General features: G+C 62.6%; 53 protein-coding genes (2 of these 53 running past the window's edge). 20 read left to right on the top strand and 33 right to left on the bottom strand.

What is annotated here, in order from left to right; all coding sequences use genetic code 11:
- From HX899_RS09630 to HX899_RS09525, 22 genes are all read right to left on the bottom strand, one after another.
- Positions 1–120: the 5' end (the start) of an inositol monophosphatase family protein gene (locus HX899_RS09630; protein ID WP_138389926.1), read on the bottom strand. Its footprint begins 714 nt before the window's first position; 120 of the gene's 834 nt are visible here — the first part of the coding sequence; the start codon lies at positions 118–120; its stop codon lies beyond the left edge, outside the window.
- A gap of 105 nt (positions 121–225) precedes the next feature.
- Positions 226–1,119 (bottom strand): ribokinase, encoded by an 894-nt coding sequence (locus HX899_RS09625; protein ID WP_180196292.1) that lies wholly within the window; start codon positions 1,117–1,119, stop codon positions 226–228.
- 23 nt (positions 1,120–1,142) lie between these two features.
- Complete coding sequence (locus tag HX899_RS09620) at positions 1,143–1,790, bottom strand: TenA family protein (RefSeq protein WP_138389928.1); 648 nt, start codon at positions 1,788–1,790, stop codon at positions 1,143–1,145.
- A gap of 2 nt (positions 1,791–1,792) precedes the next feature.
- Complete coding sequence (locus tag HX899_RS09615) at positions 1,793–2,635, bottom strand: BtpA/SgcQ family protein (RefSeq protein ID WP_138389929.1); 843 nt, start codon at positions 2,633–2,635, stop codon at positions 1,793–1,795.
- Between the two features lie 35 nt (positions 2,636–2,670).
- On the bottom strand, positions 2,671–3,444 hold the full coding sequence (locus tag HX899_RS09610; protein WP_180196291.1) for a glutamine amidotransferase: 774 nt from the start codon (positions 3,442–3,444) through the stop codon (positions 2,671–2,673).
- Positions 3,445–3,562: 118 nt separating this feature from the next.
- Positions 3,563–4,642 carry a phosphotriesterase gene (locus HX899_RS09605; RefSeq protein ID WP_138389931.1) on the bottom strand — a complete coding sequence of 360 codons (1,080 nt, stop codon included), beginning with the start codon at positions 4,640–4,642 and terminating at the stop codon, positions 3,563–3,565.
- A 4-nt stretch (positions 4,643–4,646) separates the two neighbouring features.
- Positions 4,647–5,651: an ABC transporter permease gene (locus HX899_RS09600; RefSeq protein ID WP_138334072.1), complete on the bottom strand. Its 1,005-nt coding sequence runs from the start codon at positions 5,649–5,651 to the stop codon at positions 4,647–4,649.
- Positions 5,648–6,469, bottom strand: coding sequence for an ATP-binding cassette domain-containing protein (locus HX899_RS09595; protein ID WP_138389933.1), 822 nt, complete (start codon positions 6,467–6,469; stop codon positions 5,648–5,650). The genes HX899_RS09600 and HX899_RS09595 overlap by 4 nt, the downstream gene beginning before the upstream one ends.
- Positions 6,466–7,419: a substrate-binding domain-containing protein gene (locus tag HX899_RS09590; protein ID WP_138389934.1), complete on the bottom strand. Its 954-nt coding sequence runs from the start codon at positions 7,417–7,419 to the stop codon at positions 6,466–6,468. Before HX899_RS09590 ends, HX899_RS09595 begins: the two co-directional genes overlap by 4 nt.
- Before the next feature lie 38 nt (positions 7,420–7,457).
- Positions 7,458–8,480, bottom strand: a complete 1,023-nt coding sequence (locus HX899_RS09585; RefSeq protein WP_138334066.1) for a LacI family DNA-binding transcriptional regulator — start codon at positions 8,478–8,480, stop codon at positions 7,458–7,460.
- A 131-nt stretch (positions 8,481–8,611) separates the two neighbouring features.
- Positions 8,612–9,481, bottom strand: coding sequence for an ABC transporter permease (locus HX899_RS09580; protein WP_138389935.1), 870 nt, complete (start codon positions 9,479–9,481; stop codon positions 8,612–8,614).
- An 11-nt stretch (positions 9,482–9,492) separates the two neighbouring features.
- Positions 9,493–10,422 carry an ABC transporter permease gene (locus HX899_RS09575; RefSeq protein ID WP_138334063.1) on the bottom strand — a complete coding sequence of 310 codons (930 nt, stop codon included), beginning with the start codon at positions 10,420–10,422 and terminating at the stop codon, positions 9,493–9,495.
- Positions 10,423–10,425: 3 nt separating this feature from the next.
- Positions 10,426–11,427 carry an ABC transporter ATP-binding protein gene (locus HX899_RS09570; RefSeq protein ID WP_138389936.1) on the bottom strand — a complete coding sequence of 334 codons (1,002 nt, stop codon included), beginning with the start codon at positions 11,425–11,427 and terminating at the stop codon, positions 10,426–10,428.
- Complete coding sequence (locus HX899_RS09565) at positions 11,418–12,425, bottom strand: ABC transporter ATP-binding protein (RefSeq protein ID WP_181292329.1); 1,008 nt, start codon at positions 12,423–12,425, stop codon at positions 11,418–11,420. The genes HX899_RS09570 and HX899_RS09565 overlap by 10 nt, the downstream gene beginning before the upstream one ends.
- A 190-nt stretch (positions 12,426–12,615) precedes the next feature.
- Entirely contained in the window at positions 12,616–14,250 is a 1,635-nt protein-coding gene (locus HX899_RS09560; protein WP_181292328.1) for an ABC transporter substrate-binding protein, read from the bottom strand.
- 34 nt (positions 14,251–14,284) lie between these two features.
- A complete protein-coding gene (gene pehA, locus HX899_RS09555) occupies positions 14,285–15,829 on the bottom strand; it encodes a phosphoric/sulfuric ester hydrolase PehA (protein WP_181292327.1) in 1,545 nt (514 codons plus the stop codon).
- 301 nt (positions 15,830–16,130) lie between these two features.
- Positions 16,131–17,201 (bottom strand): ABC transporter ATP-binding protein, encoded by a 1,071-nt coding sequence (locus HX899_RS09550; RefSeq protein ID WP_138334055.1) that lies wholly within the window; start codon positions 17,199–17,201, stop codon positions 16,131–16,133.
- The gene (locus HX899_RS09545) at positions 17,198–18,025 is read right to left on the bottom strand and encodes a carbohydrate ABC transporter permease (protein WP_181292326.1); all 828 of its coding nucleotides are present in this window, start codon (positions 18,023–18,025) and stop codon (positions 17,198–17,200) included. Before HX899_RS09545 ends, HX899_RS09550 begins: the two co-directional genes overlap by 4 nt.
- Positions 18,022–18,924 (bottom strand): carbohydrate ABC transporter permease, encoded by a 903-nt coding sequence (locus HX899_RS09540; protein WP_003552007.1) that lies wholly within the window; start codon positions 18,922–18,924, stop codon positions 18,022–18,024. The genes HX899_RS09545 and HX899_RS09540 overlap by 4 nt, the downstream gene beginning before the upstream one ends.
- A 246-nt stretch (positions 18,925–19,170) precedes the next feature.
- Complete coding sequence (locus HX899_RS09535) at positions 19,171–20,403, bottom strand: sugar ABC transporter substrate-binding protein (protein ID WP_138334053.1); 1,233 nt, start codon at positions 20,401–20,403, stop codon at positions 19,171–19,173.
- Positions 20,404–20,465: 62 nt separating this feature from the next.
- A complete protein-coding gene (locus tag HX899_RS09530; RefSeq protein WP_181292325.1) occupies positions 20,466–21,368 on the bottom strand; it encodes a sugar phosphate isomerase/epimerase in 903 nt (300 codons plus the stop codon).
- Positions 21,369–21,379: 11 nt separating this feature from the next.
- Positions 21,380–22,414: a Gfo/Idh/MocA family protein gene (locus HX899_RS09525; protein WP_181292324.1), complete on the bottom strand. Its 1,035-nt coding sequence runs from the start codon at positions 22,412–22,414 to the stop codon at positions 21,380–21,382.
- Between the two features lie 215 nt (positions 22,415–22,629).
- Here HX899_RS09525 and HX899_RS09520 point away from each other — a divergent pair, with 215 nt between their 5' ends.
- Both HX899_RS09520 and HX899_RS09515 read left to right on the top strand, forming a co-directional pair.
- Complete coding sequence (locus tag HX899_RS09520) at positions 22,630–23,673, top strand: substrate-binding domain-containing protein (RefSeq protein ID WP_181292323.1); 1,044 nt, start codon at positions 22,630–22,632, stop codon at positions 23,671–23,673.
- A gap of 41 nt (positions 23,674–23,714) precedes the next feature.
- The gene (locus HX899_RS09515; RefSeq protein WP_138389944.1) at positions 23,715–23,972 is read left to right on the top strand and encodes a type II toxin-antitoxin system Phd/YefM family antitoxin; all 258 of its coding nucleotides are present in this window, start codon (positions 23,715–23,717) and stop codon (positions 23,970–23,972) included.
- A gap of 45 nt (positions 23,973–24,017) precedes the next feature.
- On the opposite strand, the gene HX899_RS09510 is transcribed toward HX899_RS09515, so the two are convergent.
- Positions 24,018–25,352 (bottom strand): LLM class flavin-dependent oxidoreductase, encoded by a 1,335-nt coding sequence (locus HX899_RS09510; RefSeq protein WP_181292322.1) that lies wholly within the window; start codon positions 25,350–25,352, stop codon positions 24,018–24,020.
- Between the two features lie 321 nt (positions 25,353–25,673).
- Between HX899_RS09510 and HX899_RS09505 the strand changes: the two genes are divergently transcribed.
- Positions 25,674–26,891: an SfnB family sulfur acquisition oxidoreductase gene (locus HX899_RS09505; RefSeq protein ID WP_180196286.1), complete on the top strand. Its 1,218-nt coding sequence runs from the start codon at positions 25,674–25,676 to the stop codon at positions 26,889–26,891.
- Positions 26,892–26,970: 79 nt separating this feature from the next.
- Here HX899_RS09505 and HX899_RS09500 read toward each other — a convergent pair whose 3' ends face one another.
- Both HX899_RS09500 and HX899_RS09495 read right to left on the bottom strand, forming a co-directional pair.
- Positions 26,971–28,179 (bottom strand): acyl-CoA dehydrogenase family protein, encoded by a 1,209-nt coding sequence (locus HX899_RS09500; RefSeq protein WP_138334039.1) that lies wholly within the window; start codon positions 28,177–28,179, stop codon positions 26,971–26,973.
- A gap of 78 nt (positions 28,180–28,257) precedes the next feature.
- Entirely contained in the window at positions 28,258–29,304 is a 1,047-nt protein-coding gene (locus HX899_RS09495) for a substrate-binding domain-containing protein (protein WP_181292321.1), read from the bottom strand.
- Between the two features lie 237 nt (positions 29,305–29,541).
- Between HX899_RS09495 and HX899_RS09490 the strand changes: the two genes are divergently transcribed.
- The 11 genes from HX899_RS09490 (at position 29,542) to HX899_RS09440 (ending at position 42,595) form a co-directional block, all read left to right on the top strand.
- Positions 29,542–31,026, top strand: a complete 1,485-nt coding sequence (locus tag HX899_RS09490; RefSeq protein WP_181292320.1) for a sugar ABC transporter ATP-binding protein — start codon at positions 29,542–29,544, stop codon at positions 31,024–31,026.
- Positions 31,023–32,084, top strand: coding sequence for an ABC transporter permease (locus HX899_RS09485; RefSeq protein ID WP_181292319.1), 1,062 nt, complete (start codon positions 31,023–31,025; stop codon positions 32,082–32,084). The genes HX899_RS09490 and HX899_RS09485 overlap by 4 nt, the downstream gene beginning before the upstream one ends.
- 16 nt (positions 32,085–32,100) lie before the next feature.
- Positions 32,101–33,498, top strand: coding sequence for an LLM class flavin-dependent oxidoreductase (locus HX899_RS09480; protein WP_138334032.1), 1,398 nt, complete (start codon positions 32,101–32,103; stop codon positions 33,496–33,498).
- Positions 33,499–33,638: 140 nt separating this feature from the next.
- Entirely contained in the window at positions 33,639–35,249 is a 1,611-nt protein-coding gene (locus HX899_RS09475; RefSeq protein ID WP_181292318.1) for an ABC transporter substrate-binding protein, read from the top strand.
- Between the two features lie 40 nt (positions 35,250–35,289).
- Positions 35,290–36,279, top strand: coding sequence for an ABC transporter permease (locus HX899_RS09470; RefSeq protein ID WP_138334028.1), 990 nt, complete (start codon positions 35,290–35,292; stop codon positions 36,277–36,279).
- The gene (locus HX899_RS09465) at positions 36,276–37,109 is read left to right on the top strand and encodes an ABC transporter permease (protein ID WP_181292317.1); all 834 of its coding nucleotides are present in this window, start codon (positions 36,276–36,278) and stop codon (positions 37,107–37,109) included. Before HX899_RS09470 ends, HX899_RS09465 begins: the two co-directional genes overlap by 4 nt.
- A complete protein-coding gene (locus tag HX899_RS09460; RefSeq protein WP_181292316.1) occupies positions 37,106–37,894 on the top strand; it encodes an ABC transporter ATP-binding protein in 789 nt (262 codons plus the stop codon). Before HX899_RS09465 ends, HX899_RS09460 begins: the two co-directional genes overlap by 4 nt.
- Positions 37,891–38,670 (top strand): ABC transporter ATP-binding protein, encoded by a 780-nt coding sequence (locus HX899_RS09455; RefSeq protein ID WP_181292315.1) that lies wholly within the window; start codon positions 37,891–37,893, stop codon positions 38,668–38,670. The genes HX899_RS09460 and HX899_RS09455 overlap by 4 nt, the downstream gene beginning before the upstream one ends.
- Positions 38,671–38,683: 13 nt before the next feature.
- Complete coding sequence (locus tag HX899_RS09450) at positions 38,684–39,778, top strand: aminotransferase class V-fold PLP-dependent enzyme (RefSeq protein ID WP_181292314.1); 1,095 nt, start codon at positions 38,684–38,686, stop codon at positions 39,776–39,778.
- A 168-nt stretch (positions 39,779–39,946) separates the two neighbouring features.
- Complete coding sequence (locus tag HX899_RS09445) at positions 39,947–40,810, top strand: glycerophosphodiester phosphodiesterase family protein (protein WP_181292313.1); 864 nt, start codon at positions 39,947–39,949, stop codon at positions 40,808–40,810.
- A gap of 129 nt (positions 40,811–40,939) precedes the next feature.
- Positions 40,940–42,595, top strand: coding sequence for a diguanylate cyclase (locus tag HX899_RS09440; RefSeq protein WP_181292312.1), 1,656 nt, complete (start codon positions 40,940–40,942; stop codon positions 42,593–42,595).
- Between the two features lie 49 nt (positions 42,596–42,644).
- Here the strand turns inward: HX899_RS09440 and HX899_RS09435 are convergent, their stop codons facing one another.
- From HX899_RS09435 to HX899_RS09405, 7 genes are all read right to left on the bottom strand, one after another.
- Positions 42,645–43,454, bottom strand: a complete 810-nt coding sequence (locus HX899_RS09435) for an inositol monophosphatase family protein (RefSeq protein ID WP_181292311.1) — start codon at positions 43,452–43,454, stop codon at positions 42,645–42,647.
- Positions 43,454–44,458 carry a LacI family DNA-binding transcriptional regulator gene (locus HX899_RS09430; protein WP_181292310.1) on the bottom strand — a complete coding sequence of 335 codons (1,005 nt, stop codon included), beginning with the start codon at positions 44,456–44,458 and terminating at the stop codon, positions 43,454–43,456. Before HX899_RS09430 ends, HX899_RS09435 begins: the two co-directional genes overlap by 1 nt.
- On the bottom strand, positions 44,442–45,221 hold the full coding sequence (locus HX899_RS09425; RefSeq protein ID WP_181292309.1) for a glycerophosphodiester phosphodiesterase: 780 nt from the start codon (positions 45,219–45,221) through the stop codon (positions 44,442–44,444). Before HX899_RS09425 ends, HX899_RS09430 begins: the two co-directional genes overlap by 17 nt.
- Positions 45,221–46,276 carry an ABC transporter ATP-binding protein gene (locus HX899_RS09420; protein WP_138334010.1) on the bottom strand — a complete coding sequence of 352 codons (1,056 nt, stop codon included), beginning with the start codon at positions 46,274–46,276 and terminating at the stop codon, positions 45,221–45,223. Before HX899_RS09420 ends, HX899_RS09425 begins: the two co-directional genes overlap by 1 nt.
- Positions 46,276–47,118, bottom strand: coding sequence for a carbohydrate ABC transporter permease (locus HX899_RS09415; RefSeq protein ID WP_138389962.1), 843 nt, complete (start codon positions 47,116–47,118; stop codon positions 46,276–46,278). Before HX899_RS09415 ends, HX899_RS09420 begins: the two co-directional genes overlap by 1 nt.
- Positions 47,119–47,120: 2 nt before the next feature.
- Positions 47,121–48,422, bottom strand: a complete 1,302-nt coding sequence (locus HX899_RS09410; protein ID WP_181292308.1) for a carbohydrate ABC transporter permease — start codon at positions 48,420–48,422, stop codon at positions 47,121–47,123.
- 64 nt (positions 48,423–48,486) lie between these two features.
- Positions 48,487–49,833, bottom strand: a complete 1,347-nt coding sequence (locus HX899_RS09405) for an extracellular solute-binding protein (protein WP_138334004.1) — start codon at positions 49,831–49,833, stop codon at positions 48,487–48,489.
- A 248-nt stretch (positions 49,834–50,081) separates the two neighbouring features.
- On the opposite strand from HX899_RS09405, the gene HX899_RS09400 reads away from it, so the two are divergent.
- Both HX899_RS09400 and HX899_RS09395 read left to right on the top strand, forming a co-directional pair.
- Positions 50,082–50,540: a YbaK/EbsC family protein gene (locus HX899_RS09400; RefSeq protein WP_138334003.1), complete on the top strand. Its 459-nt coding sequence runs from the start codon at positions 50,082–50,084 to the stop codon at positions 50,538–50,540.
- Between the two features lie 82 nt (positions 50,541–50,622).
- Positions 50,623–51,618: a Tim44 domain-containing protein gene (locus tag HX899_RS09395; protein ID WP_138334001.1), complete on the top strand. Its 996-nt coding sequence runs from the start codon at positions 50,623–50,625 to the stop codon at positions 51,616–51,618.
- Positions 51,619–51,645: 27 nt separating this feature from the next.
- On the opposite strand, the gene HX899_RS09390 is transcribed toward HX899_RS09395, so the two are convergent.
- Positions 51,646–52,677, bottom strand: coding sequence for a hydroxyacid dehydrogenase (locus HX899_RS09390; RefSeq protein WP_138333999.1), 1,032 nt, complete (start codon positions 52,675–52,677; stop codon positions 51,646–51,648).
- A gap of 276 nt (positions 52,678–52,953) precedes the next feature.
- Between HX899_RS09390 and HX899_RS09385 the strand changes: the two genes are divergently transcribed.
- The 4 genes from HX899_RS09385 to HX899_RS09370 all read left to right on the top strand — a co-directional run.
- Positions 52,954–53,553 (top strand): HupE/UreJ family protein, encoded by a 600-nt coding sequence (locus tag HX899_RS09385; RefSeq protein ID WP_181292307.1) that lies wholly within the window; start codon positions 52,954–52,956, stop codon positions 53,551–53,553.
- Between the two features lie 296 nt (positions 53,554–53,849).
- Complete coding sequence (locus HX899_RS09380) at positions 53,850–54,428, top strand: GbsR/MarR family transcriptional regulator (protein WP_024320112.1); 579 nt, start codon at positions 53,850–53,852, stop codon at positions 54,426–54,428.
- 4 nt (positions 54,429–54,432) lie between these two features.
- Entirely contained in the window at positions 54,433–56,178 is a 1,746-nt protein-coding gene (gene cydD, locus HX899_RS09375; RefSeq protein WP_181292306.1) for a thiol reductant ABC exporter subunit CydD, read from the top strand.
- Positions 56,175–57,101: the 5' portion of an amino acid ABC transporter ATP-binding/permease protein gene (locus tag HX899_RS09370; RefSeq protein ID WP_181292305.1), read on the top strand. It continues 765 nt past the right edge of the window; only the first 927 of its 1,692 coding nucleotides appear in the window; it begins with the start codon at positions 56,175–56,177; the stop codon falls past the right edge of the window. Before cydD ends, HX899_RS09370 begins: the two co-directional genes overlap by 4 nt.

Here is a 57,101-nt window from a genome sequence, read left to right as displayed (position 1 = left end):
CGTTCGCCGCCGCAGCGAGCCGCGGGCAGTTTCGCCCGCCTTCAATACTGTTTCGGCAAGCACGACGAGACGGGACGAGGCGGTCGGGGAAAGACGCGCGGAAATCTGGGAAGATGTCATGAGAAAAGTCCGGATGCTGCTGATATGGACGGAGTGAATCGCGAGGAGCCCATCCCTTCGCAGAGGCCGATGATGATTTTATGAAGCGCGCTCATACCGAGCGGATTATCTCAGGATCGCTTCAAGCTCGGAAATGGTCGGAAACGCCTTTCTTGTTCCATGTCTTGAGACGGTGACGGCCGCGGCTGCAACTGCGTGTTCGATGGCTAACCTGTCCAGCCGCTGTCCGCGCAGCGCGCAGGATGCAAGTGCTGCGGCCATGAACGTATCGCCTGCGCCCGTTGTATCCACAACATCGCAGATCTGGGCGGGCACTTCGATGCTATCGTGCCGGTTCACGAGCGTCGCGCCGTCGCCGCCCAGCGTCAGGACGATTTCGCGCAGCCCGCGGCTCAACAGATATTCGGCTGCATCCCTGCCCGTCGCTCCCGTCAGGGCCTGCGCCTCACCCTTGTTGAGGAAGGCGATGTCGATCAACCCCCAAAGATCGGAGAAATAGGAGCGCACCGGCGAGGGATTGAACGCGGTGATCATGCCGATCTCTCTTGCATGCTCCAGGATATCGCGGGTCGTCTGGTCGGACAGATTGCCCTGCAGCATCATGAAATCGCCGCGACCGGCCGTCGACAGGATCCGCCTGACATGAGACAGGGACAGGCTCTGCGCCGATTCCGTCGTCGTGACGATGGCATTCTCACCGCCTGGCAGCCGGAAGATGATCGAGACATCGCTCGACGCCCCTTCCATTTCGATCAGTTCGCTCCGAAGCGGCTCGTCCGCGAGGTAATGGCGTATCATATCGGCCCTCGCATCCCTGCCGACGGGCGCCACCAGCGTTGTCGGCACGCCGCAGCGGGCCATGACGACCGCCTGGTTCGTGCCCTTGCCGCCGAGATCGCTTCCGCCGGCATTGCCGAGGATGGAAGCGCCGATGACGGGAAGTTCGGAGACGGCGATGGTTTCGTCGATGGCGACGTTACCGACTATGTAGGCGCGCATGCATCCGCTTTCGCAAGGTGAAGCTAAAGATAAGACGCATCGTGAAAATCGATCTCGAGCTGCATCGCCCGGCCGAAGATCGCGCTGAGCCGCGCTTTTTCATCCTCTTCCAGCGTTTCTCCTGCCATGTCGAGTTCATTCTTCAACCATTGCGCCTGGGCGGCAAAATTCGGATCGACATGCAGGTCGACCCATTCCTTCAAGAGCGGATTGCTGATCGGGCGGTTAGCTGCTTCCTTCGACCAAGTCCAGTACATCCACTCGGCCGCAAACATCGCCGCGACCGTATCGAGGAAGCCGCCCTGGCGGGCGATTTCCAACATGCCGGCGCGAAAGGCCTCGACCTCGGCGATGCCGGTGTCGAAGGACGAGGGATCGATGCCGCAGCTGGCGAAGGTGCGCTCGAAATAGGTGATCTGCTCGTTGGCAAGCGCGTCGAGAACCGCGATCAGCCAGCGCTTCTGCGTCATCGTCTTGGCGGTCGCCGCCGCATAGGCAAAGATCGAAATGGCGCTGTCGACGAAGGCGCCTTCATAGACGAGATAACGCTCGAACGCCTCCTTGCTCAGCCTGTCATTTTTCACGTCCTCGACGAAGCGGTGGTTCAGCATCGCGCCAAGGACAGCGTCGTTCTCGCGCAGGATGCGGGCCGAAAGGCTCTCTGCCGCCATGCTCAGCCCTCCAGTCCCGGTTCGGCCGCCGCCCGGAAGGCGCGCACGCGCTCGACGTCGACCGGGTTCCACCAGACGCCGCCGTGCTTCAGCGAAGACGCAACGATGACGCCATTGGTGCGGCTCAGAATATCGACGATATTGTCCTTGTTGACGCCGGAGCCGACGAGCAGCGGCAGGTGCGTCGCCGCGCCGATTTCCTCGATCTCCTCCATCGTTGCCGAATTGCCGGTCCGCTGGCCGGTAGCGATGACGCCGTCGGCATCGAAGAAGGCGAGGTCGCGTGTCAGCTCCTGGATCGAGCGGTCGGCGACGATAGCGTGGCTGCCATGCTTGACGTGGCTGTCGGCAAAGACCTTGATATGCTCGGCCCTGAGCAGCGAGCGATAGCGCATGGCTTCGGCGGCCCTGCCCTCCATGAAACCTTCATTGGCGACATAGGCATTGGCCCACTGATTGACGCGGATGAATTTGGCCCCGCCTGCCATGGCGATGGCGAAGGCCGGGATCGGCGCATTGGCCAGCACGTTGACGCCAAGCGGAATGCCGGCTGCGCGCGCGATCCGATCGGTGACGACGGACATGAACCCCGTCGTCTCGGGGCCGATATCCTCGGGCTTCGAAAACGGCACATCGCCGTGATTTTCGATGATCAGCCCGTGCAGGCCGCCTTCCACGCAGGCTTCGGCGTCGCGCATGCACGCGTCGTAAATCGTATCCATCGCAGCCCCCCGGTAGCGCGGCGCACCCGGAAAGGCGGGGCAATGGATCATGCCGATCAAAACCTTGTCCCTGCCGAAGATATCCCTGATGGCGTTGGACGGCCTGTCCGAAATTTCCTGCATGTCATTCCCTTTCCAATTCCCGCCGCGTGCTGAAATCATGCCTGCTTTTCGGTGAGCCAGCCGAGGATGTTCTTCCAGAGCCGGCCATAACCTTCCCATTCGCAGAAAGCGGGCGAGAGCCAGTGCGGGCCGATATCCGACGTCCAGGCCGCCGTCCGCCCAGTGCCATGCGTACCGACGACGAGCAACGGATGGCCGCCCTGATCCTCGGGCAGACGTGCGACGATCTCGACGTCGGCCCGGTCGCGCACTTCAACCTCGTTGACGCCGAGAAGCACCGGCCATGCACCTTCGAGACCCCGCATCGTCGGATGCTCCGGCTTCACCACCTCGGCAACAGTTCCCTCGGGGATCTCGACGCGGTCGTCATAAGGCAGGCACGTGACGGGCAGCGTGTCTTCGACGGGGGTGCGACGCCAGCGCGCCTTGCCGTCGATGCCCTGGAAGGAGAAATAGCCGCCGACCATCAACAGGCCGCCACCCTTTTCCACCCATGCCTTCAGAAGCTTCAGCCGGTTCGGCACGGTGCGCGAATGCAGCCACACATCCGGCGGCAGCAGCAGCGAATTGGCACCGATATCGGAGAGGATGATGGCGTCATAGACGTCGAGCCCCGCCATATCGAAGGGGAATTTCTCCACTGCCTCGTGCGCCGGCATGTAGGTGAGCTCGAAGGCGCTGCCGGCGAGCGCCTTCACCAGCGGTTCGGCGCCGAGATGGAAGGTGACGCTGCCGAACTGGTCGAAGCCTTTGTAGTGCGTGGCGGAGCTGACCCAGCTCTCGCCGACAAGGAGGATTTTCTTGGTCATGGTCTGCGGTTACCTGTGATCGATTGAATTGATGGAGCTAAAGCACGTCGCGCAAAAGTGTGAAGCGGTTTTGCGATAACGACATGAGTAAAAACAAAGACCTAAAGCGCGACGCGCTTTAGCCCCCGGCATGAAAGACGCGGCGCGGATTGCTGCGCATCATCTCGTCGAGAACCGTCCTGTCGAGGCCGTGCCGCTGAAGACGGGGAAGAAAATGGCGAAGGATATAGGCGTAGCCATTGCCGCCGTAATGCGTCAGCATCATCTTCAGAAAGACGTCGTGCGACAGAAGAATCCGGTCGAGATATCCGGTCTCGACAAGACGCACGATCGCGCGCGCCGCCTCCTCGTCGCTCGGGCACTGCACCTGCTGGTCGGCATAGAAGAAGTCCATGCCGATCATGTCGTATTCGATGAAGGCGCCACGCTCCGCCAGCTCGCTCTGATAGGCAATGTCGTCATGCGATGGATTCATGTGGCAAAGCACGGTGTGGCGGAGATCCGCCCCCTCTTGCGCCACCACGTCGAGCACGCGGTGGCCGAGGCGGAACCAACCCGGCAGATGCACCATCAGGGGAAGCCCGGTCAGCACTTGCGCCCGGGCAGCGCCGCGCAGCGATTTTTCTTCCTCGGCGGTGAAATCCGAGGAGACGCCGATCTCGCCGATCAGGCCGATCCTGACGCCGGTGCCGTCGACGCCTTCCCTCGCCTCGCGGACGATCTCTAATGCGATGTCATCGACGCTCATTGCCGCGACGCCTTCCGGATGTGAGGATCCGAGGTAATAACCGGCCCCCATCACGATGTTGAGGCCGGACGCTTCGGAGATGCGCCGGAGCGCCAGCGGATCACGGCCGATGCCCTTGCAGGTCGGTTCCACCACGGTGCGCCCGCCCGCCGTGGCGAAGTCCTTGAGTTCGGCCACTGCCAGATGTTCGTCGTCGAGCGTGATATTGTGCTTGTTGACGAAGGGATCCTGCCTGAGTTCGCCGAGGATCTCCATGCAGACGAAGCTTTCGGCGAGATATTGCCGTTCCGGCGTCTTCGGCGCATGCCACCAGCAGCGGCAGTCGTTGAGGATATGCTCGTGCATCAGCGTCACGCCGAGTGCATCCGCCGAAACGGGGCCGGTAACGGTCATCACCTTGCCGGAGTGGACATGCGCTTCGGACAGGCTATCTGCTGTCTGTTCGCTCATCGCTTCATCCTTTCCTGCCCAGCCGGAAATGGAAATTGGCCGTGAAGATGCGCGTGTTCAGCCAGATGGCGACGAGGATGATGGCGCCGGTGACGATCTGGGTGAAGAACGGCGATATGTGCATCAGGATCAGGCCATTGCCGATGACGGCGATGGTCAGCGTGCCGAGCACGGTGCCGAGGATGGTGCCGCGTCCGCCCATCAGCGACGTTCCGCCGAGCACGACGGCGGCGATCACCTGCAGCTCGAAGCCGACGGCGGCATTGGATGAGCCGGAGCCGAGGCGAGCGGCGATCAGCAGGCCGGCGACGGCGCAGGCGATACCGGAGATGATATAGACCGAGGCGATGATCCATTTGGCGGGCATGCCGACACGCCGCGCCGCCTCCGCATTGGAGCCGACCGCCACGACCTGACGGCCATATTTGGTCGCGGTGATGACGACGTAACCGAGAATGGCGATGACGACGGCAATGACCGCCGGGATCGGGAAGCTGAGGATTTCGCCCCGACCGAGCGCGAAGAAGCCCGGTGCATCCTTGATCGGGATGGAATAGCCCTGGGTCAGATAGAGCGCCAGGCCGCGCAGGATCGAGAGGCCGGCGAGCGTGACGATAAAGGCCGGAATGCCCTGATAGGCGGTAAACCAGCCCTGAACCAGCCCCATGAAGCCGCCGAGCACGAGCATGCCGATGACGACCGACGGCCAGGGAACACCCATCGCCATGACGATCGCCGCGACCGCATTGACGAGGGCGACCTGCGAGCCGACCGACAGATCGATGCCGCCGGTGATGATGACGAAGGTCATGGCGATGGCGACAATCAGGATGGGAGCAGCCTGGCGCACGATGTTCAGGATATTGCCGAGCGTGAAGAAGGTTTCGCTGCCGATCGAGAAGAAGATCATGCAGGCCAGGAAGAAAATGGCGATCGACAGGACCTGTGCGTGTTCACCGAAGAAATCGGCGACGCGCGAGCCGTGGCCGCGTTCCGTATAAGCCGTCATTGTCTGGCTCCTTCACCGACGATCAGCCTGACGAGATCCTCGAGGTTGGTGCTGCCGATCTGCCGCTCGGCCACCTTCGTGCCCTCGTACATCACCGCGATGCGGTCGCAGACCCGGAAGAGGTCCTGCAGCCGGTGGGTGATGAGGATCACCGAAACGCCGTTCGCCTTGACGCGGTTGATCAGGGCCAGCACCGCTTCGACCTCCGCGACTGCAAGTGCTGACGTCGGCTCGTCCATGATCAGCACCTTCGGCTTGAACGAGGCGGCGCGCGCAATGGCGATCGCCTGGCGCTGCCCGCCGGAGAGCTGAGCGACCTTGCCGGTCAGCCTCGGGATGCGGATCTCAAGCGAATCCAGCATCTTGCGCGCTTCGGCCAACATCGTCCTGGTGTCGAGAAACGGCCCGCGGCTGAGTTCACGGCCGAGAAAGAGATTGCCGACGACATCGATATGATCGCAGAGACTGAGATCCTGGAACACCATTTCGATGTTACGCCCACGCGCATCCGCGGGGCCGGAGAAACGAACCTCTTCGCCTTCCATGGTGATTGTGCCGGCATCGGGAATGTAGGTTCCCGAGATGATTTTCGTCAGCGTCGATTTGCCGGCGGCGTTATCGCCGACGAGGCCCAGGCATTCGCCGGGGAAGATGTCGAGATCGACGCCGCGCAGGGCCTGGTGCGAGCCGAACGACTTGCGGATGCCGCGTAGCGAGATGCGCGGGTCGGATCGGGTGCCGCCGGAAGTTCCGGTTCCGGAGGGTGCGAGCCCTCCGGAAGCGGCGGCAGCGATGTCACGCTGTCCGCTTTCGATCATTTGAAGACGGCCCGGTACGGCTCGACATTCTCCTTTGTGACGATGGTGATCGGCACCGAGATCGTCTTGGTGACGGCTTCGCCGGCCGAGGCCTTGACGAGTGCGTCGACGGCGGCACCGCCCATTGCGGCCGGATCCTGCTGGACGACGGCGACGACGAAGCCGGCATCGATGCCGGCAATGGCTTCGGCAGTCAGATCCCAGCCGAACACCTTGATCTTATCCTGCTTGCCCTGGCTCTGGACGGCGGCGATCGCCCCCATCAAGGCCGGCTCGCCGGTGGCGTAGATCGCGGTCAGGTCAGGATTGGCGGTGATCAGGTTTTCAGCCGCCGCAAGGGCGTTGTCCTGGATGTTCTGCCCATCGACGACGCCGGCCATTTCAATGCCGTCGACGCCTTTCAGGGTCTTTTCAAAGCCCTCCTGGCGGATGTTCTGGATGAACGAGTTCAGCGCGCCGACAACGCCGAGCTTGGCTTTGCCGCCCATGTTCGCCTTGACGTAGTCGAGGAAGTATTTGCCCATATCGGCGCCGGCCGCGGCATTGTCGACGCCGATCTGTGCCTTCTGCGGGCCATCAGGCAGGATGGCATCGATGGCGACGACGGGAATGCCGGCATCGGCCGCCTGCTTGACCGCCGGCATGATACCATTGACGTCGATCGCCACGACCGCAAGGCCGGAGACCTTTTCCTGGACATAGGTTTCGATGGCGCTGTTCTGCGCCGTCGTCTCGTTGTTGGCGTTGAAGATCACCAGCTTGACGCCGGCGGCATCGGCCGCCTTCTGGGCGCCCTCATTCATCTGGTTGAAGAAAAGTGCCTGCTGGTTGATCTGCACCAGCGCGACGGTCTTCTTTTCCTGCGCCGCGGCGCTGGACAGGCCGATGAAGGTCAATGCCGTGAAGCCGGCGGCGGCGATCATCGTTCGTCTTGTCAAATTCAGTGTCATGTTCTCATCCTCTTTTGGTTTTTTGACGTTGCTGATTATTATTTCGCAGGCGGCGCAACGGAGTTCCGCACCACGATTTCGACAGGCAGGAGTTCTTCCGAGGCGGATGGTTTCCACTCGTGCCAATTGGTTTCCAGTAGCAGCTCCAGCGACCGCCGGCCGATCTGGCGCACCGGCTGACGGATGGCCGTCAGCGGCGGCGCAAAGAGATGAAGCGGACCGACATCGTCGAAGCCGATGACCGAGATGTCAGCAGGGATCGAGACGCCTTGGCTTCTGAAGACCTCGACCAGCCCGATGGCGATCTCGTCGGAGCTGGCGAAGATCGCCGTCGCCTTTCGGTTTCCGGAGAGATAGTCGAGCGCAGCCGCACGGCCGTATTCTATCGTATATTCGCCGGCATAACGATCGGCCCGGGCCTCGTCGCCATGCTGTTCCCTGAGCGCCTTCAGCAGGCCGTCATAACGCCTGCGGGCACTGATCATGCGCTCGTCGCCGCCGATGAACAGGACATGGCGATGGCCTTGTTCGGCCAGATGCTGGCCGGCGAGATAACCGCCCTGCTCATTGTCGCAGAACAGCTTCGGCGCCTTCGAATTGGGAATGTCCTCGTCGACGATGATGACCTTGCCGCTGCCGTTGATCAGCGCGGCAAGCGCGCCGTCGTCGGGATGGTTGGTGACGAAAATCAGGCCGTCGACGTGATTGCGCTCGATGAGCTGCAGATATTCGATCTCGCGTCCCGGCCGGTTGAGGGTGGCGTGCAATGAGACGGCGAGCTTCTTTTCATCGGCCGCCTGCTCGACGGCGGCGACGAGCGTTGCGAAGAAGGGATTGGCGATATCGGGCACGACGAGGCCGATCGTGTCCGAGCGGCCCCTGCTCAACCGGCGCGCATGCGGGTTCGGCCGGTAGTTCAGCGTCTTGATCGCATCCTCGATGCGCTTCTTGGTCTGAAAGGGAAGATCGAGACTTCCGTTGACGAAACGCGACACGGTGGTGACCGAGACGCTGGCAGCGGCGGCAACATCCTTCAGACTTGGCGTCGTTCCTCTGGCCATTGATGGACCTATTGTAAAGCGGTTTAGTAAAGCGCTTTACAAGACAATATCGATTGCTCGCCGTTGTCAACAGCGATGAATGTGCAGGATCTGTTTTTTTGCGAGACGATCGAAGCTCGACCGGCAGGATGTCAGCCGATCGTCGGGTCGAGCTTGTCGCGCAGCCAGTCTCCGGTGATGCTGATCGACAGCGTCGTCAGCATGATGACGAAGGACGGCGCCAGCATGATCCAGGGCGCGCGGGTCAGATATTCGCGTCCGTAGCCGACCATGTTACCGAGGCTGCTCATCGGCGGCTGCACGCCGAGGCCGAGGAAGGAAAGGCTGCTTTCCATCAGGATGATCTCTGGGAAAGTCAGCGTCATCGAGACGATCAGCGTCGAGGCGATGTTCGGCAGGATATGCTTGAGATAGACATGGGCCGGCTTGGCGCCGAGCTGCGTGACGGCGGCGGCATAACCCTGGCCGCTGGCGGCGATGGCAAGGCCGCGCGCAATGCGCGCATAGCGTTCCCAGCCGTAAAAACCCATCAGGCAGATGAGCAGCGGCAGCGAACTGCCGAAGAAGGCGAGCACGGCAAGTGCCATGATCAGGAAGGGCATGGCCGCCTGGAAATCGGCAAGCATGACGACGAGCTGCTCGACGACGCCACGGAAATAAGCGGCGAGAAAGCCAAGCGTCGTGCCGACGAAGGCCGAGATCAGCGTTGCCCCGAAAGCGATCAGCAGCGAGATGCGGATCGACACGATGAGGCGGGAGAGAACATCGCGGCCGAGTTCGTCGGTTCCGAGCCAATGCGCGGCATTGCCTGGCAGTGACAGCCGGTTCTTCAGGTCGAAGGCGGTGATATTGTAGGGCCGGATCCAGTCGGCCGCCAGCGCGATCAGGATCACGACGGCGATCCAGGCAAAACCGATCATTACGAAAACGGGCACACCGCGCTTCTTCGTTGCGCGCACTTCGTGGATGACGGTCGCCGGTTGAGCAGAGATATTTGTCATGGTTCCGCTCCTTAATGCCTTGCCTGGTTGCTGCGCAGACGCGGGTCGAGATAGCCGTAAAGGATATCGACGACGAAATTCGAAAACACCATGGTCGCTGCCACCAGCAACAGGATGCACTGGACGACGGCGAGATCGCGGTTTGAGACGGCGACGACGAGAAGCCGGCCGACGCCTGGCCAGGAGAACAGCGATTCCACCACGACGGCGCCGGCGATCAGCGTGCCGACCATGAAGCCGGCGATCGTCACGATCGGGATCGCCGCATTCGGTAGCGCATGGCGCCAGACGACGTTTCGCCAGGCAGTGCCCTTGGCGCTGGCGGTGCGGATATAGGGCTGGCCAAGCACCTCGATCATCGCGCTTCGGGCAAAGCGGGCAAGAATGCCGGCACCGCCGATGCTCATGGTGATGATCGGCAAAATGGCATGCATCCAGCTGTCCTGGCCGCCCGATGGCAGCAGGCCGAGCGTGACGGAGAAGATCAGCACCAGCACGAGGCCGAGCACGAAGCTCGGCATGGTGAAGCCGACCACCGCGCTCGCCATGACGGCGCGGTCGGTCGAGCTGTCGCGGTGGAGGGCGGCGTAGACGCCGGCCGGAATGCCGATCACCAGCTTAAGGATGAGGGCCGGGATCGTCAGCTCCAGCGTTGCCGGAATGCGGTCGAGCACGAGCTGGATCGCCGATTGGCCGTCGCGCATCGAGATACCGAGATCCCCGCGGGCGATCGCCCCGAAATAACGCAGATACTGCACCCAGATCGGCTGATCGAGACCCCAGGCGGTGCGGAAGGCGCGGATTGCCTCCGGCGGCGCTTCCGGACCCATGATCGTCAAGGCCGGGTCGCCGGAAAGACGCAGGACGACGAAGGCGAAGGTGACCACCAGCACGATGGTCATCAGTGCGCGGAACGCTCTTATCAGGAAGAAACGGATCATGGCTCAGCTCTCCATGAGCGTTGATGCGGGTGCGGGCGCAACGAGGTGGCAGGCAGCTCTCCGGCCCGCCTCGACGGTGACGAGTTCAGGCGTCTCGATGCGACAGCGCTCGACCGCATGGCCGCAGCGGGGATGAAAGGCGCAGCCGGCAGGCCGGGCAGCGGGGTTCGGCGGTTCTCCCTGCAGGATGATACGGTCGCGCAGCGCCGTGCCGGGAACCGGAACGCTGGAGACCAGTGCCTGCGTATAGGGATGCAACGGGCTGCGGAAAATATCCTCCGAAGCTGCTTCCTCGACGATCCGGCCGAGATACATCACCGCGACTCGATCGGCGATGTTGCGTACGACCTTCAGGTCATGGCTGATGAAGGCCATGGCGATGCCGCGCTTTTCCTGCAGGTCGCGCAACAGGTTGATCACCTGCGCCTGGATGGAGACGTCGAGAGCCGAGACCGGTTCGTCGCAGACCAGAAGCTCCGGATTGGTGGCGATGGCGCGCGCTATGACGACGCGCTGGCGCTGGCCGCCCGAAAGCTCGTGCGGATAACGCTCCGCCTGATCGCGGCGAAGACCGACGGCGACGAGCAGTTCGTCGACACGTTCGCGCCGCCCCTCCTGGCTTCCGACGGCATGGATGGCAAGCGGTTCGCCGATCTGAGCGCCGATCGAGATACGCCGGTCAAGGGCTGCCAGCGGATCCTGGAAGACGAGCTGCATGCGCGCCCTCAGGCTACGCCAGCGCGGCGTTCTGAGTGCCGGCATCGCCTCGCCGTCGAAGCGGACGCTGCCTTCGGTCGGAGTTTCGAGCCCGAGCAGTAGCCGGCCCACCGTCGATTTTCCTGAGCCGGATTCACCGACGATGCCGAGCGTCGTCTTCGGTGCGACCGACAGCGAAACGCCGTCGACCGCCCGGACATGGCTCGGCTTTCCGAAGGCGCCGCGGCGCATCGTATAGGTCTTGACGAGGTCGGTCGCTTCGATCAGCTGATGTTCGCTCATGCCCATGCCACTCCCTGCTGGACCTTCATGAGGTTCGGCTTCGATGCGGTGGCGCCGTCACTGAGCGGATGGAAGCAGGCGGTTGCGCGGTCGTCGTCAAGTGCGACGAGCGGCGGCACCTTGTTATGACAGAGTTCCGAGGCATGGCCGCAACGCGGCGCGAAGGCACAGCCGCCGGGCATGCGGCCGGGTTGCGGCACGGTGCCTGGGATTGGTACCAGCTGGTCGCGGCCGGCATCGATACGCGGAATGGCATCGAATAGCCCGCGCGTATAGGGATGGCGCGGCGACCGGAACAGTGATTCCGTCGGGCATTTCTCGACGATGTTGCCGGCATACATGACGCAGACGCGCTCGCAGATCTGCGACACCGCACCGAGATCATGACTGATGAAGACGATCGCCATGCCGGTTTCCTCGCGGATCGAAATCAGCAGATCGAGGATCTGCGCCTGGATCGTCGCGTCCAGCGCCGTCGTCGGCTCATCGGCGATCAGCAGATCAGGATTGCCGGCGAGCGCCATGGCGATCATCAGCCGCTGGTTCTGGCCACCGGAAAATTCATGCGGAAAATTGTCGAAACGGCGCACGGCGTCGGGAATGCCGACCATTTCCATCAGGCGGACGGCCTCGTTGCGGGCGGCCCTGCCGGTCAGGCTCCGATGCAACTCGACGGCCTCGGCGATCTGCCGGCCGGCACGGATGACCGGGTTGAGCGAGCTCGACGGATCCTGGAAGATCATCGCGATGCGGCCGCCGCGAATGCTTTCGAGCTTCGTGCGCGACGCGCCGATCAGCTGATCGCTGCCGAGACGCACGCTGCCTGAGACGGAAGCCTTTCCAGGCAGGAGCCCGAGTGCCGCCAGCCAGGTGACCGACTTGCCACAACCGGATTCGCCGACGAGACCCACTGCCTCGCCTTTCTGGATCGCCAGATCGACGCCGTGCAGGACTTCGACGCCGCTGAAAGCGACCTTCAAATTGGAAATTTCGACCAATGGCATTTCAGCCTCTCCTTCTTGCATTACCGCCGGCCGCCAGATCCGAACGAGAGCATGATGTCGTCTGAAAACCGCTCACACCTTTCGGCATCATGCTCGCGCCTGTCGGGCTTGCCTGGTTTCCGGATGGCCGGTGTACCAAATGGCAGCGAGCCGGAGTTTCCCCCGGCTCGCTGATGTCGTCCGATCTTGATCAGGACCAGTTGCCCTGGCGGAAGTCCATGGCGAAGGCCGATGCGGCCTTCCAATTGATCGACTTCGACTTGGCGGTGAAGACGGCGTTCTGGTGGAGAACGGTATAGGCAGGGTCTTCGCGCTCGCAGATCTGCAGCATGCGGGCGAAAGCGTCATGGCGCTTGGCGCGATCGGTGCTGGTCTCGAGGAAGGTCGACAGCGTATTCATCTCGGCGTTGGTCCATTCGCCGACCTGCTGCTGCTGGCCGTTCGGTCCGTGCTGGGCGACGATCGAGGAAACCGGATCGGGGAAGCTTGCGGAGTTCGACCAGTCGCGGACGGCGCGCGTCGGCGTCTTTTCGAGGATCTGCTGCCAGTTTTCCTTCATTTCAATCTGCACGTTGAGGCCGACCTGCGCCCACATTTCGACGAGGATCTGCGCCGTCGGGGTCTGGTTGGTATAGTAGTTGTTCAGCAGGCGATACGGGATCGGATCGCCCTTGTAATTGGCTTCCTTGAGGAGCTGGCGGGCAAGATCCGGATTGTACTCCGGCACGGTCCAATCCTTGACCAGCATGTCGCCGTAGAAATCCCACTGCAGGCCGGCCGGAACGCGCGTGCGGCCCGCCCAGAGCGAGTCGACGATTGCCTGGCGGTCGATGGCATGCGTGAAGGCACGGCGAACCAGCCGGTTGCCGAGCTGGGCATGGGTCTTGTCGAACACAGTCAGGCGGTGGTTGGTGATGATGCCGCCCTGGACTTCGAAGGCAGCGTTCTTTTCGATGCCTTCGATCTGGTCCGGAGGGATGTCGCTGGCCAGGTGATATTCGCCGGACAGCAGGCCGTTGACGCGCGAGGCGACTTCCGGAACTTCGACGAAGCGGATCTGCTTCACCGGAGGACGGCCGCCCCAATATTCGTCATGCGCTTCGTAGATCAGATAGGTATCCGGCTTGAATTCGGCGACGCGGTAGGGACCGGTCGTGATCGGCGCGCGGGCCCAGTCGAGATAGCTCTTTGCCTCATCCCAGCTGCGGCGGTTGGCGATGGCGCTGGCGGCAACGGAGATGCGGCCTTCCATCGTCACGTCAGGCGAACCGTTGACGAAGCGGACGGTGTATTTGTCGACGATTTCGATGCCGAGCAGGGCCGGCCAGATTCGGCGGGCGACGGCCGGAATTTCGACCGGCAGTTCCTTGCTTTCACGGCCGAGCGGGTTCTTTTCGGTGACGAAGATCGTCTTGCCGGTGCTCGGCTGCGTATCGCCGAACATGCGTTCCTTGCTGAAGGAGAAGGCGACGTCTTCAGCCGTCATCTCGTCGCCATTGTGGAATTTGACGCCCTGGCGCAGTTTCAGCTCGACGGTCTTGTCGTCGATACGGCGCCATTCGGTGGCGAGCGACGGAACGGCCGAGAGGTTGCCGAGCCAGTCGAGGCCGATCAGGCTTTCCCAGAGCGACGAATTGAAGATGCGCTGGCCGACATTCGACTGTTCGCGCAACGTATCCAGCGTGTTCGAGTTCGAGATCTTCTGGACGGCGATGGTGATCGAAGGACGGTTGTCGGCCTGGGCGATGGAAAAGCGCGGCAGGATCAGCGAGCTGGCGACGCCGGTGGCGAGGCCGAGAGCACCGCGACGGGTGAAGGTGACCATGGGAATATCTCCTTGGGTTCTCTGGTAAGTCGGATCAATGGCTGCGTTCGATCAGGCCTTCGGGACCGGAGCGATAATGGGTCAGGGTTCTGTCGGCATGTTTCAGGCGCCAGGAGAGCGCCTTCTGCGCATAGTCCCGCACGAGCGCGGCATAGGCCAGATCGTCGGCGAGATTGGTGAATTCGTTCGGATCGTGCTGCAGATCGAAGAACAGCGGTGGCAGCGCTGCGAAATGAACGTATTTGTATCGCTCGTCCTGGATGACGCAGAGGCTGCAATCATTCATGCCGAGGCCGAGGAAACTCTGCGGCTCGGAATAGAAGACGTCGCGGAAGTCGTATTCGTAGTGCAATTCGGTGCGCCAATCCTGCGGTCGGCCCTCGCTGAGGAAGGGCAGCAGCGACAGCCCGTTGCAGGCGTGCGGGATCTCTCCGCCGAGCCAATCGAGAATGGTCGGCATCACGTCGATGCTCTCGGTGAAACCGCTTTCAATCGCGCCGGCGCGGGCATTTTCGCCGGCATTCTTGATGACGAGCGGGATGCGGAAGCTCGGATCGTTGTAGCCGATCTTGCCGAGCAGGTGATGATCGCCGAGCTGCTCGCCGTGGTCGCTGGTGAAGATGATCAGCGTATCGTCCCACTGTCCGGTCTCATCGAGATAGTTAAAGACCCGGCCAAGGCAATCGTCGACCTCGGTAATCAGGCCGCAATAGGTCGCGCGCATCTGGCGCAGTTCCGCTTCGTCGAGCGTCGCACCGGACCCTTCTGCGCCCTGGAAGAAGGAGCCGCGGCGGATGCTGTCGACATAGAATTTCATCAACGGATGTTGTGCAGCCTCGGTGTCCGGGTTGGCTGCGCGGATCGGCGCCGGCATGTCTTCCGGCCGGTATATGGCATGATAGGGAGCAGAGGCGACAAAGGGCGGATGCGGCCGGTAATAACCGAGATGCAGGAAGAAGGGCTTGCCGTCGCGGCCCTTGAGATAGGTCAGCGCCCGCTCGGTGAAGAAGGTCGAGTCCGAAAATTCCTTCGGAATGCGTGACGGACGGTCGGTGGCGCCGGCAACGGCGCCCTCGCCCTCGGGCAGCCAGATATCAGGACGATGCTCCGGCAGCTCGAAGCCGTTCTGTGCCACCCAGCCAAAATAGCCCTCCATATTGGGCTCGAAGGCGCCGACCGGATGGAAGCCGTCCATCATGTCGCCGAGCACCCTGAAGCGCGGATCGTTCGGCGAAGTGGTGCGCGGATCCGGCACCGTCGTCGTATAGCCGATCAGCGCCGGATCGTAGCCGACGCCGCGCAACGCCTTGCCGAGGTTGAGGTGGCGCTGGTCGAGCGGCACCGTGTTCTGCACGGCGCGATGGTTCATCAGGTAGAGGCCGGTGAGCAGGCTCGCACGGGCCGGGCCGCAGGGAACGCAGGTCGTCACATGGTTCCTGAAGGTCACGCCCTCGCGACAGAGCCGGTCGAGATTGGGTGTCTTCAGGAAATCGTTTTTCCCGTCGGCACGCAGAACGTGCGGAACGAAATCGGCTCGCCATTGGTCAACGACGATGAGTAGAACGTTTTTCTTTCGCATGGAGCCCCCACTTGTGCGGGGCTGTTTGAACCGCGATTATTGCAGCGCGATGACCACTTTTTCAAAGTTCCATGACATTGAACGGATCGTGGGTTTCTTCGCTTTTATTCCAGAAGCGTCATGCAATTGTAATATTCACGACACACTCATCGCGCGCGCGTGACCTGACCGCGGCACGCACTGTCCGTTTTGCCGTTCTTTGAGAACCTGAGGCGTGCTTCCCTCGGCAAGATCATGGACGCGAGAGACGTCTCCTACGATCAGACGACGGCTGCTCTGCCGGATCGGTGCTCGACTGAGTCTATACCAAGTGATCCGTCGACGCGTCGAAGAGATGGATCTGGGTCGGATCGATCGAAAGTCCGATCATGTCTCCTGCCTTGACCCTGTCGCGCCGCGTCTCGACGATCGTCAGTTCCGGCTGGGTCTCCGCGACGATGAAGGTCGAGGAACCGGTCGATTCGACGAAGGCGATCGGCACATCGAAACTGCCATGCCCGGGCTCGACGACGCCGATATGTTCGGGCCGGATGCCGGCGATGAGCTTACGCCCGGGTTCGATGGCGCGTGATATCGCAAGCGTCTGTTTCACCGCGCCGAAATCCAGGATCAGGCTCTTTCCGTCTTCCGCGGCGATCGCGGGGATGAAATTCATGGCCGGCGAACCGATGAAGCCGGCAACGAACCGGTTCGCCGGCCGGTCGTAGAGGTCCAGCGGCGCGCCCTGCTGTTCGATGACGCCGTCGCGCATCACCACCACATGGTCGGCCATCGTCATTGCTTCGACCTGGTCGTGCGTGACGTAGACGAAGGTGGCGTGCAGTCGGTCGTGCAGCGACCGGATTTCCTTGCGCATGTGGACGCGCAGCGCAGCATCGAGATTGGACAGCGGCTCGTCGAACAGGAAGGCCTTGGGGTGGCGGATGATGGCGCGGCTCATGGCGACGCGCTGGCGCTGACCGCCGGAAAGCTCGCGCGGATAGCGCTTCAGGAGATGGGAAAGACCTGTCGTCGCCGCCACGTCCTCGGCGGCCTTCTTGGCCTCCGCCTTGGCGATGCCGCGGATGCGAAGGCTGTAAGTCAGGTTTTCCTCGACCGTCATGTGCGGATAAAGGGCATAGGACTGGAACACCATGGCGACATCGCGCTTGCGCGGCGGCACGCCGTTCATCAGCTCGCCGGCAATCCTGAGATCGCCCGACGAAATGCTTTCGAGGCCGGCAAGCGAGCGCAGCAGCGTGGACTTGCCGCAGCCCGACGGGCCGACGAGCGCGACGAAAGTGCCCTTGGCGATCGAAAGGTCGATATTCTTCAGGGCGTGGAAGGCGCCGTAATATTTGTTGACGCCCCTGAGCTCGATCTGTGTGGTCATTTGAGGGCTCCAGAGGTGAGGCCGGATACGATGCGGCGCTGCAAGAGAACGAAGATGGCAAGGATCGGCGTCACATACATCGTGGCGTAGGCCATGATGTTGTTCCACTCGTTGGTGTTCGGCCCCATGAAGGAATTGAGGCCGACGCTTGCCGGCTGAAGGTCAACCGCCTGGATCATCGACTTCGAATAGACGAATTCGCCGAAGGCCTGCATGAAGATCAGGATGGCGCTGACCAGGATGCCGTTGCGGGCGAGCGGCAGCACGATGTTGAAGAAGGCGCCGACGCGCGAATTGCCATCTACCAGGGCCGCCTCCTCCAGTTCCTGGGGAACGCTCATGAAGGTGGCGCGCACCAGAATGACGAAGAAGGGCATGCTCTTTGCCGCGACCGCGATGATGACGGCAATGCGTGGATAATTCAGCATGCCAATCTGCGAAAAGCCGACGAAGATCGGCGTGATCATCAGCGAGGCCGGCAGGACCTGCAGCATGAGGATGAGAAAGAGACCGATATCCACCCAGACATTGCGGTATCTGGCGAGCACATAGGCGCAGCCGACGCCAAGCAGGGTGATGAGCGCCATGGAGCCGAGAGCGATGACCAGCGAGTTCCAGAGATAGCGGCCCATATCCCGGCTTTCCCAGACATAGGCATAGGTGCCCCATTGCGGTGCAGTCGGCCAGAAGCTCGGCGGCGTCGCGAACATCTCCGAGCCGCTTTTCAGCGCGGTGATGTACATCCAGTAGAGCGGGAACAGATAGATCGCCGCCATGACGACCGATATGGCGAGCATCAGGCGGTCGCGGTTCGTCGTAATCATCCGCGCACCTCGTGGCGTGTGGACCGGACATAGACGACGGACGCGAACATGACGAAGACGATCATGATGACGGAGATCGTTGCGCCCTTGGCGAAGTCGTATTGGCGGAAGGAGAGATCCCAGGCCCAGTATTGCGTGACGTTCGATGAATTGTTCGGCCCGCCCGACGTGATCGCGGCGAAAAGATCGAATTGCTGCAAGGTGAAGATCAGGCCAAGTGCGATGATGGCGCCGATGGTCGAGCGCATCATCGGCAGCGTGATCGTCCAGAAGCGCTGCCAGACATTGGCGCCGTCGAGTTCGGCGGCCTCGTAGAGATCGGCGGGAATGCCGGCAAGGCCGACGGAGAGCAGGATCATGTTGAACGAGGTGCCGAGCCAGACATTGGCGATGATGACGGCATAGAGCGAATAATGCGGGTCCGAGCGCCAGAAAATGTTGCCCGAGATGATGCCGCTTTCCTTCAGGATGAAATTCAGCACGCCGAAATCGCCCGACAGAATCCAGTTCCAGATGGCGCCGACGACGAGGCCGGGCATCACCCAGGAGACGAGGAACAGGCCGCGCATCCATGAGGCGCCGGGAAAATTGACCCAGAAGAACAGCGCCAGGCCGAAGCCGATCAGGAACTGGCCGGCGATGGAGCCGACGACGAAGATGACGGTGTTGTAGAGGATCGGCAGCGTCTCCGGCTGCGCGAAGAGGTCGGTATAATTCTTGAAGCCGACGAAGGGACGCGAGAAGGTCCCGAGGCTGAACATGTCGACCTCCTGGAAACTCATCACGACATTGTAGATCAGCGGCAGCCCCGCCATCAGGAACAGAAAGCCGAGCGGGAAAGCGACCAGCACGATATCGAAACCGCGGCCGTCCCTGACGCTCATCAGGATCCTCTTCATGGGTCCTCCGATACTCCGAACGGGGCCGCCTGGCGCATGATGCGGAAGACGGCCCCTGCCGGGAGGAAATGATGGGATGAACCGAGGCTCATCCGGTTAAAAGACGCTTTGCTTCCGGTTCCTCTTCTCCCCGCTGGGGAGAAGAGGGAGCAAACGGCGGCCCCCGGCCCTTCGCTTTGGGCACAGGGCGTTCGTCGCTGCAATCGATTCACTGGATCGATTGCTTCGGTTGCGCCGAAACGTTCTTCACCCAAGCACAGCCTTGATCTTGTCCGCGGCCTGGTCGAGCGCGTCCTTCGGGCTCATCTGGCCGGTGAGTGCTGCCTGGATAGCGTCCTGGATCGCCTTGGAGATCTTCGGCCATTGCGGATGCGGGCCGCGCGGCTTGGCGTATTTCAGCTGTTCGAGGAAGACCTTGAGGGCGGCGTCCTTCAGCGGTTGGCCGGTCTCGGGGATCGAGATGTCGGAACGGGCCGGGAGCTGGCCGAAGTTCTTGAACATCTTGTCGTCCTGCGAAGCGAAATATTCGAGCGCCTTGAAGGCTTCGGCCGGATGTTTGCTGGTGGCGAAGATCGCCCAGTTGAAGTCACCCATGGCCGAGGAGCGTTCAGCCCCTTCCTTGGGAACCGGGAGCAGAGTGACGCCCCAGTCGAACTTCGCTTCCTGCGTCATGCGGTCGAGCTCCCATGGACCCGAGATCGCCATGGCAGCATTGCCGGAATTGAAGGTGCCGGTCGAATCCCACTGGCCGCGCGTCAGCGTATCGGGAGAAGCGAGCTTCTCGTCCATGATCGTCTTCCAGACCTCGAGCGCCTTCACCGCGCCTTCGGCATTGATGTGCTCATAACTGCCGCCGCCCATCTGAGCCCAGGGAAGGAACTGGAAGGTGCCTTCCTCGTTGGCCTTGGCCGAGAAGGCGAGACCGTAGACGTTCTTGGCGGGGTCGGTCAGCTTGCGCGCGTCCTCGACCAGCTCGTCCCAGGTCTGCGGCGGCTTCGCCGGATCGAGGCCCTTGGCCTTGAACATGTCCTTGTTGTAGTAAAGCGCGATCGTGTTGGTCGCCTTCGGCACCCCAAAATACTTGCCATCCCACTCGACCGATTTCAGCGGCCCCGGAAAGTAGTTCTCCGGCTTGATGACGGTCGACTTGGCGATCATGTCAGTGAGATCGAGGAAGGCGCCGCGCGACGAAAACAGCGCATGCTCCGGGTTGTCGACAGCGATGATATCGGGCGCCTGACCGGTCGCATAGGCGCGCATGGCCTCGGTGACGACGTCGTCGAACTGGATCAGCCGGTATTCGATCTTGATGCCGTTGTTCTGGGCGTTGAACTCCTTGACGAGGTTCGGCGCCGGCTGGGTGTCTTTGTCCAGCGACCAGAGCGTCAGCGTGACGTCCTCGGCCTTGGCCGAAAGACCGAATAGCGAGACGCCTGCAAGCGCGAGAGCGCCCAGAATTGCATATTTGCGGATAGCCATGGTTCTCCTCCTTTGTGGTTATCCCCGTTTCCGGCAATTCCTCCTTGCCGGAAACGATATCATCAGATGGGATCGACGACGAATTCGCCGCCCCGGGCATGCTTGAGGTGGTTCAGCGCATAGACCTGGCCGGTCATTTCAAGCGCGTCGCGATAGACCGGGTCGTGCCAGCCTTCGATGTCGATCGAGCCGGACCAGCCGGCAACGCGCAGCTCGGAAATGATGTCGGTCCAGTTGCTGTCGCCGAAGCCCGGCGTGCGCATGAAGACGAATTTCTCCTTGCCGAAAATACCGTGTTCCTTGATGACCTCCCAGCGGATGGTCGCGTCCTTGCCGTGGACGTGGAAGAACTTATGCGCCCATTTGCGGATCTGCGGCAAAGGGTCGATCAGATAGACCATCTGATGGCACGGCTCCCACTCCAGCCCGATATTATCGTCCGGCGTCTCGTTGAACATCAGTTCCCAGGCGTCGGGACTATGCGCGATATTCCAGTCGCCGCTTGCCCAGTTGCCGTCCATGGCGCAATTCTCGAAAGCAATCTTGACGCCCTTGTCGGCCGCCCGCTTGGCAAGCTCGCTCCAGATCTGCTTGTAGCGAGGCAGGCTGTCGGTCAGCGGCTTGCCGCGGATGCGGCCGGTGAAGCCGGCAACGCAGGTGGCGCCGAAATGATGGGCATTGTCGATACAATGCTTCCAGCCCTCCAGCGTCTCGAGGTCGATTGCGGTCTCTTCCAGCGGATTGCCGAACATGCCAAGCGTCGAGATGGTGATGTCGCGGTCGCCGATCGCATCGAGGCAGCGCTTGCCGAGTTCGGCGAGATCCTGCCCCTTGGTCGTCTGCCAGAAGAAGGGTTCGAAGCTTTCGAAGCCCATGCCGGCGATCTCGCCGATGCGGGTAGCGGCATCGCCCTTGTTGCCGCTGACCATGGTGCCGATTCGAATGGATTTTGCAGGGTTGCTCACGTCACGTCTTCCTATGCTGAAATTTCGACGCGCCTGCCCGTCTTGGCGCTTTCGATCGCGCCGAAGACCATGGCAAGGCTTCTGATATTGTCGGAATTGACCGTCTCGGGCCGTTTGCCGGTGCCGATCGCCGCGATGAAGTCGGCGATGACGCTGGCGTGGCCATGGGTTTCCTCGTCATGTTCCGGACCGGGAACGTTTACGGCAGCGGTACCATGCAAAAGGCCGGGCTCTTCGCCGGCAACAGTCGCCTTGAAACTCTCCTCGCCATCCCAGGTGAGCATCCCCTTCGAGCCGACGAGACGCCACTGGCTTTCCCAGCTAGTCCGCTCGCCCTCAGCGCACCAGGAGCCGCGGTAGGTGAAGACGATGTCGTCGGAAAATTCGAAGATGGCGTTGGCTGTAGCGCCGTGCCGGTACCACGAACCCTTCGGATTGCGCTCGACGCAATAGACGGCGAGCGGCTTCCGGTCGGCGACGTAGCGCGCCGCATCAAAGGTGTGGATCGCCATGTCGAGAAGCAGGACGTTGTCCATCTCTTCGCGGAAACCGCCGAAATGCGGCGCCAGGAAGAAGTCGCAATGGATGCCGGTGAGTTCGCCGATCGCGCCGCTTTCGACGAAGCGACGCAAGCGCCTGACGCCTGATATGAAGCGGCGGTTCTGGATGACGGCATGGATGCGGCCGGTCTCGGCGGCTAGGCCGACCAGAGCGGCGCCCTCGGCAAGCGAGGCCGCCATCGGCTTTTCGCTGAGCACGTGGCAGCCGGCCTTGAGTGCCGTCGAAACGACGTCGTAGCGCGCAGCCGGAATGACGATGTCGAAGACCAGGTCGGCCTTTGTGGCCGCGATGACGTCGGACAGGTCCGAACCGATGACGGCGCCATCAAGGCCGAACTCCGCAGCAAGCTTTTCGGCCGTCTCGCGGCTCAGGTCGACAAGGCCGACGATCGTGATGGAATCGGCCAGCAGAGGGTTGGAAGCGATGGCTCGCAACCAACCTTTGGACATAGCTCCGCACCCGCACAGAATGGCACTGAATTTCACGATTTCCTCCAGGGGAACGGTGCCAACTCTCCTCGTGACACGCACTCCGTAAACGTTTACGACTGTATGCGGAAACATTTTGCGGTGTCAATAGACGCCAAATGGGAAATTACAGGCCCAGATCCGGACGGATCTGAATTATAGAAATGGAGCATGATGTCGTCCGAAAACCGCGCACACTTTTCGGCATCATGCTCCGGGGAAAATCGTCAGCGATGAAGGGGATTCGCCAGCTTGCCGAACACTTGAATATCTCGATCGGCACGGTCTCCCGCGCGCTGAACGGCAAGCTCGATGTCAATGAGGAAACGCGCCGGCGGGTGCTGGCGGCGGCCAAGGAACTCGGCTACGTCGCCAACCAGTCTGGGCGGAGCCTGAGGCAGGGGGAGACGAAGGTCATCGGGTTGATGATCGAATCCAGCAAGGAGACGGTCGAGAACGCCGACAACTTCTTCCTCGGCGTCACCAGCGGCCTGCAGAGCGTCTTTGCCCGCCACAAGCTCGACCTCCTCATGTTGCCCTGCCCGAGCGACGAGGACCCGCACGAATATCTGAAGCGGATGGTGGCGCGGCGCATCGTCGATGCGATGATCATCTCGGACACGCAGCGCGTCGACCGGCGCATCGACTTTCTATCGCGGGCGAAGATCCCCTTCGTCGCGCTCGGCCGCAGCCTTTCGGCCAGCAATTTCCCCTGGATCGATCTCGATTTCGAGGGCGTGGCCGAGCATGCCGTCGAGCGGTTGATCGCGCTGGGACATCGCCGGATTGCGATCACTGCGCCGTCGAGTGAGGCCAATCTCGGCTATCTCTTTATCGAAAGCTATTGCCGCGCGCTCGAGCGGCACGATATTCCCTTCGACCCCTCGCTCGTCATCCGCGTCAAGTCGAGCGAACAGGGCGGCTATCAGGCGGCTCATGAGCTGCTGCTGCTCGAAGAGCGGCCGACGGCGGTGATCCTGATCTACGAGCTGATGGCGATCGGCCTTTATCGCCGTCTGATGGAATCGGGCGTCATGCCCGGCCGCGACCTTGCGGTGATCGGCTTCCGCGACGCTCCGCGCGCACGGTTTCTGCAGCCGTCGCTGAGCTGCTTCCGCATCTCGCTCTTCGATCTCGGCGTCGATCTGGGCCGGATGCTTCTCGCCAACATGCCGGCTTATCGAGATTTCTATCCGAACGAGGGCCGCAACATCGTCTGGCCCCTCGAACTGATGCCCGGCGAAAGCGATGCGTTCGATGTTGGGGCCATGGTCTGAAGGTGGCAGGTTGGATATAGTCCCGGCTTGATGGAGAGTGGATGGTTTCGATGAAAATGTCCTTCATGACCGGCGCAGCCTTCAACCGGAATCCGAGCAAGGCGAAGAAGGAAGCGAGCGAGCGGCCGGTGGTGATCACTGATCGCGGCGAAGCAGCCTATGTCCTTGTCAGCTATGCCGAATTTCAGATGAACTGGACACCGAAGACGCTGTTTGAGGCATTGCGCGATCCCTCCGTTGATGAGAGGGAATTGGAACACGCGCAGCTGGGCTTCGACAACAGGACCGTCGAATTCTGAAGGCTACTTGTATCGTCTTGCCGCGCGGGGACTGCCCGCAGCGTCCTACGCACCGGCCGGAAAAAACCGGTTCTCCGGCCGCGGCAATCCGAGATGCTCGCGCAGCGTCGTGCCCTCGTATTCGCTGCGGAACAGGCCCCGGCGCTGCAATTCGGGAACCAGCCGTTCGGTGACGTCGGTGAGACCCTGCGGCAGATAGGGGAAGACGACGTTGAAACCGTCCGAGCCTTCCTCGTCCAGCCAGCGTTCCATGTCGTCGGCGATACTTGCCGGCGTGCCGACGAAGGCGAGGCCAGCATAACCGCCGTAGCGCTGTGCCAGCTGCCGCACCGTCAGATTTTCTTCGGCGGCAAGCTTCAGCACCTGGGCGCGGCCGGTCTTGCTGGCATTGGTGTCGGGAATATCGGCCGGCAGCGGGGCGTCGGGATCGAAGTCCGAAGCGTCATGGCCGAGTGCGATCGAAAGCGAAGCGATGGCGCTGTCGTAATGCACCAGACTGTCGAGCGTGGCGCGTTTGGCTCGTGCCTCGTCGATGCTGTCGCCGACGATGATAAAGGCGGCGGGCAGGATCTTCAGATGGTCGCGGTTGCGGCCGATGGCTTCCATGCGGGCTTTGATATCGGCATAGAGCGCCTTGCCGGCGGCCAGATCGCGCGGCGAACAGAAGACCATCTCGGCGGTCTCGGCGGCAAGCTGACGGCCGGGGTCCGACTGGCCGGCTTGGACGATGACAGGCCAACCCTGCGGCGGCCGGGCGATATTGAGGGGTCCGCGGACGCTCAGTTCCTCGCCCTTGTGGCCGAGCACATGCATCTTCTCCGGATCGAAGAACAGGCCGCTTTCACGGTCGCGGATGAAGGCATCGTCGGCGAAACTATCCCAGAGCCCGGTTACCACATCATAGAATTCCCGGGCGCGATGATAGCGTTCGCCATGCTCCATATGTTCGTCTAGGCCGAAATTGAGCGCGGCATCGGGGTTCGATGTCGTGACGATGTTCCAGCCAGCGCGGCCGCCGCTGATATGATCGAGCGAGGCGAAACGCCGGGCGATGTGATAGGGCTCGTCGAAAGTGGTGGAAGCGGTGGCGACAAGGCCGATACGCTCCGTCACCGCTGCCAGCGCCGAGAGCAGCGTGAAGGGCTCGAAGGAGGTCACAGTGTGGCTGCGCCTCAGCGCCTCGACCGGCATGTTGAGCACGGCAAGATGATCGGCCATGAAGAAGGCGTCGAATTTCGCCCGCTCCAACGCCTGCGCGAAGGACTTCAGATGGGCGAAATTGAAGTTGGCGTCGGGATAAGAACCGGGATAGCGCCAGGCGCCGGTATGCAGGCTGACGGGACGCATGAAGGCGCCGAGGCGCAACTGCCGTGGGGTCATGACTTTCCTCATGGATCGGGCAAGGCGGCCGCCTGCCCCGCATTGGGCGTTCTGTCTGAAGCCGCTGCAGCGACGCATCGGATATCGGTTACGTAGGAACTCGACGAATTCAAATCGAGGCCGGCTCCGCTAATTTCTGGTAGCGATTTCGGCGCTTTTTCAGCCACGTTTTCGCAGAACCGCCCGACTGAGACACTAATCGCGGCAGCCAGAAGCCGATAAGCAAACACTTTTCATTTTCCATCGCATCTATAGAATTTGTGCTCTTATGTCGGCGCTTAATTTCTTTCACCGATAGGCTCGTCAGAATTGGAGACATCGATGAACACCGTGCTGAGGCAAGCAGATCAGATCCGGCCCGTAGCCGACCGTATCGGCAGCGATGATGAGGCGATCGCCACCGCCCGCAGACTGGCGGCGCAATTTGCCGCACGCGCAGCCGAGCGCGACGCTGACCGGATCCTGCCGTTTACCGAACTGGATCTTCTCGCCCAGTCCGGCCTTCTGGCGATCACCGTGCCAGCGCAATATGGCGGGCTCGATGTCTCCAACGCCGTGCTTGCCGAGATCACCGCGATCCTGTCTGAGGCGGACGGTTCGATCGGCCAGATTCCGCAGAACCATTTCTATATTCTCGAGGCGCTCAGAACCGACGGCGGCGAGGAGCAGCAGCGTTATTTCTTCGGCCGGGTGCTGGCCGGCGATCGTTTCGGCAATGCGCTTTCCGAGCGCGGTACGAAGACGGTCGGCCACTACAACACGCGCATCACCCGCGACGGTCCGGGTTACCGGATCAACGGCCGTAAATTCTATTCGACCGGCGTCCTCTTCGCCGACTGGATTACCATCTTCGCGCTCGATCCGGAGGATCGGCTGACCATGGCCTTCGTGCCGAAGGGCACCGAAGGCGTCGAGATCGTCGACGACTGGGACGGCTTCGGCCAGCGCACCACCGGCAGCGGTACGACCATCCTCGACAATGTCTATGTCAGCGCCGATTCCGTGGTCTTCCATCACAAGGGTTTCGAGCGGCCGACGACGATCGGCTCGGTCGGCCAGATCATCCATGCCGGCGTTGATCTCGGTATCGCACGGGCGGCCTTTGCCGAAACGCTTGAGTTCGTCAGGACGAAATCGCGCCCCTGGATGGACAGCGGCCTTGAGCGTGCCTCAGACGATCCGCTGACGATCGCCAAGGTCGGCCAGATCGCCATTCGCCTGGAAGCTGCAACGGCTCTGGTGGAGCGCGCCGGCCATAAGGTCGATGCTGCGCAGGTCGAGACGACGGAGGAAAAGGTGATCGCGGCGACGCTGGCGGTTGCCGCCGCCAAGGTGCTGACGACCGAAGTGGCGATCGAGGCCTCGAACACGCTTTTCGAGCTTGCCGGAACTTCGTCGGTGCAGGCTGGCCTCAACCTCGACCGCCACTGGCGCAATGCCCGCACCCATACGCTGCACGATCCCGTGCGTTGGAAATATCACGTCGTCGGCAACTACCATTTGAACGGCGTAGCGCCGCCGAAGAACGGCGCGCTCTGAAATCTCCCCGTCTTCCAACCGAAAACCCCACCGCCGGTGCCGGCAGTGGGGTTTTTGCTTTCGGTGAAAGATAGCCGCCTCAGCTATAGAGGCTGACCTCCGGTATCTTGTCGTTCAGCACGAATTCACCGACTTCCTTCGCCTTGTAGAAGACAGGATCGTGCAGCGTGTGAGTGCGGACATTGCGCCAGAACCGGTCGAAACGGTATTTGTCGGCCGTCGAGCGCGCGCCCGTCAGCTCGAAGACGCGCGAGGTGATGTCGAGCGAGACATGGGTGGCGTGGACCTTGGCGGCATAGGCTTCCGCCGCTGCTGCGCCGCGCTCGCGCTCGGTGACGTCGCGGCCGCGGGCAAGACCCGCCTGCACGGCGGCTGCGGCATTGTCGGCAAGGGCCGCCGATGCTTTCAGCGCGGCAGTGAATTCGCCGACGCGTTCGAGGATATAAGGATCATCCGCCGCCCGCTCGACACCGGAGGTTATCCACGGCCGGGTCGTGTTGCGGACGTAATCGACGGCGGCATGCAGCGCGCCCTCCGCGGTGCCGAGATAAAAGTTGACGAAGACCAGTTGGATGAACGGCGTGTTGAAGGTCGACAGCACCGGCGGCGCCACATCAGGTGCAGCGGGCGCGCCGACGAAATCCTCCTCGTAGACGGGGAAGTCGCGGAACTCGACGCTGCCGCTGTCGGACAGGCGCTGACCGATATTGTCCCAGTCGTCATTGGCGACGTAACCTTGACGATTGGTCGGCACGGCGAAACCGGCGATCTTGTCGTCGAGCGTCGCATTGGCATTGATATAGTCGGAGACCCGCGCCGCCGTGGAGAAGGACTTGCGTCCGTTCAGCACATAGCCGTTGCCGCGACGGGTAAGCACCAGCCCGGGATCGCGCGGATTGACGGCCGCCCCCCAATAGAGGTTCCTGGCGACCGTATCGCTGCCCAGCGCATGGGCGCGCGCCGCATCGAGGGCCCAATAGATGTACTGGCTGTTGACATAGTGGTAGCCGAGCAGCTGGCCGATCGAGCTCTCGCCCCGGGCGAGAATGCGCACCAGCCTCAGCCCGTCGACCCAATCGAGGCCACCGCCGCCGATTTGCGTGGGATGCAGCGCATTGAGCAGCCCGGCATTCTTCAATTTGACGATCTCGGCGAGCGGCGGACGGCCTTCGCGGTCGAGGTCTGCGGCACGCCGCGACAGGTCGGCAGAGATCTCCTCGGCACGGGCAAAGAGGTCTTCGCGCGTCGGGTTGCGGCTGGCCGCGAAGATGACATTGGATTGGCTCATGGGCGGAACTCCAATTCTCCAAAAAGATGATCCGGCGGGAGCCGCACGCTTCCGCCGGAAGGATCGAAGTGCGTGGTCTCAGAACAGCTTGTCCGGGATCCAGCTGGCGGTCGCCGCATCGCTCGTGCTGAAGGCCGGGATCTTTTCGGCCAGTTCCTCGATCGTCTTGACGCCGGCTGCACGCAGGCTTTCCTGCGTCAGAAGCGTTGGCTTCACGGTGATTTGGTGGGGAACCGTCTGCCCGGCGATTTCGAGTGCTGCGGCGCGAATGGAGACGGCGCCGACGACGGCGGGATTGGTCGCGACGGTCGCGACCCAAGGGCTGCCTTCCTCGGTGATTTCCTGGATATCGGCCGTCGAGACGTCGGCCGAATAGATCTTGAGCTTGCTTGCTATGCCGAGATCGTTGGCAGCCAGCTTCACGCCGCGAGCGAATTCGTCATAGGGGGCGAAGACGACCGATATATCGGGATTGGCAGTGAGCACGGCCTTCGCTTGATCGGCAGTCGAAGTCGCCGTCGTGTCGCTGACATTGCCGAAGCGAGCCTTTTCGACCACGCCCTTATTGTCCGACTTGAACTTGTCCCAGACCTCGTTGCGGCGGTCGAGCGGCGCAAAGCCCGCGACATAGACATAGCCGGCGTTGAAGTTGTTGCCGTTGTCCTTCACCACCTGTTCGAGCGCCAGTGACGCGAGTTCGTGATCGCTCTGCTCCACCTGCGGAATCTTGGGGTTGTTGAGGTTGACGTCGAAGGCCACGACCTTGATGCCCTTGTCGAGCGCCTGCTGCACGACGTCGCCGAGCGATTCCGGTAGGCCGTGATCGATGACGATGCCGGAGACGCCGAGATTGATCGCCTGGAGGATCTGTTCGCGCTGCTCGGCGGCATCCTGCCGGCCGGGGAAGATGCGCAGGTCGATATCCAGCGCCTTGGCCTGGGCTTCAGCCCCTGCCTGGTAGGCCTGGAAGAAATCGCCGGCCGAGATGTAGCTGATCAGCGCTACTTTGACGCCGCCTTTGTCGAAAGGGGCAGGAGCACCGGACAGACCGTCGGCTTTTGCGCCTTGAATGAAAATGAACGGAATGACGGCGGCAGACAGTGCGAGCCGTGCGAGGGATTTCATCGTCGCGTTCCTTCTAGCAAATCGCGGGGCGTCGTCTGACAGGTCTGGCAGCCCCTGCGACGCGTCGGATTATTAGATATAATCTCTATGTTTTTAGTAGAGTAAATGATCCGATTTTATGGGCTGTGGGAGATTCTTTGTTTCCCGAGGGCAGTTCGCCGGGGAAAGCCGTGCCTGGAGTTCGACCGCCCGGACAGGGCACACTCCGGCTTCGATTACAGTCCCGGACCTTTGTCGATGCCGCTTCTTCACATTGAAAATATCACCCGCAGCTTCGGGTCGACGCGGGCGCTTGCCGGCGCTGATTTTTCTATGGAGCGCGGCGAGATCGTGGCTCTGATGGGCGCAAACGGCGCGGGCAAATCGACGCTGGTCAAGATCCTTTCCGGCGTGCTTCCGGCCGATGGCGGCATGGTCAGCCTCGATGGCCGCGCCTTTGCGCCGCGCAGCCCGGCCGAAGCGGCAAGGGCTGGTGTCGTCACGGTGCATCAATCGACGGATCTCGTCGGCGCGGCCGGTGTGACCGTTGCCGATGCCCTGCTGCTCAACCGGTTTGCCGATAGCAGCACACCCTTCTTCGTCTCGCGCGCCGGCATCCGCCGTGCCGCCCAGTCCATGCTCGATGCCGCCGGCTTCACCCTGCCGCTGGACCGCGATTTCGGTGACCTCGCCAGCGCCGATCGGCAACTTGTGGCGATCGCTCGCGCGCTTGCCAACCGCGCCGACCTCCTCATCCTCGACGAGCCGACGGCGAGCCTTTCCGGAGAGGAAAGTCGCCGCCTCTTCGATATTCTGCTGAAGCTTCGTAAGCGGGGCCTGGCGATCCTCTATATCTCGCATCGTACCGCCGACCTCGAAGCCATCGCCGACCGCGCGCTCGTCATGCGCGGCGGCCGCGTCGTCGGCACCTTCGCGCGGCCGATCGATTTTTCGAGCGCCGTCGAGACGATGATCGGCCGCAGACTGGATGCGGCTCGGCCGGATGCGCGGCCTGCGACCGGACCAGTGATTTTCGAGATGCGCGATATCAGACTGCTCACTGGGGCTGCCTCCTTCGATCTGTCATTGCATGAGGGCGAGGTGGTGGCGGTGACCGGTGTGCTTGGCGCCGGCAAGAGCCGGCTGCTATCGGCAATCTTCGGGGTAACTGCGCTTGCAGGCGGTGCGATGTTCCTCGGCGGTCGGCCCTACCGGCCGAAAGGTCCGGCCGAAGCGATTGCATCAGGCGTGGCGATGGCGGCCGAAGACCGTCATCGTTCCTCGCTGATGCCACCGGTATGGCCCGGCCATTCGCTATCGGCGACGATCAGCCTGCCGCATCTTGGCAAATGGTATCCGCGCGGTTTCCTTGTCGGCGGCCGCGAGCGACGCGAAGCCGAGCAGGCGATCTCCCGTCTCGGCATCAAGGCCACAGGCCCGCTCGCCTCGGTCTGGTCGCTGTCCGGCGGCAACCAGCAGAAGGCGGTGATCGCCCGCTGGGAGGCGGAACCGAGCCGTTTGCTGCTGCTCGACGAACCCTTCCAGGGTGTCGACGTCGGCGCCCGGCATGACATCATCCGGGCAATCCGCGCGCGCAGAGACCGGGCGACGCTGATTGCGACCTCCGACCCGGAGGAGGCCTATGAGGTGGCCGACCGCATCCTCGTCATCGACCGCCACGAGTTGAGGCCCGCGGCAGACGGAATTGCCACTCCTTCCGCTATTCAGGGAATATCCGCATGACGACGATCGATGACGACACTCTTCCACAGACAAGCGCCCGGCCAAAGGCATCGCCGCAAGCCGATAGCGGTCTTCTTGCAGCACTCGGGGCGTTCCTCCGGGCAGGCGCGGTGTTCATCCTGTTGGCACTGCTCGTCGTCGGTTTCACCATCGCCGAGCCCGCTTTCATCAATATCGCCAATCTGATGAGCATCCTGCAGGCGGTGTCCGTCGTCGCCATTCTCGGCGCAGGCGTCACCGTCACGCTGGCTGTCGGCGGTTTCGACCTGTCGATCGGCGCAGTCGCCGCATCGAGCGTGATGGCGGCGAGTTATGCGATGATCGTCTGGGGCCTTGATGCCTATGCGACGGTGCCGCTGGTGCTCGCCTTCGGCGCTCTGGTCGGTCTCGTCAACGCCTTCCTCATCGTCCGCTTGAAGGTGCCGGATCTCCTGGCGACGCTGGCGATGATGTTTTTGCTTTCCGGCCTGCAACTGATCCCGACCGCCGGCCGGTCGATTTCGGCCGGCCTCACCCTGCCCGACGGATCGAAGGCGGCTGGCGCCTACGATCCGGCCTTTTTGCTGATCGGCCGCTACAGCATCCTCGGCACTCTGCCCGTTTCCGTCGTGCTGATGGCGGCGGTCGCCATCGGGCTCTTCATCCTCACCGAGCGCACCCGCATCGGTCGGCTGCTGTTTGCGACCGGCGGCAACGAGGTCGCCACCCGGCTTGCCGGCGCCTCGACGGTGCGGCTGAAGACGCTCGCCTATGTCCTATCGGGCACGCTGGCATCGCTCGGCGGCATTGTCATCGCCGCCCGCGTCGGGCGCGGCGACATTTCCTCCGGCGGTTCGCTGCTGATGGATTCGGTCGCTGCCGCGTTGATCGGCTTTGCCGTCTTCAACCTGCGCCGCCCAAACGTGCTCGGCACCATTGCCGGCGCCGTCTTCGTCGGTGTGCTGCTCAATGGCCTCACCATGCTGAACGCCCCTTATTACACACAGGATTTCGTCAAGGGCGCCGTGCTCGTCGGCGCGTTGGCGCTGACCTACGGCCTCGGCCGCAGCAATCCCTAATTCCAAGGAAGAAAACATGACCCGCGAAATCAGACTGAACGCCTTCGACATGAATTGCGTCGGACACCAGTCGCCGGGGCTCTGGCGCCATCCGCGCGACAAGTCCTCAACCTACAAGGATCTCGACTACTGGGTGCATCTGGCAAAGACGCTGGAGCGAGGCAGGTTCGACGGGCTGTTCATCGCCGACGTGCTCGGCGTCTACGATGTGCTGAACGGCAATGTCGATGCTGCACTTCGCCATTCGGCGCAGGTGCCGGTCAATGATCCGCTGCAGCTGATCCCAACCATGGCCTACGAGACCGAGCATCTCGGCTTTGGCCTGACGGCGTCGCTCTCCTTCGAGCACCCCTACACCTTCGCCCGCCGCATATCGACGATCGACCATCTGACCAAGGGGCGTGTCGGCTGGAATATCGTCACCTCCTACCTCAACAGCGGTGCGCTCAATATCGGCCAGCCGGCGCAGACGAAGCATGATGACCGCTACGACCTCGCCGAGGAATATCTCGAGGTTTGCTACAAACTCTGGGAGGGAAGCTGGGAGGATGGCGCCGTCGTCCGCGACCGCGAAAGCGGTATCTTCACCCATCCTGACAAGGTCCACCCGATCCGCCATTCCGGCAAGCATTTCAACGTGCCCGGCATTCACTTGAGCGAACCCTCGCCGCAGCGCACGCCAGTGCTCTACCAGGCCGGCGCCTCCAGCCGCGGCAAGGATTTCGCCGGCGCCCATGCCGAGTGCATCTTCGTCGCATCCCCGTCGAAGCCTGTGCTGAAGCGTTACGTCGCCAATGTCCGCGAGGCGGCCGAACGCGTCGGCCGCAACCCGCGCGAAATCCTTGCCTTCAATCTGCAGACCGTGATCCTCGGCGAAACGGACGCGGAGGCACAGCGGAAGTTCAACGAATACCGCAAATACGCCTCCTTCGAGGGAGCGCTGACGCTGATTTCCGGTTGGACCGGCATCGATTTCGGTCAGTTCGGGCCGGACGAGGTACTGCGCCACCGCCATACCAATGCAGTGCAATCGGCCGTCGAGACCTTCACCACCATCGATCCCACCAAGGAATGGACGGTGCGCGAAATGGCCGACTGGGTCGGCATCGGCGGTTTCGGCCCTGTGTTCGTTGGTTCGCCGCAGACGGTCGCCGACCTGATGCAGGAATGGATCGAGGATACCGATGTCGACGGCTTCAACCTGGCCTATGCCGTGACGCCCGAAAGTTTCGAGGATGCCGTCGATCTGCTGGTGCCGGAACTGCAAAAGCGCGGCGTCTACAAGACCGATTACGCCAAGGGAACGTTGCGGGAAAAGCTTGGTGGCAAGGGACCGCGTCTCGTCGCTCCGCATCCGGGTGCTGCTTACCGCAACCTCGCGGGAGAACCGGTCAGGCTTGCCGCCGGCGGCTGATCGGCACGGCTTGCTCAGGCGAATGCGCACAGGGCAGAAAAATATCTCGCCCGGCTTGCGCATTTGAATTTAATATCCGTCGCAATGATCTTTTCGCCGTGAATATAGTCTGGCGAATTGTTCACCGATCAGGAGGGGTCATGACCGTATCATCTATCTCGCGGCGCACGCTGATGAAGGGCACTGCCCTACTGCTTGCCTCGACGGCGCTCGCCCGGCAGGCGCTCGCGCAGACCGCGTCCGGCGGCGGCCGACTGATCGTTGCGGCCGATTCCGAGCCGAAGAACCTCAACCCTGCCATCGTCGCCTCGAACGGCGTCTTCTTCGTCGCCAGCAAGGTGATCGAGCCGCTCGCCGAAGCGTCGTTCGACGGCAAGGACGGGCTTTCACCGCGCCTTGCGACCTCCTGGGAGGGCTCGGATGACGGCCTCTCGGTCACCTTCAAGCTGCGCGACGGCGTCACCTGGCACGATGGCAAGCCGTTCACCTCGGTCGATGTCGCCTTCTCCGCGCTTAACATCTGGAAGCCGCTGCAGAATCTCGGCCGCCTGGTCTTCGCCAATCTCGAAGCCGTCGATACGCCCGATGATTACACCGCCATCTTCCGCTTCTCCAAGCCGACGCCGTTCCAGCTGATCCGCAACGCCCTGCCTGTTGTCACTAGCGTCGTCGCCAAGCATATTTTCGACGGCACCGATATCGCCACCAACCCTGCCAACAACACGCTGATCGGCACCGGTCCGTTCAAATTCGCCGAACACAAGCCCGGCGAATATTACCGGCTGACGCGCAATGAGAATTACTGGGGCAAGGAGCAGCCGAAACTCGACGAGATCATCTTCCGGGTGCTGCCCGATCGCGAGTCGGCGGGTGCAGCACTCGAAGCCGAGGAAATCCAGCTTGCCGCCTTCTCAGCTGTGCCGCTGGCCGATCTCGACCGTATCTCCAAGGTCGCCGGTATCAAAGTGATCTCGAAGGGCTATGAGGCCCTGACCTACCAACTCGTCGTCGAGATCAATCATCGCCGCAAGGAATTGGCCGATCTCAGGGTGCGGCAGGCGATCGCCCAGGCGATCGACAAGAAATTCGTGGTCGATACGATCTTCCTCGGTTACGCCGCCGCTTCGACCGGGCCGGTGCCGAAGAATGCACCGCAGTTCTATACACCCGATGTCGCGACCTATGCGTTCGACCCTGCGGCCGCCAACGATATCCTCGACAAGGCAGGATACAGCCAAGGGACTGACGGCAACCGCTATACCCTGAAGCTTCGCCCCGCACCCTATTTCAACGAGACCCGGCAGTTCGGCGATTACCTTCGCCAGGCGCTCGCGGTGATCGGCATCAATGCGGAAATCGTCAATGCCGATGCGGCCGCGCACCAGAAGGCAGTCTATACCGACCACGACTTCGATCTCGCCGTCGGTCCGCCGGTCTTCCGCGGTGATCCGGCGATCTCCACCACCATTCTCGTCCAGTCCGGGACGCCAGCCGGCGTGCCCTTCTCCAATCAGGGCGGCTACGTCAATCCGGAGGTCGACAAGATCATCAAACAGGCCTCCGAGACCGTCGACACGGCGTCGCGCACCGATCTCTATCGCAAGTTCCAGCAGCTCGTCGCAGCCGATCTGCCGCTGATCAACGTCGCGGAATGGGGTTTCATCACCGTCGCGCGCGACAGCGTGCTCAGCGTTGCGGATAATCCGCGTTGGGCTGTCTCGAACTGGGGCGATACGGCGCTACAATCGTGATAGGATCGGCGGCAATTCTCTTCCAGAGGCCCTGTCCGGCGTGAGACGTGCTATCATCCTCCTGAGGCGCAGGGCGATCAGCAGCATTCCGGTGCTGCTGATCGTGGTGATCTTCACCTTTTTCCTGCTTGAATCCGCCTCGGGCGATGCCGTCGACGCCTATCTTGGCTCGATCGGCGGCGGCGATGCCGCACTTAGGCAGTCGCTGCGCGAGAGCTACGGCCTCGACCAATCGATGTTCGCGCGCCTCTGGCTCTATCTTTCCTCACTCGCACGCTTCGATCTCGGCTGGTCGGTCGCCTTCGGCCGGCCGGCCGGTGCGCTCATTGCCGAACGCCTGCCCAATACGCTGCTCCTGATGGGCAGCGCGACGGCGCTATCCTTCGGCCTCGGCTCGGCGCTCGGCATCCTTGCCGGGGCGCGGCCGGGCGGTCTGCGGGATCGGCTGCTGTCGATCGGCTCGCTGATCGTCTATGCCATTCCGAGCTTCTGGCTCGGCCTAGTGCTGAGCATCGCCTTTTCGGTGAAGCTGCGCTGGTTTCCGATCGCCGGCGTCGCGACGATCGCTTCCGGCAAGACAGGATTTTCGCGCGCGCTCGATATCGCCGATCATCTCGTTCTGCCGGTCGGCGCTCTGGCGTTGATCTATCTCGCCTTGTTTCTGCGGGTGATGCGCAGCGGCATGGCCGAGGCCTGGAAGCTCGATTTCGTGCTCTTCGCCCGCGCCAAGGGTCTGTCGCGCAGCCGGATCGTGCTGCGCCATGTCGCGCGCAACGCGCTGTTGCCGCTCGTCACCATGCTCGGACTGCAATCGGCGGCCATGCTCGGCGGCAGCGTGGTGATCGAGAGCATCTTTGCGATCCCGGGCTTCGGGCGGCTGGCGCAGGAGGCGGTCAACGGCCGTGACGCGCCGTTGTTGATGGGCATCATCGTCACCAGCGCCGTCCTGGTCATCTCGGTCAATTTCCTCGTCGATCTCGTCTATGCCGCACTCGACCCGCGCATCGGCGCTTCGGAGGGCGGCGTATGAGCTGGCTGCGGCGACTGTTGCGCACGCCGGAAGGTGTGGCCGGACTTGCGATCCTTCTCGTCCTGCTTTTAGCCGGGCTGCTCGCTCCCGTCATTTCGCCGGGCGATCCGCTGAAAATTGCCGGCCGCGCCCTGCTGGCGCCGTTCGTCGATCCGGCTTTTCCGCTTGGCACCGACCGTCTCGGCCGCGACGTCCTGGCGGGCCTGCTCTATGGTGCCAGAACCTCGCTTGCCGTTGGCCTGGCGGCGGCGTTTGCGGCCATGGTGCTTGGGCTCTGCGTCGGCCTTGCGGCCGGTTTTGCCGGCGGGCTCGTCGACGAGGCGCTGATGCGGGTGGTCGACGCCTTCCAGATCGTGCCGGCTTTCCTGCTCGCCCTCGCTTTCGTCAGCACCATCGGCGTGTCGACGCCGGTTGTCGTCCTTGCCATCGCACTCGGCACTTGGGCCGATCCGGCGCGGCTGACGCGAGCGCAGGTGCTGGCGATCCGCGAGCAGGATTATGTCGCCTCGGCAAGGGTGATCGGCATGCATCCCGCCGAGATCGCCTTCCGCGAAATCCTGCCGAACGCATTGCCGCCGGTGCTGGCGCTTTCGGCCACCATCGTCGCCGGTGCGATCCTCACCGAGGCAGCGCTATCCTTCCTCGGCCTCGGCAATCCCAATATCGCCACCTGGGGTTCGATGATCGCCGAGGGCCGCAGCGTGTTGCGTTCGGCATCCTATCTCTCGGTCATACCGGGGGCGGCACTCGCCATCACCGTACTCGGCGTTCATCTCTTCAGCGAGGGTCTCGGCAAGGCGCTCGGCGATAACGGTGTGAGGGCGGCATGAGCGGCATCTTCTGCAGCCTGCGGCAGCTTTCAGTCACCTACGAGCGCGGCGCTGCTGCCGCACTCGACAGCGTCGATCTCGATATCGCCGCCGGCGAAAGGCTGGCGATCATCGGCGAAAGCGGCTCCGGCAAGAGCACGCTCGCCCGCGCGCTGGCCGGCCTGCTGCCGGAGGGAACGAAGGTCGGCGGCGAGATACTCTGGCCCGGCCTTGGCCATCCGCCCCGCCCAGGCCGCGATTTCGGCCTCGTCTTCCAGGATCCGGGCTCCAGCCTCAATCCCGTTTTGACGATCGGCGAACAGATCGCCGAGGGCGCCAGACGCCATCTCGGCCTAAGTTGGAAACAGGCCTATATCAGGGCCGAGGAATTGCTTGAGCGGGTGAGAATACCGCAGCCCGACAAGGCGATGCGGGCCTTTCCGCATCAGCTTTCCGGCGGCCAGCGCCAACGCGTGGCGATTGCGGCGGCGATTGCCGCGAGGCCTGCGCTGCTGATCGCCGACGAGGCGACCAGCGCGCTCGACGTCGTCGTCCAGGCCGAGATCGTCCGCCTGCTCGACGGGCTCGTACGCGAAGACGGCATGACGCTGCTCTTCATCACCCACGACATCGCGCTGGCCTCCGGCTTCGTCGACCGCATCGCCGTCTTCCGCAATGCGAGGCTGGTCGAGGCAGGCCCCGTCCGTTCGGTGCTTTCGGCGCCCAAGAGCGACTATACCGCCGCCCTGATCGCCAGCCATCGAGACCTCGCGACGCCGCCGCTGATCGTGGAGGTGCCGTCATGAACGACAGGCTGCTTTCCATCGAAAACCTGTCGAAAGGTTTTTCGTCGGCGGGACGCCGGATTGCCGCTCTCGATAATGTGTCGCTCACCATCGCGGCGGGGGAAACGCTCGGTCTCGTCGGCGCCTCCGGCAGTGGAAAATCGACGCTATCGCGCATCCTGCTGCGGCTTGTTGCTGCCGATGCCGGCTCGATCCGTTTCGAGGGAGAGGATTGGCTCGCGCTGAATGGCGCGCCTTTGCGCCGCCGGCGGGCGCGTATGCAGATGGTGTTTCAGGATCCGCTCGCCGCCTTCAATCCGGTGGCGAGCGTTGGTGCAGTGCTCGACGATCCGCTTCGCATCCATGGCGTCGCAAGAGACCGGCGCTCTGGGGAGATCGTCGATCTGCTCGAGCGTGTCGGCCTCACCGCAGATCATGCCGCCCGTCCGGTGCGGGCACTCTCCGGCGGCCAGCGGCAGCGTGTGGCGATTGCGCGGGCGATTGCGACGCGGCCCTCGTTGCTGGTGCTCGACGAGGCTGTGTCTGCCCTCGATGTGACCGTGCGCGGCAGGATCCTGGAGCTTCTGGTCGATCTGCAGAAAGAACAGGGCATTGCCTGTCTGTTCATTTCGCATGATCTTGCCGTGGTCCGCGCCGTCTCGCACCGCATCGCCGTTATGGATGGCGGGCGGATCGTCGAGATCGGCCCGGCAGCGGCGGTCGTTGCCACGCCGCAATCGGAGGCCGCCCGTGCGCTCGTTGCCGCCGTCCCCCGACTCGTCACCGATCCATCCTGAAGGAGCAGTAGTCATGTCCGATCTTGGTTGGAATCCCCTGCACGGCGTCCCCTCCTATCCCGCGGAGCGTTACGCCGTCCTTGCCGACAGGATCGGCGGCATATTGCGCAGCCGCAACGACATAGTGCTGGTGCAGGCCGAGGCGGTGGTGGCGCTGGAGGCGGCGGCCGTCAGTCTTGCGCGTCCCGGCCTGACAGCACTCAATATCATCACCAGCCCCTATGGCGGCTGGTTCGGGCAATGGCTGCGGCGGGGCGGTGCGACGGTCGCCGATATTGTCGCCGAGCCAGGCCTGCCGGTCGAGATCGAGGCGGTGGCAAAAGCGCTCGACGCCGGTCCTCACATCGATGTGCTGGCGCTGGTTCATGCCGAATCCGCAAGCGGCATTCTCAACCCCCTGCCCGAGATACTGGCGCTTGCCCGGGCTCGCAACATCGTCACCGTCGTCGATGCGGTCGCCTCGGTCGGCGGCCATCAGTTCGATGTCGGCGATCTCGGCATCGACATCGCGGTGATCGGGCCACAGAAGGCGCTCGGCGGCCCGGCCGGCGTGTCCGCACTTTCCGTCAGCGGCGGCGCCTGGGATCTGATCCTCAGAGACGGCGCCCCGCGCGATTCGATCTTGTCTTTGGCCGATCTGAAGAGCTGGATCGACGGCGGCCGCCGTAGCCTGCCGGGAACACCGGCGCCGCTGGAATTCTTCGCGCTGGAGACGGCGCTCGACCGCATCGAGGCCGAAGGCCTGGAGAATGTCGTCGCTCGCCACGCTCTGGCGGCATCGGCGACACGGGCAGGGCTTGCCGCACTCGGAGCCTCGGCCTGGGTACCGGCAGCAAAGGCTTCGAACCTGGTGACGGCGGTGCCGGTGCCGGAGGCGCTGGCGCCTGCCGCGCTGATCGCAACCGCCGGGCAGCTCGGGGTCGAGCTGAGCGAAGGCGTCGGAACCGCGCCAGCCCGCCTCGTGCGGCTGAACCATACTGGGCCGCGCGCTGCATTCCAGACGGTGCTCTCGAATGTCGTGGCGTATGGTGCGGCCCTCAGGCAGGCCGGCCATGCCGCGGATATCGCAGCCGCTTCGGAGGCGATGTCGGCGGCCTATAGCCGCTGATAGGATGTTCTCAGAGCCGGGAAGGCCTGTCGGCGACCACAAGGCCGCCAGCCCGACTTAAGCCCAGCCTGACGAAAACTTTCCGGCACCCGGATGAAAGCCGTACTCGGCCCTTGATAATCACGGCTCGTCAAGGCAGGAAAGTGGCATCGCGGAGACTTGGTGCAGATGACGAGATTGCTAGATGTGCAGGGCTTGGAGATTTCGCATAAGGGGCATCGCACCCGCTTGAAATGGCACCGGTTGCGCAAGCAGTTTGCCGATCCGCTGTTCTCAGCCGAAGTGATGGCGGAGGGCTTTGCGTCAGGCGCCTCGATGGAGCTCGATCTGCGCGTACGTGCCGACGGCGGTTTCGTCGTGCTGCACGACAAGGAACTCGAAGGCGAAACGACTGGTCATGGACCGGTCGCCGAAAAGAGCGTCAGTGACCTCAGCGATATCAGGATGCGAGAGGGCGACCGGCCGCTGATCCTCAGCGAGGATCTGGCTGCCATGATGCAATCGACACATCCAGCCGCATTGCTGCAATTCGACATGAAGGACGACTTTGAAGCGATCGGCGCCAGGGGCGTCGAGCATCTGGCCGCGCATTTTAGGGATATCGCCGCCTCGGTGATCGTCAGCGGCGACAGTCTCGACCTCATCGTCGCGGTCAAGGAGAAGCTTCCACATCTCCTGCGCGGCATCGATCCGACCGACAAGCTCTACGATATCAGGAAGGCCAACGGTTGGAAGGCGGTCGAGACGGAATTGCGTGCTGACCTGCGCGGCCCGACCGAACCGGACACGATCTACCTGCACTGGCCGCTGATCCTTGATGCCGCCAATGCGGGGCTGGATATGATCGCGCTCTGCAGGGACGAAGGCAAACGTGTCGATGCCTGGACTTTCACCCTGAAGGATCCGGAGGCTGGCTTCAGCGAAGAGGAATGGCAAAGCTTTTCGGCGCTGATGGCCCTGACGCCGGATCAGATCACCACCGACGAGGCGCCGGCGACCGAACGCGCCTGGCGCCGCCGCATGGCGGTTTAACCGGCGAGCGTTGGAGCATCATTTCGAAAGATGTGAGCCGCTTTCGATACTCTACTTATCGGCTTGTCGCATGTTTTGCGTAATTTGCATCATTTTAAGCTTCTGATGCTATGCATATCCAGCAGACAAATGTTGGTGTTCGATATGCAAGTTGTTGATACTAAAGCAATTGCGCAACAAGCACATTCCAGCTTGCAGGAAGCGTGGCATCTTGGGTGCACGGGCCGGTCGGTTGAGGCACTCACACTGGCCGGCGAAATTCTTGCCGATGCCAAGGCGCGGGGCGACGATCGGCTCGCCGCTCAATGCGACACCGACATTGCCTGGTACTGTTTTCAAATCGGCAAGGCCGAACTTGGACTGACGCATGTCCGCCGGGCGGTAGACTTCTGGAAATCAAACGAGGAACCCAAACAGGAATCCTATGCCCGGGCCTATTCCGGATGGTTGCTCTTGGAACTGGGCCTGCCCGAGGAAGCGATCGAAGAAGCCACCCGCGCGCTGGATCTGGCCGACAAGACCGCAGACTTGAAAGCGCAAAGCCTGGCGACCAACGTCATTGGAATTATCTTCTGGTACAACAAGCAGCCCGACCGGGCCATCTTGATGAGTGAGAGGTCCGTCGAACTCGCCAGATCGATCGGCAACAAGACCTACGAATGCTGGTGGCTCATCAATCTCGGCGGCGCTCATTCGGAAGGCGGATATATCGCGGAGGCGCTCGGCCAGCCGGGGGAAGGACGCCAGATGCTGGTGAGAGCGCTGGAACTGACCGAACAGGCGCTCGACATCGCAACCGAGACCGGCGATAGCTGGGCTGCTCGCATCTGTCTCGGCAATAAAGCCGAATTCCACAGCCACCTGGGCGAACATGACAAGGCGCTCCAGTGCATGGTCCGCTACCGGCTATTTCAAGAGAACAGCTATGTCAGGGACAGGCAGCAATATCTCTACACCTTGGGCCAGATCTACAACAATTCCGGAAAATTCGCGGAAGCCCTGTCGCCGCTGCTCGAGGCGGTGGAGCTGATCGACGACGGCGGCAGTTTCGATTCCTGTATCCAGATCTATCTCTATCTGTCGCAGGCCTATGAGGGGCTGGGACAGTTCGATCCGGCGCTGGCGGCCCATAAGAAATATCACCAAGCCTATTTGCGCAATAGCGCCGAAAGAACCCAGCAGCGCGCACGTCTCGCCGAAATCTACTATGAAACCAGGCGGTTCAAGGAAGTTGCCGAAACGGAGACGAAGCGCGCAGAAACGCTGGAGGCCTCCTATCAGAAATTGCAGGAGCAAACCGATATCCTTGCCAGTGCCGTCTATCTGGACACGCTGACCGGGCTCTATAACCGCAAATATCTCGACAGCCGCTTTAAGGAGCTGACGTCTGAGAAGCGTCCATATTCCATCGCGATGCTGGATGTCGACCACTTCAAGTCGATCAACGACAACTTCTCTCACATGATCGGCGACCGGGTCCTGAGTACCATTGGAGCCATATTGCGCAGCCAGTTGCGAATTACCGATCAGGCAGTTCGCTTTGGCGGCGAGGAATTCGTCGTCCTGCTCGCCGGCGCCCCCCGAGGCGCCGCCGATGTCTGCGAAAAGCTGCGTTCGGCCATTGAACAGTGGGACTGGTTCGAGATCTGCAACGGGCTGCACGTCACGATCAGCATCGGTGTTGCCGGTACCCTGTCTGCCAAGTCTCCGAACGAGATTTTGGCGATCGCCGATCAGAATCTCTACACAGCGAAAAAGAGCGGCCGCAATCGCGTTGTTGGGTAACGCTCGCAGTTTCGCCAATCAGGCGGATCGCGTCTCTGGGAAGGTGTATCTATAGCCCCTCGATGTCGAGGATGAACGCGAATTCGCCGGCAAGCCCCGGCGAGTAAGAGATGACGGGTCCGCCCTGCGCAAGCAGCCTGTCGACCGGCGGCATCGCCACCACAGCGCCGGCCTCTTCGGCAATCAGCGCGCCGGCGAGCATGTCCCAGGCATTGAGGTGGCGTTCGTAATAGAGATCGGCGGCACCCTCGGCGACGCGAACGAGGTCGATGGCGGCAGCACCCATGCGGCGATAATCCATGCCGCGTTCGTGGAGCCGCCGCGAGAGCGCGAGGTAATCGTCGAAGCTCGTCTTGCGGGAATGGCCGAGAATGACAAGCGCATTGGCCGGATCGACGGTCGCAGCCGCATGCACCGGAAGACCGTCCTTGAAGGCGCCGCCGCCGCGGACGGCGTGAAAGACTTTGTCTCCGGCGGCGTCGTAGACCACGCCGATCTCCACCTTGCCGCCGACGACGAAGGCGATCGAGACGCCCCAGTGCCGGAAGCCTCTGATGTAGTTGGTCGTGCCGTCGATCGGATCGACAACCCAGGTGCCGCCCTCGCCCGATCGTCCGCCGCTTTCTTCGCCCATGAAAGTATCATCCGGAAAGCGCGAGAGCAGCCCCTCGCGGATCGCCTGCTCGGCCCTCCTGTCGGCGATGGTGACGAAATCCTGCAGTCCCTTGTTCTCGACGGCAAGCGCGCCGAGCTCAGACTCGTGCCGAAACCGGGCCGTTTCCCGCCCGACCTCGAGGGCAACGGTGATGGCGACCTCCGCCCGTGCGCGGATGGCAGCGGCGTCGAATGCGGAGTTCATCAGGCGGTCCTTCTTTTGATCAGTGTCACCGGCGTAAATTCGACACGCGCCGTCAGGTCCGGTTCAGCCATCCGGCTCATCAGCAGGTCGATCGTCTTTTCGGCCTGAACGTCGCAGGGTTGACGGATGGTCGTGAGATCGTAGGCGGTCCAGCTCGCCTGAGGTATGTCGTCATGGCCGATGATGGAGAGCGGCGGCGCATCATCGCGGCCGCGGCCCTGCATGACGCGGTCGATGACGCCGCAGGCCATGTAGTCGTTGGCGCAGAACAGCCCGTCGATGCCGGATGCGGCAAGTTCGGCCGCCGCATCATAGCCGCTCCGGTAGTCGTTGATTCTGACCTGCAGAAACTGGGCCTCGACGCCGAGCTGCTTACAGCGTGCCAGGAAGGCCTCGCTGCGCCGGCGCGCCGTATAGGATATGGCAGGGGCGGCCATCACGGCGGGTTTTCGCACGCCGCCGTCGATCAGATGCGTGGCGGCGAGATGGCCGGCCATGCGGTCGTCGGAGATGATGCGGTCGACGAACGGGATGTCGTTGCCCTTGTTGATCAGCACGATCGGCACGCCTTCGGCTGCGCATTGCTCGCAGATCTCGGTCGGCGGCGCGTCCGAGGTGACGATGACGCCCGACACGGCGTAATGGAGCAGCTGGCCGATAACCGTCGAAGTATCCGCCTCTTGCGAGGTCGGCAGCAGGATGGGGCGGAAATTGCGGGCGATCAGCACTCTCGCCAGATTCTCGATCTGCAAAGTGCGGAACGGATTGTCGAGGCCGGCGGCGACGACTCCGACGAGATCGGAGCGTTTGTTGGTCAGGCTTCGGGCAAGATAGTTGACCCGGTAGCCAAGTTCCTTGGCCGCCTGATAGACCTTCTCACGCGTCTTCGGCGATACGCTGGCATCCGGCGTGAAGGCGCGCGACACGGCAGCGCGCGAGACGCCGGCCACGCGCGCCACGTCGAAGGAGGTTGCCTTACGCGGTCCCTTATCCCTGTCTGCCAACTGCTTTTTCCTTAGCCGCAGGCGGCCGCATCAGATCGGGCAGATCCGTGCAGATGCCGAGAACCGGAAGCTTCATGAGGTCATCGAGAACAGCCGGCCGTTCCTCGTGCCAGAGCACGATCTCGCGGCCAGCATCGAAGGCACGGCGCATCAGCGCGTCGGTCACCAGATCCTGCGGACGTTCGCCTGCCCTCTCCCAGCATAGATGCACGATATCGGCGCCGGCCTCGTCGGCGAGCGCGTGCGGCTCGTGGCCGACCCGGATCAGCACCGAAAGCGGGAAATCGCAGGCCGCGTCGCTAAGTTCGCGCACCTGTGCCGTGTCGAAGGAGCCGAGACAGGCGAAACGCTGGTTCATCTCGGCAAGGTGCTGCCAGCAGCGCATGCCGGTCCCAGGCGCCTTCAGTTCGACATAGAGGCCGGTCCCGGTCTCGCGGCCGAGTGCGGCCACCTCCGAAAAACTCGGCACGTCAACGCCGTCGAGGCCGGCAAGTTCCGCCGCCGTCATCTCGGAAATGCGGCGGTCGATGCCGAAGACGCGCTCGAGATGGTCGTCATGCGAGACGACGACCACGCCGTCCCTGGTCAGTTGCGTGTCGAGCTCCCACATTTCAGCGCCAAGTTCGGCGGCGCGGCGGAAGGCGGCGATGGTATTTTCGCGTTCATGGCCGCTGGCGCCGCGATGGCCGATGCAAAAGGGAAGCCGGCCCTTGGCCGTTGGCCAGCCGTAACGCTCAAAAAATGCCGAGAAATCGCGGGTCATCAGAGCCTCCTGCCATTTTCGTCGAAGACGAATATGCCGCGGCTGTCGATCGCCCAGCGGACGTCGTCGCCCACATGGATATCGCTGCGCACCGGCTGGATCGAGCGCAGCAGCGGTCCGCCGGCAAGAGCCACGTCGTAGAGGTTCTCGCGACCCTGTGTTTCAGCAAAGGTGACCTTGCCCGGCACGGCGATGTCGCCTGCCGGCGTAAAATGCTCCGGCCGGACGCCGAGCATCAGCTTCGTGCCCTCGGCGGCGCCGACAGAATCCGGCAGCGGCACGCGGATCTCGCTTTGCGGGATGATGAAGGCGCCCTTGTCCACGACGCCGCGCAGGAAGGTGATCGGCGGATTGCCGAGAAAGCCGGCGACGAAGGCGGTCTTCGGATCATTGTACATTTCGGCAGGCGTGGCGATCTGAACGATCTCGCCTTCCTTCATGATGGCGATGCGGTCGCACATGCTCATCGCCTCGACCTGGTCGTGGGTGACGAGAATGGCGGTGATGCCGGTCTCGCGCTGCAGGCGGCGGATTTCCGAGCGCATTTCGAGGCGCAGCTTGGCGTCGAGATTGGCGAGCGGCTCGTCGAGCAGCAGCACATCTGGCTTGCGGATCAGCGCGCGGGCCAGCGCCACGCGCTGCTGCTGGCCGCCGGAAAGCTCGGCCGGCCTGCGGCCCATCAGGTTGCCGATCTGAACGAGGGCGGCGATGCGGTCGACTTCCTTGCGGATTTCGGCGGCCGGCATGCCCTTCACCTTCAGCGGAAAGCCGATGTTCTCGGTAACCGTCATGTGCGGATAGAGTGCATAGGACTGGAAGACCACTCCGACATTGCGGGCCTGGCTCGGCAGGTCGGTGACGTCGCGGTCGCCGAAGAGGATGCGCCCGCCGCTCGGCCGGTGGATGCCGCAGACAGAAAACAGCGTCGTCGACTTGCCGCAGCCGGAAGGGCCGAGCAGCGCCAGCATCTCGCCGTTGCCGACTTCGAGCGTCATGTTCTCGATGACCTTGGTGGAGCCGAAGCTCTTCGAAAAATTGTCGAGGAGGATGCGCATCAGCCTTTGCTCCCGCCGCCATAGATGTTCATGAGATATTTGTTGAAGAGCGCGTAAGCGATCAGCACCGGAACGAGATAGAAGACGCCGACCGCCTTGAACATGTTGAAGTCATAGTTGTTATCGTCGGCGAGGAAGCCCGCGAGATAGACCGAAAGCACCTGCACTTGGTTGCCCGGCGCCAGCACCTGCGGCAGGATGAACTCGCCCCATCCGGAGAGGAAAGAAAAGAGGCCAAGCGCCATAATGCCGGGCTTGACCTGCGGCAGCACGAGGCTGCGCCAGACCCGGAAACGCGAGGCGCCGTCGACGACGCCGGCCATTTCGATTTCCCACGGGACGGTGTCGTAGAAGCCCTTCATCAGCCAGATGCCGAGCGGCAGGTCGATCGCCGCCTTCACCAGGATGACGCCGAGCAGCGAATTGTAGAGGCCGATCATTTGCAGCACGATGAAGATTGCGATGATCAGCGTCACAGAGGGGAAGGCATGTAGCACCATGACGCCGGCAAGGAAGAAGCCGCGCGCCGGCACGTTCAGCCGTGACAAAACATAGCCGGCCATCGACGAGACGATAAGCACGAGGCTGGTGGTGCAGGCGGCAAACAGCAGCGTATTCACAGTCACCTGCCAGATGTTCGCCTTGCCCTCTGTCGTCTGCCACAGGAAGCGCCAGTGATTGATTGTCAAGCCCGAAGGCAGCAGCGCGTCCGCCTGCTTCACCGTCACGGTGTCGAGGAAGAGATAGAGATACATGAGTAGCAGCGGCAGGCTGACGATCGTCAACGCCGTTATGACAGGCCAGTTGCGGTAATTTGCCGAGGGCTGCGATCGTTCGGCCATGGTCAATCCTCGATCAAGGGCTTGGCGACTAGCGTGCCGTAACTGAAGACGCGCAGATAGAGCAGCGACAGCATCACGCCGATGACGACGAGCACCAATGCCATGGCGGCGCCCAACCCATATTCCAGATTGCCGGCATAATTCCTCAGTGCAGTGTGATAGGCCGACAGCGCCCAGACCTCAGTCGCATTGCCCGGTCCGCCATTGGTCGCTAGCAGGATTTCATTGAAGGAGGCAAGCAGCGACAGCGTCTGATAGCAGGTGACGAAAAGGATCGGCCAGCGCATCTGCGGTAGGATGATGTAGCGGATCTGCTGCCAGCGGGAGGCGCCGTCGACCTCGCTCGCATAGAACTGGCTTTTCGGAATGGCCTTCATCGCCGAGGAGAACACCAGCATGCCCATCGAGGCGCCGATAAAGCCGTTGATCAGCACGACGAACAACCAGGCGTTATAGGCGTTGTCGAGAAGATAGTTCTTCGGCGGATAGCCGAACTTGCCCATCAGGATAGAGATGAATCCGCTGTCCCAGGCGAGCCACTTCCACAGCATGACGTAGATGACGACGGGCGTGATGCGCGGCAGGAGCCAGATGCCGCGAAAGATCGAGGCCGGCGTCGGCGGCATGTAATGGGTCAGGATGGCGAGCAACAGCGCATAACCGACATTGAAGAGCATCAGCACCAGCGCGACGTAGAGCACGGTATTGAAAAGCACACGCGCCATGTCGGGCGAGGTGGCCATGCGTGAGAAATTGTCGGTCGTCCAGGTCCAGCCGGTATAGGTGACCCTGGCGACGGTTTCCTTCTGTTCCGGCGTCAGCTTGAACCCCAGACTGTCCAGCGCAGAAAAGAGCTGCTCCTTGCTGTCGAAACGGGTGTTGAGAACAGAGCGGTTGAACTGTTCGGAGATCTGTTTGACCTCGCGTGTCGAAGGTCGCTCGGAAAGATCCTTGATCACGCGCTCGACGTCGCGGCGTGTTGGGAAGACCTCACCTGTATGTTTGGCGCGCAATTCCGCGGCAATCCCCGGCGCAAGCCCGAGGCCTTCGACGGCCTTGAGGCCTGCATCGTCGATCGTGTAGCGCGGTTCGGCCATCTCGGCTGCGATGTCTGGCATCGCTGATTTCAGCGCGATCAGGGAATTGGGCGCGATCTGATAGACACCGCCGGAAATGCCGGTCGCCGTCGTCATGTTGGTCATCGAGAAGACCGCCGTCAGAACCACCGGCATCAGGAAGAACAGGACGATCATGATCGCCGCAGGCGCGATCATCACCAGTCCGAGCGTTCTGGACGATTTCATGGAAGCCCCCTCATCGCGGACCGACCGGGCAGCGGGTTGCCGCCGCCCGGAAGAGTGCTTCGATCTAGCGGATGACGATCTTGTCGCCGAGCGTGCTCTTCAGCTCGCTCTCGGCATCGCCAATCGCGGCGTCGACGGTCTTGGCACCGGTCCAGGATGCTTCGAGGTTCTTCCACATGATGTTCCAATATTTGCCGAAATCGGAGTTGTTCGGCATCGCATTGGCATGCGGCAGCAGGCGCTCGGTGGCTTCGCGGGTCCAGCGGTCGGCTGAATAGAAGTCGACCGTGGCTTCCGACTTGGAGATGCCGAGATGGGCTGATTTGACCGCATGCAGCGCGTTGGTGCGCGGCTCGGAGGCGATCTTGACCAGCTGGGCGGCGATCTCGGTGTCTTCCTGGTCGTGACCTGCGGTCAGCAGGTAGACGAGCGGATGGGTCAGCGTGTTGGCCTTGCCGCCTTCGCCGGCGGGGATCAGCGTGAAGATCACGTTGCCGAAGAAGTCCTTCAGGCCTTCCTGGTTGACGAGGCGGGCATAGTGCCAGGTGCCGCCGTCCCAGATGCCGGCCTTGCCGGTGGCGACTTCTTTCCACCACTGGTCGCCCGGCATGCCGATGTGGTTCTTCTTGGTAACACCGGTCTTCACGGCATCGGCGAAGAACTGATAGGTGCGGGTCATCGCGGCCTTGTCGAAAACGAGCTTGCCGCCTTCTTCCATCGTACCGCCGAAGCTGGTGTAGAACTGCCAGTAATCAGGGCCGTTGCTGGTGCGCGGATAGAAACCGTAGCCGGCCTGGACGAGGCCCTTGTCCTGCATCTTCTTGGCGTCTTCGAGCAGGTTCTTCATGGTGTACTTACCGTCCTGGACGCTCTGCGGCAGCGCATCCAGATCGGCATCGCTGTAACCGATCGCCTTCATGTAAGGCTTCCAGAAGAACATCGGACGGGATTCGGCATCCTGCGGGATGCCGTAGACGGTGCCGTTATAGGACGCGATCTGCAGCAGGTTTTCATAGATGTCGCTGAGCGGCCAAGAGTCGAGATCAACATAATCCTCGATCGGAACGATCAGCCCGGCCTGCGACCAGGGTGCGATGTCTTCATGGCCGCTGACGACGATATTCGGAGCGGTCTTGGCTTCGGCGGCAAGGGTCAGCGCCTGCTTGAAGTCCTCCCAGGCCGAATAGGGCTTCTTCTCGACGGTGATCTTCAGCTCTTCGCCCTTGAGGGCGGCTTCGCGCTGCAGCTGCTGGGCTGCGATCTCGATGGCGTCGAGGCGATAGACGTCGTTCGGGCCGGTACCGCCGGCCCAGACGCTGATGTGAACGTCCTTGGCGAGTGCAATTGCGGAGGTCGAAGCCAGGATGGCGGCTGCGACGGCAAGAGATTTCAATGTCGGCAAAATGGTCATCTTCTTCGTCTCCCTAGAAGAGCAGTGTGAGGCCTCTTGACGGGTCAGCACTGCTGATGATGACCGCTCCGAAAACCCCACGAAAACGTGGCGTATCCCGCTCTAGGGGTTGAACGTAACGGCCGAATGACAAAATTGAGCACGTGTGCAAAATTATTATGACGATGTCCGCACGACTTGCAAGCGGCGGTTTTCGACAGGCGTCTTTTGCGCTTCAAATTGCGTATTTCCTAGGCTAGCATCGCGTCATGAGCCTTGAATCTGTCCGCGCCTTCCTCAGCGCCCACGCACCCGATATCGAAATCATCGAAACCCCCGAGAGTTCGTCGACGGTGGCGCTTGCCGCCGAAGCCCATGGCGTCGAGCCGGCCCAGATCGCCAAGACGATTTGCCTGCGTGTCGGCGAGCAGATGATGCTGGTCGTTGCCGGCGGCACGGCGCGGCTCGACAATCGCAAGTTCAAGGACACGTTCGGAGCCAAGGGGCGCATGCTCGATGCCGAAGAGGTTGTGGCCGTCACCAGCCATCCGGTCGGCGGCGTCTGCCCCTTCGGCCTGCCGTCGCCGTTGCCCATCTATTGCGATATCTCGCTGAAACGTTTCGATGAAGTCGTACCGGCCGCCGGCTCGACAAACTCGGCCGTGCGCATCGAAACCGGACGGCTGGCGGAGCTGACCGGCGCCAGCTGGGTCGATGTCTGCCAGTAATGGCGGCGAAGAGCTTCACACGGCGGAAAGAGTCCCTATATTATCTCGATATGCCGTGATTGCGCATGACAGGAGATCAGGAATGCCGAGTGCCGTTTCGCGTTTTGCCAAGGTCGCGGCCATTGCCGCTCTGACGAGCGCTACCGTTTTTGCTTCCCTTGACGATGCCGAGGCGCGCCGCGCCGGCAGCGGCGGTTTTGGCAGCCGCGGCACGCGCACCTTCCAGGCACCGCCTGTCACCAGCACTGCGCCTGGAACCGCCGCGCCGATCGAACGGTCGATGACGCCGCGTTCGCAGACCACGGCACCCGCCACCGCGCAGCAGCCTCTCGGCGCTCAGCGCCCCGGTTTCTTCGGTGGCTTCGGCCGTTCGATGATCGGCGGTCTGATTGCCGGCGGCCTTCTCGGCATGCTGCTCGGTCACGGTTTCGGCGGCGGTTTCGGCTTGCTCGGCATGCTACTGCAGATCGCGCTGATCGGCGGCGCCGTCATGCTCGCCATGCGTTATTTCGCCAACCGCCGCCAGCCTTCCTACGGCGTCGGAGGCCAGAGCCGGTCCTATAACATGTCGCCCACGAATAATTCGTCCTTCCAGATCCCGACGATCGGTTCGGGCGGCGGATTCGGCGGGCAGTCGCGCGGCAATCGGCCAAGCGACGAGATCGGCCTGGCGCAGGCCGATCTCGATCAGTTCGAGGAACTGCTGACCCAAGTGCAGACCGCTTACGGCGCCGAGGATTACGGCACCTTGCGCCGGCTGACGACGCCCGAGGCGATGTCCTATCTTGCCGAGGAGCTTGGCGAAAACGCCACCAACGGTGTGCGCAACAGCGTCTCCGACGTCAAGCTGCTGCAGGGCGATATTGCCGAGGCCTGGCGCGAAGACGGCCAGGAATATGCGACGCTCGCCATGCGCTATTCCTCGATCGACGCGATGGTCGAACGCGACAGCGGCCGCGTCGTTTCCGGCGACGACCGCCGTCCGAGCGAAAGCACCGAGGTTTGGACCTTCGTGCGCAAGTCTGGCGCCGATTGGAAGCTTGCGGCGATCCAGGGTGCCGAGCAGCGCGCCGCCTAAAGCGACGCGTCACGTCGGCATTCTGTTCTAATTCACCGCCACCGGTTTGGAACGCATGCGGGAGACCGTCTCGCGTTCCGCCCGCTTGCAGCGCATCGGCGGCAAGCCGCGATCCATCAGCTCCATATCTTCGAGCACCATGTCGCCCATCTTCTTGAAGGCGCTGTCGAGCGCGCCGGCCCGGTGCGCCGAGCGGATGAAGCCTTTCAGGCTCCGCACCGGATGATCGGAAGGCAGCGGCTCCTGAGGATAGACGTCGCTGGCCGCGACGATGTGGCCTGACGAGACGGCCGCCATCAGTGCATCGAAATCGACGACATCGGCGCGGCTGAGCAGGATGAAGGCCGCGCCCCTGCGCATGCTGGCGAAGGCCTCAGCGCCGAGAAATCCCCTGTTTTCACTGGTGACGGCCGCGACGACGAAGACGAAATCGCTCTTCGTCAGGACATCTTCGAGGCTCGCCGGCTCGACGCCGTTTTCCTCGAGGATCGATTGCGGCAGCCAGGGGTCGAATACCCTGATCCGGGCTCTGAAGCCGGACAGCAGCCTCCGCAGCGCCTTGCCGAGATCGCCGAAGCCGACGATGCCGATCTCGGAGCCGGCGAGCAGCCGCGCACTTGCATTCCCCTCCCCTCCCCAGAGTTCGTTGCCTTGGCGAAAAGCGACATCCGCATCGACGATGCCGCGCGCCAAGGCCAGCGCGAAACCGAGACCGATTTCGGCGACCGGCTCGGCAAAGACCTGGCCTGTGGTCACCACATGGATGCCGCGCTCAAAGAGCACCTCATAGGGCATGTTGTTGAGAAGATTGCTTTCGACATTGAGGATCGAACGCAAGGCCGGCATTCTGGCCAGCGTTTCCGCCGAAAGTGGCGGTTGGCCGATGATGTAACGCGCCTTGCCGAGGACTTCGTCGCCGAGACCGGCGATATTCTCGGGATCTGCCTCGACGATCTCATATTTCGCCTGCAATTCGGCGCGCGCCTTGTCGCTGAAAATCAGATCGAGCGTGCGCGGCTCGGGCGCGCTGATCGCCAGCGGCCGTTCGGTATTCGTCATGGCGTCTCCTCCATCACGGCGGTCTGCGCCGTCTCTGCCGGACGATTGATAGCCTCTGTGGGGGACCGTTTCCAGTTCGATCTTGAGTCGCTGGGGCGCTGGGAGGCGCTATCGAAAGCGGCATCTGCCTATCAGATAAGCAATTGAATTGGCTTGTTATTTCATGGCATTTTCGTTGACGACGCGAATTCTTTGAACTAGCGTGATGCACGCGACTTGGAACCATGCCTGTGTTCGGCGGCCGCAGGATATTCGAAAACTCACGAGGAATGAGCAATGAAATCAGCACTCAAGAGCGGTCTGCTTGCCTTGGCTGCCGCAGCGCTTCCGGCCGTCGCCTATGCCCATCCCGCCATCGGCGAAGCTGCAGGCTTCAGTCATGGCTTTGCCCATCCGATCTCTGGCCTCGATCATGTCCTCGCCATGGTGATGGTCGGTGTTTTCGCATTTCAGCTCGGTGGCCGGGCCACCTGGCTCGTGCCGACGACCTTCGTTCTGGTGATGGCACTCGGCGGTGCGCTCGGCGTTGCCGGCATCAATGTTCCCTTCGTTGAAATTGGCATCGCGCTTTCCGTCGTCGTCCTCGGCGCCGTCGTTGCGCTCAATGTCAAGGCGCCGCTCGCCGCAGCTCTCGGCATGGTCGGCCTCTTCGCCATCTTCCACGGTCATGCACATGGCGCCGAAATGCCGGAAAATGCCGCCGGTGCCGCCTATGCCGCCGGCTTCATGGCCGCGACGGCGCTTCTGCATGTCGCCGGTCTCGTCCTTGGTTACGTCATCGGCCGCGCCGGTGAAGGCCAGGGCGTCTTCGTGACGCGCACGGCAGGTGGCATTGCCGCCATTGCTGGCGTCGGCATCCTGGCCGGCTTGATCTGAACCGGACGGCATTCCTGAACGAAAACTGGGCAGCAGCAGCGGCCTAGACATCTCAATCCGACCAGAACGCCCGGCAGGCAAGCGCATCGCCGGGCGTTTCTGCGTGATTGCGGTAAAGTGCTGTGGACTTGACCCAAGTCAAATCCAGCCACGTCGTACCAGGCTATATCTAGCCAACGATCAACGAACGGACATCCAAATTGACGCAGGCATGCCTTGCCGATTGTCGGCGAGACGTGAAAGTCACTATAGTGATTTCAGAAATTTCTGAAATCACAGATGCAACGGAAACGACCATGAACCTTCCGCCTCTCGTCCAGTCCTTCGTTCTCCACTTCGGCGAAATGGGCTCGCGCTGGGGGATCAACCGCACGGTTGGCCAGATCTATGCCCTGCTCTTCGTCTCGCCCGCGCCGGTCTGCGCCGAGGAGATCGCCGAGTCGCTCGGCATCTCGCGCTCCAATGTGTCGATGAGCCTGCGCGAATTGCAGGCCTGGAACCTTGTTATCCTGAAACACAAGCCGGACGATCGCCGCGATTTCTTCACCACCCCGGACGATGTCTGGCACATATTGAGGACGCTTGCCGAGGAGCGAAAGAAGCGCGAAGTCGATCCGACGCTGTCGGTTCTGCGAGAGATCCTAATGCAGCGGCCGGCCAGCGACGCCGAGCGGCATGCGCAGCAACGCATGAGCGAGATGCACACGCTGATCGAGCAGCTGACGCATTGGTATGAAGACGTAAAACAACTTGAAACAGAAAGGCTCGCAACGTTACTCTCGCTGGGCGCGAAAGTGACCAAGCTTCTGGAGGCCAAAGACCGGGTCGTTTCGCTCGGCCGCAGCCGCCGGCCAAATCCTGCGAACAAGAGTTAGCGCCATGGGCACTGCTTTCTTCGACGCGAAGGACGGACAAGAGGCCGAGCCGTTGCCGGACGGCGATACAGTCTCGCCTGTCACCCGCCCAGATGATGCGAAAGGCGGACTGCGCAGAGCGGCGATACTGCAGGCGCTGGCCGCTGCCGTCTGGATCCCGCAGGCCGCATTGCTCGCCGTCTCGGTCGGCCGGATCGCCGATGGCGGCGGATTGCGTGACGTTCTCTGGCCAGCCCTCGGCATCCTCGCCCTCGGATTTGCAAGAAGCTGTCTCGACGCGGCCGGCGGCCGCCTGGCTTTTCAAGCCGCCCGTGCCGAACTCAGCCGCAGGCGCCAGATCGCCGTCGCGGCAGTATCCATGTCATCGCCGGTCGATCGCGGCCGGCCTGCCTCCGGCAAAGCCGCAAGTGTCATTGGCGAACAGGCCGAACTGATCGTGCCTTATCTCGCCCGTTTCCAGCCGGCGCGGATGAAGGCGAGCCTCGTGCCGCTCGTCATCCTTGCCTTCATCCTTCCGGTCTCCTGGATCGCCGCTCTGGTTCTGCTGTTCGCCGCGCCGCTGATCCCGATTTTCATGGCGCTGATCGGCTGGCGTGCTCAGGCGGCCAGCGAAAGGCAACTCGTCGCGACCGGCGGCCTCAACGGCTTCCTGCTCGATCGGCTGCGCGGACTGGCGACCATCCGTGCGCTCGACGCTGTCGATGCAACGGCAATGCGCCTGCGGTCGGAGGCGGAGTCGCTGCGTGCGCGCACCATGGCGGTGCTGAAGGTCGCCTTTCTGTCCTCGGCGGTGCTCGAGCTTTTCGCCGCACTCGGCGTGGCGATGATTGCCGTCTATGTCGGCTTCAGCCTGCTCGGCGAGATCCGCTTCGGCACTTGGGTAGGCCGGCTCGATCTGACCGAGGGACTGTTCATCCTGCTGCTCGCACCAGCCTTCTTCGAGCCTCTGCGCGAACTCTCGGCCGTCTGGCACGATCGGGCGGCCGGCGAAGCGGCGCTGAAGGCCCTGGACACCCTCGCTGCCGGCAGCCTGTCCATCCGAGGAGCCGCCGACGTCGCGCCAGCGGCATCTGCCGTCGCCGAAGCGCCGGCCATTCGTCTTGAGAATGTCGATTTCCGCTACAACGCCGACGAACCGTTGATCCTCGACGATTTCAACCTCGATATCGCGGCCGGCGAACATCTGGCGTTTCTCGGCGCCAGCGGTTCCGGCAAGTCGACGCTTCTTTCGCTCATATCAGGACTGGCGCCCTGTACCGGTGGCCGCATCGTCATCGGCGGCATCGAACTTGTGGACGATAGCGCCCACGCCTTGCGCGCCAGCATGGCATGGATCGGCCAAAGACCGCATATTTTCGCAGGCACCATCGCCGGCAATATCGCGCTCGGCAGGCCCGGTATCCTGCGCGGCGACGTGACGGATGCGCTCGACGTCGCCAGGCTCGGAAAAGTCGCCGCCGCCTATGGCAACCGGCCGCTCGGCGAAGGCGGGATCGGGCTTTCCGGCGGCGAGGCGCTGCGGCTGGCGATCGCGCGGGCGGCCTGCAATCCGCATCTCCGGATCATCCTGGCCGACGAGCCGACCGCACACCTCGACGCCGCCACCGCCGCCGAGGTGACCGAGAGCCTGCTTTCGCTCGCCAGGGGCCGCACTTTGATCGTTGCGACCCACGATCCGCTGCTTGCTGCCCGCCTGCATCGCGCCATGCGCGTCGATGCCGACATCGTTATGAGGGAGGCCGCCGAATGAACGGATCTGCTGCAGACCTCAAGCCGATCCTGCGCCTGTTCCTTGCCGAGCGCCGGCGTGCGCTGCTGCTCGGCGCAGCACTTTCGGCGGCGACGGTGACCGCCGGCATCGCCCTGCTCGGCCTGTCCGGCTGGTTCATCACCGCCACCTCACTCGCCGGCCTTTCGGCTGCTGCCGCCATCACCTTCGACGTCTTTGCGCCGTCAGCCGGCATCCGCCTACTCGCCATCGTCCGTACGGCCGCGCGCTACGGCGAAAGGCTTGCGACCCATGACGCAACGCTCGGCGTGCTCGCCGCCCTGCGCGAAAAACTGTTTCGCGGCTTTGCCGAACCGCGTGCTGCCCGCGCCCTGCTCCATCGTCCCGCACGGCTGCTCTTCCGGCTGACGGCCGATATCGATGCGCTCGATTCCCTCTACCTGCGCATCCTCGTGCCGGCTGCGGCGACGATCAGTGCAGCGCTGGCGGCAAGCGTGGTGCTGGGGCTGATGCATCCCGTGTTCGGCCTGTGCTTCGGCCTTTTTCTCGCCGGTGCCGGCCTCGGCCTGCCTGTCATCGCCGGGCGGGCGGCGCGCAAACATGCCCGCAGGCGCGCCCATGGCATCGAGGCGCTGCGGTCGCGGACGATCGATCTCGTCGCCGGCCAGACCGATCTGCTGATGGCCGGCCGCCTTGCGGCGCAGGGGGAGGCGATTGCCGCGGCGGACCAATATGCCGCCCGCGCCGACAATCGCTTGAACCGCGTCGAAACCGGCCTGACATTCGGCTTCGGCCTCGCCTCGACCTTGCTGCTGACAGCCTCGCTGCTCGCCGTCGCAGCACTTGCTGAAACGAAGGCGATCACCGCCCCTGTCGCCGCGCTCGGCCTGCTTGTCGCCTTCGCCGCGACCGAACCCTTCGCAGCGCTCCGCCGCGGCGCGCTG

It is taken from the genome of Rhizobium sp. WYCCWR 11146, assembly GCF_013591995.1.
GTDB lineage: Bacteria > Pseudomonadota > Alphaproteobacteria > Rhizobiales > Rhizobiaceae > Rhizobium > Rhizobium indicum.
The sequence above is the reverse complement of the archived record's forward strand: the minus strand, read 5'-3'. Positions and strand labels throughout refer to the sequence as shown.

Coding starts and splice junctions, on each gene's coding strand:
- HX899_RS09560 (WP_181292328.1), bottom strand. CDS start 14,250: ATGGTCACCTTCACCCGTCGCGGTGCTCTCGGCCTCGCCACCGGCGTC.
- HX899_RS09615 (WP_138389929.1), bottom strand. CDS start 2,635: ATGCAGGAAATTTCGGACAGGCCGTCCAACGCCATCAGGGATATCTTC.
- HX899_RS09475 (WP_181292318.1), top strand. CDS start 33,639: ATGACCGTATCATCTATCTCGCGGCGCACGCTGATGAAGGGCACTGCC.
- HX899_RS09610 (WP_180196291.1), bottom strand. CDS start 3,444: ATGACCAAGAAAATCCTCCTTGTCGGCGAGAGCTGGGTCAGCTCCGCC.
- HX899_RS09380 (WP_024320112.1), top strand. CDS start 53,850: ATGAACCTTCCGCCTCTCGTCCAGTCCTTCGTTCTCCACTTCGGCGAA.
- HX899_RS09570 (WP_138389936.1), bottom strand. CDS start 11,427: ATGGGCATGAGCGAACATCAGCTGATCGAAGCGACCGACCTCGTCAAG.
- HX899_RS09595 (WP_138389933.1), bottom strand. CDS start 6,469: ATGATCGAAAGCGGACAGCGTGACATCGCTGCCGCCGCTTCCGGAGGG.
- HX899_RS09620 (WP_138389928.1), bottom strand. CDS start 1,790: ATGGCGGCAGAGAGCCTTTCGGCCCGCATCCTGCGCGAGAACGACGCT.
- HX899_RS09435 (WP_181292311.1), bottom strand. CDS start 43,454: ATGAACTCCGCATTCGACGCCGCTGCCATCCGCGCACGGGCGGAGGTC.
- HX899_RS09385 (WP_181292307.1), top strand. CDS start 52,954: ATGAAATCAGCACTCAAGAGCGGTCTGCTTGCCTTGGCTGCCGCAGCG.
- HX899_RS09565 (WP_181292329.1), bottom strand. CDS start 12,425: ATGCCATTGGTCGAAATTTCCAATTTGAAGGTCGCTTTCAGCGGCGTC.
- HX899_RS09395 (WP_138334001.1), top strand. CDS start 50,623: ATGCCGAGTGCCGTTTCGCGTTTTGCCAAGGTCGCGGCCATTGCCGCT.
- HX899_RS09585 (WP_138334066.1), bottom strand. CDS start 8,480: ATGGCCAGAGGAACGACGCCAAGTCTGAAGGATGTTGCCGCCGCTGCC.
- HX899_RS09580 (WP_138389935.1), bottom strand. CDS start 9,481: ATGACAAATATCTCTGCTCAACCGGCGACCGTCATCCACGAAGTGCGC.
- HX899_RS09510 (WP_181292322.1), bottom strand. CDS start 25,352: ATGACCCCACGGCAGTTGCGCCTCGGCGCCTTCATGCGTCCCGTCAGC.
- HX899_RS09545 (WP_181292326.1), bottom strand. CDS start 18,025: ATGATTACGACGAACCGCGACCGCCTGATGCTCGCCATATCGGTCGTC.
- HX899_RS09405 (WP_138334004.1), bottom strand. CDS start 49,833: ATGACCATTTTGCCGACATTGAAATCTCTTGCCGTCGCAGCCGCCATC.
- HX899_RS09480 (WP_138334032.1), top strand. CDS start 32,101: ATGACCCGCGAAATCAGACTGAACGCCTTCGACATGAATTGCGTCGGA.
- HX899_RS09445 (WP_181292313.1), top strand. CDS start 39,947: ATGACGAGATTGCTAGATGTGCAGGGCTTGGAGATTTCGCATAAGGGG.
- HX899_RS09590 (WP_138389934.1), bottom strand. CDS start 7,419: ATGACACTGAATTTGACAAGACGAACGATGATCGCCGCCGCCGGCTTC.
- HX899_RS09520 (WP_181292323.1), top strand. CDS start 22,630: ATGAAGGGGATTCGCCAGCTTGCCGAACACTTGAATATCTCGATCGGC.
- HX899_RS09600 (WP_138334072.1), bottom strand. CDS start 5,651: ATGACGGCTTATACGGAACGCGGCCACGGCTCGCGCGTCGCCGATTTC.
- pehA (WP_181292327.1), bottom strand. CDS start 15,829: ATGCGAAAGAAAAACGTTCTACTCATCGTCGTTGACCAATGGCGAGCC.
- HX899_RS09490 (WP_181292320.1), top strand. CDS start 29,542: ATGCCGCTTCTTCACATTGAAAATATCACCCGCAGCTTCGGGTCGACG.
- HX899_RS09450 (WP_181292314.1), top strand. CDS start 38,684: ATGTCCGATCTTGGTTGGAATCCCCTGCACGGCGTCCCCTCCTATCCC.
- HX899_RS09390 (WP_138333999.1), bottom strand. CDS start 52,677: ATGACGAATACCGAACGGCCGCTGGCGATCAGCGCGCCCGAGCCGCGC.
- HX899_RS09420 (WP_138334010.1), bottom strand. CDS start 46,276: ATGCGCATCCTCCTCGACAATTTTTCGAAGAGCTTCGGCTCCACCAAG.
- HX899_RS09460 (WP_181292316.1), top strand. CDS start 37,106: ATGAGCGGCATCTTCTGCAGCCTGCGGCAGCTTTCAGTCACCTACGAG.
- HX899_RS09410 (WP_181292308.1), bottom strand. CDS start 48,422: ATGAAATCGTCCAGAACGCTCGGACTGGTGATGATCGCGCCTGCGGCG.
- HX899_RS09575 (WP_138334063.1), bottom strand. CDS start 10,422: ATGATCCGTTTCTTCCTGATAAGAGCGTTCCGCGCACTGATGACCATC.
- HX899_RS09425 (WP_181292309.1), bottom strand. CDS start 45,221: ATGACCCGCGATTTCTCGGCATTTTTTGAGCGTTACGGCTGGCCAACG.
- HX899_RS09605 (WP_138389931.1), bottom strand. CDS start 4,642: ATGAGCGAACAGACAGCAGATAGCCTGTCCGAAGCGCATGTCCACTCC.
- HX899_RS09500 (WP_138334039.1), bottom strand. CDS start 28,179: ATGAGCCAATCCAATGTCATCTTCGCGGCCAGCCGCAACCCGACGCGC.
- HX899_RS09415 (WP_138389962.1), bottom strand. CDS start 47,118: ATGGCCGAACGATCGCAGCCCTCGGCAAATTACCGCAACTGGCCTGTC.
- HX899_RS09400 (WP_138334003.1), top strand. CDS start 50,082: ATGAGCCTTGAATCTGTCCGCGCCTTCCTCAGCGCCCACGCACCCGAT.
- HX899_RS09625 (WP_180196292.1), bottom strand. CDS start 1,119: ATGCGCGCCTACATAGTCGGTAACGTCGCCATCGACGAAACCATCGCC.
- HX899_RS09495 (WP_181292321.1), bottom strand. CDS start 29,304: ATGAAATCCCTCGCACGGCTCGCACTGTCTGCCGCCGTCATTCCGTTC.
- HX899_RS09440 (WP_181292312.1), top strand. CDS start 40,940: ATGTTGGTGTTCGATATGCAAGTTGTTGATACTAAAGCAATTGCGCAA.
- HX899_RS09505 (WP_180196286.1), top strand. CDS start 25,674: ATGAACACCGTGCTGAGGCAAGCAGATCAGATCCGGCCCGTAGCCGAC.
- HX899_RS09485 (WP_181292319.1), top strand. CDS start 31,023: ATGACGACGATCGATGACGACACTCTTCCACAGACAAGCGCCCGGCCA.
- HX899_RS09535 (WP_138334053.1), bottom strand. CDS start 20,403: ATGGCTATCCGCAAATATGCAATTCTGGGCGCTCTCGCGCTTGCAGGC.
- cydD (WP_181292306.1), top strand. CDS start 54,433: ATGGGCACTGCTTTCTTCGACGCGAAGGACGGACAAGAGGCCGAGCCG.
- HX899_RS09550 (WP_138334055.1), bottom strand. CDS start 17,201: ATGACCACACAGATCGAGCTCAGGGGCGTCAACAAATATTACGGCGCC.
- HX899_RS09465 (WP_181292317.1), top strand. CDS start 36,276: ATGAGCTGGCTGCGGCGACTGTTGCGCACGCCGGAAGGTGTGGCCGGA.
- HX899_RS09540 (WP_003552007.1), bottom strand. CDS start 18,924: ATGAAGAGGATCCTGATGAGCGTCAGGGACGGCCGCGGTTTCGATATC.
- HX899_RS09455 (WP_181292315.1), top strand. CDS start 37,891: ATGAACGACAGGCTGCTTTCCATCGAAAACCTGTCGAAAGGTTTTTCG.
- HX899_RS09515 (WP_138389944.1), top strand. CDS start 23,715: ATGGTTTCGATGAAAATGTCCTTCATGACCGGCGCAGCCTTCAACCGG.